The organism is Corynebacterium sp. HMSC036D03 (genome assembly GCF_001836185.1).
Lineage (GTDB): Bacteria > Actinomycetota > Actinomycetes > Mycobacteriales > Mycobacteriaceae > Corynebacterium > Corynebacterium simulans.
The window spans coordinates 1-56,669 of sequence record NZ_KV827718.1 but is presented as its reverse complement, the minus strand read 5'-3'; the positions used below and the strand labels follow the sequence as shown (position 1 = coordinate 56,669).

Below are 56,669 nucleotides of genomic sequence, written 5' to 3'. Positions count from 1 at the left end.
GACCGAGCGGGCGGCGGCAACGCCTGCCACCGCCATCGCTAGGGTAAGTGCGATGAGCACACCCAACGGAACTTCCCAGCCGCCCGTTGCTTGCGCGAGAACGCCGAAGAGGAACGGGAATGCGCCAGCCAAAATATAGCCACCCGGCTGCACGAAGCCGGAAAGGCGTGCTGTTACCTCCGGCTGCCGGGTGCGCGCGGCAATCAGGGCGAGGGCCAGCGGGAAGCACATTCCGCCGATGCCCATCAGAGTGGCCCAGGTAAGCGGCGCTGCGCTCGCGTTGACGAGCACCCCCAGCCAGCCGGCCAAGGTAGTAGCCGACAAAACCAGTGGAACGGGACGGAGATCTCGCAGCCGCTCAATGAGAACCGGCATGATAAGCCCGCCGACGACGTTGATGGCGCCGATGAGCGCGAGCGCCAGGCTAGCCCGGGAGGCGGAGACCCCACGGCTTTCAAGCATCGTGGGCAGCCACCCCATCTGTGCATAAGCCATGGTGGATTGCAGGCCAAAGAAGAAAAGAAGTGCAACAGCGGTGCGCGAACGGCGCATCGGAATCGCCGCGGTATCCGGGCTTTGCACTGGATCGACGCCGGTGTGCTTACAGGCAATCAGCCACCCCACTACCTGCAGGGCGACAGGGATTGCCCACGCAAACAACGACATCCGCCAGCCACCCAGGTGGGTAGACATTGGACCAAGGGCACTCGATACGCCAAGCACAGTGGTGTAAGTCGTCATCAACGCCACCACGGTGCGCGCAGTTCCGTAGGTCTTGATCCATGCAGGCAACAAGATGTTGGTGACAGCGATGCCGCCGACTACGAGCAGCGTGAGCGCAACGAAGGGTACGAAACTACTTACCCATGGGCGCGCGGCAAGCCCCACCACGAGTGCCACTGCGCCGCCGAGAAGAGTCGTGGTCAGGCCACAACGCCGCGCGATAGGAACGGCGGCCCAGCCCATCAGTGCGAAACACAGACCAGGAAGGGCTGTCAGGGTCCCGGCGATGGCAGGGCCAACGCCAAAAGCTGCGCTGATGTCCCCCAGCACCGGCGCCACGGAGGCGATTCCGGCGCGCAGGTTCAGCGCAGTTAAGGTAACGACCGCAAAAGCGAGAGCGGCCGCGATGCTTCGGCGAGCCACCATCTTACTTCTGGACGGGTGCCCACTCAGGGCCGGTCTCACCAAGCTCTGGGTCAAGCTTTGCCACGAGCGGCTTCGGCTTGGAAAGCGCAGTGCCAGGCTCGACGTCTACGCGCTTCCACGCTGCCAGCTGGGCGGTGTAATCACCGGTGATGATTGGGTACGGGTGATTCTCCGGCGGCAGGCCAACGCCTACGAGCTCAACCGGGATATCATCCACGACGTCGCGTACCTCAGGCTGTGCCGCCCAAATGCCATCGCGGCCCAAGGTCTCGTGGACCTTCTGCGCGGTAAACGGCAGGAACGGGGTGAGCATGGCGTTGCAGTCAGAGACCACCTGGAGTGCGGTCCACAGGACGGTGGCCAGACGCTCGCGTTGGGTCTCATCCTTGGCCAGCTTCCATGGCTCCATCGCTGCAATATAAGCATTCGCCTCACCAACGACGTGCATGACGGCGGTAATAGCCTGCTTGAATTTCGACTGCTCGAGGTAGCCTGCGGCAGTCTCGAAGGTCTCCTCCGCCAGCTGCAGGATGGCCTTGTCAGCTTCTTCCAGTGCGGCGGGAGCTGGGACTTCGCCGAAGTTCTTGTAGGCCATCGAGACGGTGCGGTTGACCAGGTTGCCCCAGCCATTGGCCAGTTCGTTGTTGATACGGCGCACGAACTCGTCCCACGTAAAGTCCGTGTCATTGTTTTCTGGACCGGCCACGGAGATGAAGTAACGCAGCGCATCCGGGCCGAACTCCGCCAAGAAGTCCTTGACGTAGATGACAACGCCCTTCGAAGAAGAGAACTTCGAGCCGGACATCGTCAGGTATTCGGAGGAAACAATCTCGGTAGGTAGATTCAGCTCGCCGAACTTGTGCAGCTCGCCGCCCTTCGCGCCCTTACCGGCGTAACCCAGGAGCTGCGCAGGCCAAATCTGCGAGTGGAAGGTGATGTTGTCCTTGCCCTGGAAGTAGTAATGGCGAGCCTCATCGTTCTGCCAGAAATCCTTCCATGCATCCGGGTTTCCGGTGCGATGCGCCCACTCGATGGAAGAAGACAAGTAACCGATGACAGCGTCAAACCAGACGTAGAGCTTCTTTGCGGAGTTTTCCTCCCAGCCCTCTACCGGAATTGGGATGCCCCAGTCGATGTCGCGGGTCATGGTGCGCGGACGCATGTCTTCGAGCAAATTCAGGGAGAACTTCAGGACGTTCGGACGCCAATCTTCGCGCGTCTTCAGCCATTCCTCCAGTGCGTCCTTCACGGAAGGCAGGTCGAGGAGGAAGTGCTCGGTCTCGATGAACTCCGGGGTCTCACCGTTGATCTTGGAAACTGGGTCGATCAGATCTACTGGGTCCAGCTGGTTACCGCAGTTATCGCACTGATCGCCGCGCGCCCCCTCAGCACCACAAATTGGGCAAGTTCCCTCGATGTAGCGGTCAGGCAAGGTACGGCCAGTCGACGGCGAGATGGCGCCCTTGGTGGTTTCCTTGAGCATGTAGCCGTTTTCATAAAGGCCCTTGAACAGCTCCTGTACTACCGCGTAGTGGTTGCGCGTGGTGGTGCGGGTGAAAAGGTCATAGGACAGGCCCAAGCCGGCGAGGTCGGTGACAATTTGGCGGTTATAACGGTCCGCGAGTTCGCGAACGGTCACGCCTTCTTTGTCGGCTTGCACCAGCAACGGAGTGCCGTGCTCATCGGTGCCAGAGACCATGAGAACGTTGCGGCCACGCATTCGCTGGAAACGTGCGAATACGTCAGAAGGAACACCAAAGCCTGCCACGTGTCCGATGTGGCGGGGGCCGTTGGCATACGGCCAGGCAACATTTACTACTACCGACTCAGTCATGCCCACCACTTTATCGAAGCCTTGGTCGTCGTCGCGCGTTGAGGGGGTCACATCGACAATGGTGAAAGATCCACGCACAAGGATACTTGCGCGCATAAAGACGCATAAAGAAACGCACCCTCTTGCACGATTGTGCAGGAGGGTGCGTAAAGAAGCTTTAGGAAGCGACTAAATCGCTTGCTTTAGCTTTACTTGTGCTGAGCGCGCTTGCGCTGAGCGCGCTTGCGCTGACGACGCTTCTTGAGCTCCTCAGCGCGCTGGTACTCGCGGTGCAGACGGCGCTCGCGCGCAAGCTTGCGCTGGAATGCCTGGGACTCGCGGTACTCCAAGTAGATGATGTCATTGCTGAGAGCCTTGTAGATGGCAAACATCAGGCCCACAACGATGAACAGGAATGGCAGCGCAGCCACAATGGTGACGCTCTGCAGATTAGACAGGGAGTCTTCATCGGCCAGCAGCAGGGTCAGGCCAACAGCCGCGGTGGCAACGCCCCATGCGGCGGACAGCCATGGCTTGGCGTTGGATGCACCGTTCTGAGACATCGAGCCCATAACGGTAGAAGCCGAGTCAGCGGAGGTAATAAAGAAGGTTGCGAGCAGGATAGCTGCGATGATGCCGGCGATGAAGCCGCCAGGCAGGTTGTGCAGCAGGTTGAACAGCTCAACCTCAGAGGATTCGCCGGAGATGGAGTTACCCTTCTGCTCCATGTGGATTGCGGTGCCGCCGAAGATGGCGAACCACACGGTGGAAAGACCAGCCGGGATCAGCATGACGCCGATGCAGAATTCGCGGACGGAACGGCCGCGAGAAATGCGTGCCAGGAACATACCGACGAATGGGGACCAAGAGACCCACCATGCCCAGTAGAAGATGGTCCAGGTGGACAGCCACTCGCCTGCTTCGCCGTTGTTGGACTCAGCGGTCCGGGAGATCATCTCGGTGAACGCATCCAGGTAGCTACCGATGGAGCCCGGAATCTGGTTCAGGATGGAAACAGTTGGGCCAAGGATGAACACGAAGATGGCAAGCAGTGCGGCCATAACCATGTTGGCGTTGGAGACATACTGGATGCCCTTGCCCACGCCGGACATTGCGGAAAGCAGGAAGGCCAGGGTCAGCACGAGGACGATGCCAACGACGACCTTCTGGGATGGGTTGTCGATGAGGCCAGAAGCCTGGATACCAGCCTGGATCTGGGTTGCACCGATACCCAGGGAACATGCGGTACCGAAGACGGTTGCAAAAATGGACAGGATGTCAATGATTTTGCCAACCCAACCATCGGCAGCGCGCTGGCCGATGAGCGGCACGAATGCTTGACTCAGCAGCTGCTTGCGGCCAATACGGAAGGTCGAGTACGCAATTGCGAGACCAACGATGGCATAAACAGCCCATGGGTGCAGGGTCCAGTGGAACATCGCCGTAGCCATCGACGTGCCCACTTCCTTAGCATCATGGCCAGGAACTCCGTTGAGGTAGTAGTTCAGCGGCTCAGATGCGCCGTAGAACATCAGGCCGATGCCCATGCCGGCCGCGAACATCATCGCAATCCAAGAGGGCGTAGAAAATTCAGGCTCTTCATCGATGTGGCCCAAGCGGATGGTGCCGAACTTGGAGGCGGCGATGAAGATAACAAATACAACGAAAATCGTGCCGAAGAGGACGTAGGCCCAACCAAAGTCGTTAACAACGAAGCTCAGTGCATCGCTAGCGAAGTTCGCAAAGTTGGTCGGAGCAGCCAAGCCCCATGCAACGATGGCGGCAATGAGCACGCCAGCGATGCCGACGATGGTCCAGTCGATTGGAGCGTTGTCATCGGCTGCCATTTCAATTTCAGGCTCGGTCATCTCATGGGGAGCGAAGTCCTCATTGCCGAGCATGTCTTGTAGCTGACTCGTCGCAGATGCTGATTCCAGCTTCTCATCAACGGTCTGGTACTCCTCAGACGAAACCGGCGCCGCACTGGACGCCGGATCCGTACCCTTTGCCGTATTCGAATCTGTTTCTGGATTAGTCATGCACTCCAGAATGAGGGCGGCTAATGCCAGGCGTCAAACTTATATGTGCAGTACAGCCGCCTAAATCCAGCATTTTCGCAGGATAATCTTACTTTACAATCAGCCACGCAAATGAAAATTAACCAGCATATGCAGGTCTTTTATCCTCCCGTGAGCTCTTGGCTATAACAATCCTGCAACAATTGGGCATTTAACACTATTTTTCGCTGTCACGGGCACTCAAGAAGGCGTCATAAAGTTCGCGATTAGACACCTGAGTACCGGCAGCGACTTCCTTGCAAGCATCCTTCGCGCGCACTCCATCTGCCACACGGCGCTGGACCTTATCCACCAGTTCCTCAAGCGATGAGGGGACCTCTTCCCCACCCTCAATAACAACCGTGATTTCACCGCGAGCATTGTCCTCAGCCCACTTTGCCAACTCACCCAAGCTTCCGCGCTTTACTTCTTCATAGGTCTTTGTCAGTTCGCGACACACGGCAGCAGGGCGGTCTTCACCCAGAACCGCCGCGGCGTCGGCAAGCGTCTGCGCCAAACGGTGGGGAGATTCAAAGAAGACAATGGCGCGTTTTTCACCGCGCAGCGATTCCAGCCACGCTTTGCGCGGTCCGGCCTTGCGTGGAGCAAAGGCGTCGAAGAGGAAGTGACCGACGCCGAGACCGGACAGAGCCAAAGCGGTGGGCACTGCAGATGGCCCGGGGAAACACGTCACCGGCACCCCAGCTTCGGCTGCTGCAGCAACGATGGAGTGCCCTGGATCAGAAACCAGAGGCATACCCGCGTCGGAGACAACCAAAACGGTGCCGGAACGAGCGGCCTCGACAAGTTGGGCTGCGCGTCCTTCTTCGTTGTGATCAAAGTTGGAGACCACCTTGCCGCGGATTTCGATCCCCAGAGCCTGCGCCAGGTTACGGACGCGGCGCGTATCTTCCGCCGCCACGATGTCGGCATGCTGCAGCGCCTGCATGAGTCGTGCCGAAGCATCTGCGATATTACCCAGAGGGGTGGCTGCCACAATTACTCCGCGTGGAAGGGGATCTAGACGAAACGAAGTATTCATGTCCCCTAGCTTTCCACAACTTTGCACAAGCAGAATCCCCAGGGGTCCGCCGCGTAGCCTAAACTCATCTAAGTGACTATTGCTACTGACTCTTCGCAGCCCGCAGGCACCCCACAGGCCAAGCTAGCAGGAAAGCCGCGTGGCAAGCATGCCTTCGCCGCCCCTGCTGCTCCTACCTCCTATGCTTGGGGCAAAGCAGATTGGGTCAGCACCGGCGTCATTGCAGTTTTAGCTTTCATCACCCGTTTCATCAGGCTCTCCGCCCCCGTCTCGCAGGGCACGCCAGTCTTCGACGAGAAGCATTACGTTCCGCAGGCCTTCGACATGGTGCGTAGCTGGGACAACCTCTTTATCGGCGGCATCGAGTCCAATCCAGGCTATGGCCTGGTGGTTCACCCGCCGCTGGCTAAGCAAATCATTGCTGTTTCCGAGTCTGTTTTTGGCTATAGCCCGCTTGGCTGGCGCCTGATGGCAGCGCTTTTTGGTGTAGGTACCGTGCTGCTGACAATGGCGCTCGCCCGCCGCGTCGCTGGTTCCTGGCAGGTTGCCACGATGGCCGGCTTGATTGCGGTATGCGATGGCGTGCTTTTGGTTTCTTCAAAGTTCGGAATGCTGGATATCTTCCAGGTCTTTTTCATCGTCGCGGCCGCATGGGCACTGGCACACGACCATAACCAGATGCGTTTACGCCTGCACACGGCATTTATCACGGGCAATATGGGCTCGTCCGATTTCGGGCCACGTTTAGGCTTCCGCTGGTGGCGTTTCACCGCAGGCGTCTTCCTCGGCTTAGCCCTTGGCGTGAAGTGGTCTGGCCTGTACTACATCATGTTCTTTGGTCTGCTTTCGGTCTTTAGCGATCTTGCTTTGCGACGCCGCTATCACGTACGCCGCTACGTACTGGGTACGCTCATCCGCGATACCCCGGCAGCTCTGGCTTCCCTAGTGCTGGTTCCGCTAGCTATTTACGTATGGACTTGGCGCGCATGGTTTGCCTCCGAAACCTCCGTGTTCCGCCATGCCAAGGTGGATGGAACTATTGCTGAAGACTCCCCGCTGCAGGCCCTGCCCGATGCACTCGCGGGTTGGTTCTACTACCACTCTTCGGTCTTGGAATTTCATGCTTCCCTGACCACCTCCAGTGGGCACTCGCACCCATGGGATTCAAAGCCTTGGGCTTGGCTCGTGGCGGCCCGCCCCATCCTTTACTACTCCTCTACTGATCTGCAGTGCAACGGCGCCGGCACCTGCCGCGAGATGCTCTACCTCTTTGGCACGCCTGCCATTTGGTGGCTGGTCATTCCAGCCGTGTTGTGGGGTCTATGGTCACTGCTGGTGCGCCGCAACCGCGCATTCCTCATCCCGCTGGTTGGATTCGCCGCAGGTTTCCTGCCTTGGTTGGCTGCCTTCGACCGCCAAATGTATTTCTTCTACGCCACGGCTTTCATCCCGTTTGTCATCGTGCTTATCTCCCTCGCGCTGGGCCAGATGATTGGACATGGCAAGAGGATTTCTTGGGACTGGCTGACTTCGCTTGCTGGCGGGGAAATCCGGACTGGAACATTCGTGGCAATTTGCTACTTGTGCTTGGTAGTGACGATGTTCATCTACTTCTCGCCAATTCTTTATGGTTTCATGATTCCGGACAAGTGGTACGAGTCGATGATGTGGCTGAACTCTTGGACCTAGATTCCTGTAATCCGGTTTCTCAGCGCGATCTCTTAATGCGGATTCGCGCTCAAAGAACGCCAGAAATCGGCGGCTGAATAACCTTTATGGGCTACCCAAGCCCAAGCCAGGACAATCGCGCTTATACCGGTGGCCAGGAGAATGTATATCTGGCTCATCATGATTGTGCCCAGCGCAATATCGCGCATGGTAAAGCCAAAAAGGAAGGCAAACATGGTTGCTGCAACCGGCAGCATGCCGGGAACGGAAGCTGGCCGCCAGGCAGCAAAGAACAAACCGATGGCCAGGCCGAAGCGCAAGGCCGCGCCCTCGATGAGAAGGCGTGCACGTTCAGGATCAGCGGTAGGGTCGAGTGTTCCCTCGGCGCCGGTGACGGCGAGCCCGGAAGCACTAACCACCACGAAGATAGCCCAGATAGAAAAGAGCAATCCGAGTACCACGAGTGCAACGCGCGCTACCGTCAGCGTGGTCTGACGTGCGCTGGAGGCACGGCGCCACTCTGGCTCAACGCCGGCGATGATGACCTCAGAAAGATCTTGTGGGGGTGCCATTCCTTCGGCCGATTCGACGAAGCTCAATGAGCGGGAAAGCGCCGCGGCCTTGTCGCGGTAAGCACGGCACTGCTCGCAGCTTTCCACGTGAGTTTCAATGACATCGCTAGAAACGTCGGTGGGTTCACCGTCGAGCTGCGCGGAGATTGCAGCTTGGATTTCCTCATGCGTCAACACGGCTCAACACTCCATCCAAGCTGACGCGGCCGGAACCGAAGACGACAATCATCACCAGCGAGGCAATCAGCACCGCTGGGTATTCAAAGCCGCCGTCCGCAGCGAAAAGCCCATGGCCTAGGTGCACAAAATACAATGCACACGCCATAAACAGCGCCAGGGCACCAGCGACAAAGGTGGTCAGAAGCCCGACAACGAGCAGGGAGCCGCCGATCATCTCCCCCAATGCTGCGATATACGCAGAAACATGGGGCTGAGGGATGCCCATCGCAGAGAACTGCCCTGTGGTCTCATCGATTCCGGCGAAGAACATTTTGTCAACACCGTGCGCGACGAAAACGAGGCCTAGTACTGCTCGCAAAAGCAGCAGCGCGGTATCGCGAACGGCGGGTCTATTCATGAGAAATACACTACCCTGGAACCCCTAGGTGCTGGCGAATCAACTGTATATGCCCCTAACGCACAGCTCATCGACAGCCGCTGGGAACCGATACGGGCAAAAGGCAGTCAAATAGTGCAAGAGCCAAATGCGCTTACACATTCAACGAAGGAAAAGACATGACCATGACGAATCCTTTCGCCGAGCCGCAGCAGGCGGAAAGCGATAAGGCCACCACAGGTATCGCACCCACCATAGGCACCCCAAACGCCTCCGCCCCCGAGTACACGGCTAACTCGGAGCGAACCGGGCTGGTCTACGACGCCGAGGGAGTTGGCCGTCCGCCTTGGGCGATGGCCTCTCCCCTGTTGCGCGAGTACTACGACACCGAGTGGGGAATGCCGGTCCGCGATGAAGCGGGACTTTTTGAACGCTTAACTTTGGAAGGCTTCCAGTCAGGGCTGTCTTGGGCCACTGTCCTGCGCAAGCGCGAAGCCTTCCGCGCTGCGTTCGCTGGCTTCGACCCGGATATCGTTTCGGCTTTTGGTGCAGCTGAAGTAGAGCGTCTACTCAATAACCCGGAGATTATTCGGAATCGCCGCAAGATTGAGGCTGCCATTAACAATGCAGATGCCACGGTGAAATTGCGTGAAAAGGGCGGCTTGAGCGAATTCATCTGGTCCTTCAGGCCGGAGGAAAATCTCTACCCGCGTTATATGGAAGACATCCCTAAAACGACCGACAAGGCCAAGGAATTATCCAAGGCCTTGAAGAAGGAGGGCTTTACTTTCGTAGGCCCCGTTACCTGTTTCGCGCTAATGGAAGCCATCGGCATGGTAGATGCCCATCTCATTGGCTCTCATCGCCGCGGAACGTCCGGGGTCTGGGAAAGTGAACTGGATGCTTTCAAGCATCCAGTTCAGAATATCTAGTTCACGAAGGCATCTAGCTCACGCGGCGTGATGCGAGGTCGTCGCGGCGCTGGCGATTGCTCACGTGCGGTCCGTCGAAGCCGTCGAATTCATCGTCATCATAATGGACCGGCAGATGGTCGAAGTCCGGGCTGTCATCGTCAACTTCCAGTACTACAGCGCCTGGGCGGCGCAGGCTACGCGGGATGGCCAGTTCATCATCTTCTGCACTGCGGACGCCGAGACGGGCGCGGCGCAGGTGGTACACGCGGCGACGCAGCAATGCCTGCTCCTGACGGACCTGGGTACGCAGAGCAATCAAATAGATCATGGTGACGATGCCGGCGATTCCCGCAAACCACCAGGTCCAGCTACCTACTACGATGCCCAAGCACACGGTGAGAACAACCGCCAAGGAAAGACCCAACAGCGTACGCTGACGGCGCTGGTAGCGGGTTGCGGAAGCAGCCTTTTCTGCTACCGGATCCCAGCCGCCGCGCCCAAGTCGACGCTGCGCAAAAGCAACCTCATCCTCAGATAGATCAGTATCCTCATCCATCTCAGTTTCGGATTCCTCGACAGACTCGATGGCCTGTGGAATCTGGCTCACCTGTTCCTCGGTGTCGACCGCTCCGGGATACATCAAGTCCACAGGCGAGGTATACGCCGAATCAAGGTCGTAAGCATCGTCTGCGACCTCGGCCACTGCTGGCGCGCTGAAGACCTCTGCCGCCTCCGCATCATCCGCCAGCTTGGATTTCAGACCCGCAGGCTTATCCTTTTCGGTTTCATCCTCAATGAGGAGCTCATCTTCTTCGGATTCGCTCGCTGCGTCCTCCGACTCTTCGTTTTTATCCTGCTGCGCCGAAACTGGGACAGCGGAGCCGGCTGAGGTTGTTTCCTTCGCCGGAGTCTCGGCCTTGGCCTTACCGGACTCTTCGACAATTTCACCCTCAACGGTCTCCGGTGCGTCCGCCTTTACTGCGTCATCGCTTTCAGGCTCATCAGACAGCTGCGCGCCCGGCTGGCGCGGATTCGCCTTAGCCTTTGCTGCGGCAGCGGCAATGGTCACAGCAGGGGTTTCTTCCTCGTCAACCACCGAGATATCGCTAGCGTCGACGACTTCGTAATCTTCGGTATCGTCTTCAAAACGGCGCACGTCACGCTTGTTAACTCGCGGGCGGCGACGCGCGGCGACGTTTCCGGAGTCGCCTTCGAACAACACGCGAGTGTCATCAAAGGCTTCGCCTGTGTGGCTCATCGGACGCTGCGAACGCAGCAGCCAAGGTGCCAAGATAAAAGCCCAGACCACGATGATGGCGATAATGGGCACAGCAGTGGACACGGTATGGGTGGCCTTCCGTAGGGTGCAGAGTTTGACTCAACGTTAGCGCCTTATCCGCCCCTATAAGGACTCAAAATCGGGGAAATTACAATGTTGTGACTTGTGTGAAAACAGTGGCGAAATCTACCCGCCAACTGGGGCACCCAGCTAAAGAAGTCGCCCCTCCGCCCGTAACCGCGCGACAGCGGTGTTCGGATAGTCGTCGCGGTTGAGCGCCACAAAGTAGTGATCGCGCCAGGCGCCATTGATATGCAGGTTGCGACGCAGATATCCCTCTTCGCGGAAACCACAGGACTTCAGGATCTTGCCTGAGGCAGGGTTCTCCGGCAAATAGGTCGCTGTCACGCGGTGCATACCTACGCGGCGGAAGGCGTGGTCAACGCCCAGTGCGCACGCGGCCGTAGCAACGCCGGCGCGGTGGACTGCGGAATGAACCCAGTAACCAATCCAGCATTCCCCGATGCTGCCGTGCTGAATATTGCCCAGCGTCACCTGGCCCATAAACTGACCATCCAGCTCGATCACCAGGGGGATGATACTGCCCATCCGCGCGTTGTCACGCAGGAACATCAGATGGTTCCACCAAGAATTTCCCGAATGCGCGTTTTCCCACGTCGTTGGGATGGTGGGTTCCACCGGGCGTAAGTATTGCTCATCGATGACGCGCTGACGGCGCCAGTCACGGCCATCGCCGCGCATCAGCGGACGCAGGCGGAGGACTCCGCCCTCCGGTAGAACTCTGGAAGGCGCCAAACTAATACTCGGGGTGGATTCCGGCCACCCTGGATGTTCTTCTCGCGGTGGCCCACTCGCAGGTACACGTAGGCGCCCCGCCGCAGTCCCGAAAGGATCCAGCATGCCTAGCTGCGCTGCGTCAAAAAGAGCACATCCACGACGTCACCCGGGCGGATCTCGGTGGCGCTTTCAGGAATCCTAATCATCGCATTCGCTTCCGATAGTCCCGCCAATAAGTGGGCCGGCGCACCGCTCGCACCGCCCAAGCCTTCAACCAAATAATCGGCAGTCTCAGCATCGCGCATCAAGCGAGCACGGATAAATCCGCGGCGTCCTGGCCGCGAATCCATATGATTGAGTGCACGTGCACGAACTACGCGGCGATTTGCATTGCGCTTGCCCAGAGAAAGGCGAATCAGCGGGCGTACGAATACTTCAAAAATGACCAATGCCGAGACCGGGTTCGAAGGCAACAGGAACGTTGGAACACGCTCCTCCCCCAGCAAGCCAAAGCCTTGCACCGACCCCGGATGGATGGCCACGCGGGAGGTATCGATATCGCCGAGCTCGCGCAGCACCTCACGCACTGCCTCAGAACCGGCGCCGCCGACCGCACCGGAGATCACCAGGACCTCACTGCGGGCGATGTGTGTTTCCAGCGCCTCGCGGATTCGTCGCGGCTCGCCTTCCGCGATGCCGACGCGTTGTACGTCAGCGCCTGCTTCCCGCGCCGCAGCGGCCAAGGAATAGGAGTTAACGTCAAATACTTGCCCCAGGCCCGGTTCGCGGTCGATGTCCACGAGTTCCTTACCAAAAGACAAGATGGTCACGCGAGGGCGCGGATAAACCAGAACCTTTGAGCGGCCGACAGCGGCCAGAAGGCCAATCTGCGCAGGTCCCAGGATAGTTCCCGAAGAAACCGCGACGTCTCCTGGCTGGATATCGTCGCCAACTCGGCGCACAAAGTCACCCGAGCGCACAGGGCGATGCGCCGTCACGCGCTTGCGGCCGCGGTCGGTCCATTCGAGGGGAAGGACGGCGTCGGCAAGCGTGGGCAAAGGCGCACCGGTGTAAACGCGCACCGCCTGCTTCGGCTGCAAGCGCAGCGGCTGGCGCGAGCCCGCCGGAACCTCGCCCACCACGGGGATGGAACGCTCAACCTCAGGGCCCTTTTGCTCCCCTTCTGCGTCCTCCTCAGTAGTGCGCCGCGCCTTCAAAGCACGCTCGCCTCCCACGTCAACGGCGCGCACCGCGTAGCCATCGATTGCCGCCTGCGGGAATCCGGGCAGCGGCTGATTGGCTTGCACTTCCTCAGCGCACATCAGTCCCAGCGAGTTCGCAATCGCGATACGCACTGGTTCCGGTGTCACCGCCGCATCAGTAATCATCGCAAGCTGATCATCTACTGAACGCATAGATTGCCGCCTTCCCTGTTTGTCTTCTGACCTAGATTAGTTGATGCCCTTTTCAGCCTCATACTCGGCAATGATCTGCTTGATTGCCTTGTACAGAGCCGGGCCATACTTCTCATGGTGCAGGCCGAAGTCCACATTTGCCGGAATATATCCGCCGGGATTGCCCAGGTCATGACGCTTTCCGCGGTGAACCACCACGTGGACCGGGTGGCCTTCCTGGATGAGCAGCTCGATGGCGTCGGTTAGCTGCAGCTCACCACCCTTACCTGGGGAAATGCGGCGCAGCGCATCGAAGATCTTGCGGTCTAGCAGGTAGCGACCGGTGGCCACTAGGTTCGAAGGCGCATCTTCAGGCTCTGGCTTTTCTACCATGCCGACGACCTTCTTCACGCCAGGAGCGTTAGTATCTTCCACGTCGAAGACACCGTAGTTGAAGGTCTCTTCACGCTCGACTTCGAATGCGCACAGAACGGAGCCACCGACGGCGGCGCGAACGCGTGCCATCTCCTCCATGACAGTCGCCGGCAAGACAATGTCATCCGGGAGCATGACGGCGAAGCAGTCCTCGTCATCGTCCAATGCGGATTCCGCAAGACCAACCGCATGCCCCAAGCCGAGCGGCTTTTCCTGCGGCACAGAGATTGGGTGAATAAGGTCGCCAGCGCGGCGCACCTTAGCCACCTGCTCGTCCTTGCCACGTGCGTCCAAGGTCTCAACAAGCTCCGGGAAGGCATCGAAGTGGCGCATCACCTCTTGCTTGTTGGGGGCAGTAATAACTGCTAAACGCTGCGCACCAACCGAAGCGGCTTCCTCTGCGATGAGTTCGATACCTGGGGTATCAACCACAGGGAGCAGTTCTTTCGGAACAGTTTTAGTGGCCGGCAAAAAGCGGGTACCCAGGCCCGCTGCCGGCACGACAACTGTCTTAATCCCGTGCAGGGATCCCTCGTTGTTATTAGCCATAAGTTTGAGCTTACAGGCCGAACTTTTTCTTTCGTGCAGCGATACACCAGCAATTACTATTAGTTCTATGACTGAGATAGCCAAGCAAAAGCAGGCGTTGCGCATTGAGCTTCTCGACGCCCGCCGCACCCGCAGCCCCGAGGAGAAGGCCACTGCCGACGCCGCCTGGTGCAACGCGGCCGCCCAACTTCTAAGCCCCGATATGCAGGTCGCAGCCTATAACCCTCTGGGTTCAGAGCCTGGCGGCAGCGAGTTTGTCCACACCCTGGCACAGGCATGTAAAGCGGTATATCTGCCTATCTCTGGCGACGATGGACAACTTTACTGGGCGCTTTACGAAGGCCCCGAGAGCCTCCAACCCGGTGCGCTCGGCATCGCAGAACCAACCGGCGAGCGCTTCCCCAGCTCCATCTTGGCTGAGCTCGACTTCATCTTTGCTCCAGCGATGGCAGTGGACAAGAGCGGCTACCGCCTCGGAAAAGGCGCTGGCTACTACGACCGCGCGCTTACTCCCCTTGTTCCCGGCAAGCCCAAGGTCATTGCCATGGTCCACTCCAGCGAGGTCCGGGATGTGCCAAAAGAAGAACACGACCGCCCAGTTGATGTCATTCTGACTGAGCGTGGGCTCGTCGACATTGAGCCAGACGTTTAGCTAGACGGTTTAGCCATAAGAAACAGCAAAAGCGGAACCATAGTCCTGCAACCGCAGTCTAAAAGAGCATGACTGCGAATAAATTGCTGAAAATGCTGCGCACCCCAGGACATCGGCGAGCGTTGATGTTAAGACGCTTTGTTGCATTGGTGCTGGTTGCTGCAGCAGGTTTCAGCATGCTTTCCGCTCGCAAAGAACACCCTCTGGCGGTGGTCTTTGCCCGCGATGTTCCTGCGGGCCATGCTCTTTCACTTGACGACGTCACCCTAGCACCCATCCCGGCCAGCGCACTGCCGGAGACGAAAGTCGATACCAACCTCGAGGAGCTTGAAGGCCGCGTGGTCGTATCGGCGGGCTCGACTGGAGAAATTCTTACCGAGACGAGACTGCTTGGCCCGCAGCTCGTGGACGATTTAGTGAATAACTCCACAGGAAATAACTCGGGCGAGGAATCCCACATGATTCCACTCAAGCCAGCAGAACCTGACATCCTTCCCCACCTCCACCATGGGGATACGGTCAACGTCATCGCTGGCGCTAGCAAAGAAGAGATAGAGGAAGGCCAAACAACTGATGGCTCAGTCATCGCCGCAGGTGGGCGCGTAATTACGACAACCAGCGGCGAAGAAGAAAGCCGCGCCACCACCGTGCTTTTAGCTCTGCCTGCTTCTCAAGCTGATGCCGTGGCAGCCGCTTCGCTGAGTCAACCGCTCACCGTTGTCATTGTGGGACAACGAGCCACCGGCATGAACTAGCGTAGAGCCGCTGCCAGAAGCCTTCCGATTGAGCCAGAAACGTTGTCACATCCCCTAAAACTCGCTAGGGTGAGTCTTCACTAGCCCCTGCTTTTAATTTTAATAACATTTGACTCATGACTAACTTGGAAAAGTCACTCGGGGGCGAGGGTCACAATGTGTTTTAGGAAAGGAAACCCTCCCAATGCTGAAAGGCTTTAAGGACTTCATCCTCCGCGGCAATGTCATCGAGTTGGCAGTCGCAGTCATCATTGGTAGCGCATTCACCGCTATCGTCACCGCCGTCACCAACAATCTCATCCAGCCTCTGATCAACTCCTTCGGCTCCGCAGAAGTCAAGGGCCTGGGCTTCCAGATCACCGACAATGAGTCCACCTTCATGGACTTCGGTGCTGTTATTACCGCTGCCCTCAACTTCCTCATCATCGCTGCGGTTGTTTACTTCCTCATCGTGATGCCGATCAACAAGCTCTCCGAAGCTGCTAAGCGCCGCCACGGCGTTGACCCAGAAGAGCCAGCTCCGACCACCGAGCAGCTCCTGACCGAGATCCGCGACCTAATGGAAGCACAGAACGCTTCCGGTGCAGGCCACAACATTGCGGGGACCTCCTACAACCAGGAGAGCACCGGCCGCCACCAGGCATAAGGTTTTACATCCTGCATAAAGACCGAACTCCGGTTGTCTTTTAGATAAAAGACAACCGGAGTTCGTCGTTATTAATGGGCAATAATTAGAGGTGGGAAACGCTCGCGCCTATTGGCCATAATGCGGCGGCATTTGCTCCCTGTAGAACGCTTCATCGTGCTGGCGTTCAGCCGGGGCATCCTCATCGAGCTGGACTACGCGATGAGCGTCCCCACCGCTTTCCCGACCTGAGTTATCAAAAGCAGATACAAAGTCCGGTTGGTCGGCAGTGCGGTCATAGTCCACGGCGGAGCGACGAACGGTCCGGCGGCGTTTACGAGGTTCAGACATGAATACTAGAAGGGAACTTACCTGCTACTACTAGACGCTGTACTTCTGCAGCTGGTCGATGAGGTAATGAACTAACGGGGCCAGCGTGGCCATGCCGTCGCGCACTGCGGCGCGGGAGGAAGCCAAGTTAACGATGACGGTCGAGCCCGAAACACCGGAGATACCCCGCGAGGTGCAGGCATCGACTGCGCCACAGGCTTGGCCGGAAGAGCGCAGTGCTTGCGCGATGCCGGGAACCATCTGATCCAGGACCGCGCGTGTGGCTTCAGGCGCCTTGTCGCGCGGGCCAACACCAGTACCGCCGACGGTAAGGACCAAGTCAACGCCACCGACAACTGCGGTTTCAATGGCCTGACGAATCTTCGACTTCTTGGAACGAACAGTCACGGAGCCATCGACCTGGAATTCAGCCTCAGAAAGGAGCTCGCCGACCAAACGGGACGTATCATCCGAGTTCTCGTCTGGGTGGTCAGTGATGACAACCACCAGTGCGCGGCGCGGCGCGTTGAAGTTTTGTTCCTGCTCGCTGGCGATCAGGAAGGCGTCATCAGGCTCAGCGACGTCCAACAAAGACCCTGTGGATTCCTCAGAGACCTCGAAAATGCCGTTGTTGGTCTCGTTGTCAGCATGGTCTGCCAATGTAGCTCCTTTATAGGACCAAAAATTCTTCTTCAAAGATTCGGGCGATTTTTGTTAATGGATAATTTACTCGTCCGAAAGAGTTACCTCTACCTGGCGAGGATCTTTTCCTTCCCCATTGCTGACTTCGAGCGTGACCTTGGCTCCGAAGTCTTGCGAGCGAGCTGCGGCAATCAAGGAATCGGAGTTCTCGATGCGGCGGTCATTGACGCGGGTGACGAGGTCGCCTGCATTCAGCCCTGCTTCTTCTGCTGGGCTGCCTGGCTCAACCTCGACGATGCGTGCGCCGTCGCCACTGTCGCGCGCGTCTACCTTGACGCCCAAGGTTGGGTGCTTAACCTCGCCCTTGTTGATGAGCTGGTCAGCCATGCGCTTGGCAAAGTTGGACGGGATTGCAAAACCCAAGCCGATGGAGCCTGCCTCGCTCGAGCCGGAGCTCGACAAGGAAGCGATCATGGAGTTCATACCGATCAGGTTGCCGTTGATATCGACCAATGGGCCACCGGAGTTGCCGGGGTTGACCGCGGCATCGGTCTGGATGGCGTCGATAAGCGAGCTCTCGCCGCCCTCCTGGGAAGCCCGAACCGGGCGATTCTTCGCGGAGACAATACCCGAGGTAACCGTGGCATTTAGCCCCAGCGGGGAGCCCACAGCAACGACCTCTTGGCCAACGGCCACGGCGTCAGAATCACCGAATTGCAGGAACGGCAGGTCATTGACGTCCTTGATCTTGATGATCGCGACGTCGGTGTTTGCGTCGGAAGAAATAAATTCAGCTTCGTGCTTGCTGCCGTCGTTCATGCTGACGCGCAACTGGCCGCCACGCTCAGCGCCGGCAACCACGTGGTGATTAGTCAGCACATAGCCATCCGGCGAGATGATGGAACCAGAGCCCTCAGCAGCGCTGGTAAGGCCCAAAGCCTCAATGGAAACAACAGCGGGCAGCACCTTAGCCGCGGTCGCCTCAACCGAGCCCTCAGCTGGTTCCTCACCGGTGCTATTAGCCACCGGCTCATTCTGCAGAACCTGGTTTACGGTGCTCGTATCGTTCTTATCCTTCGCTCCTAGAGCTAGGCCAGTAATGCTGCCCACAGCGACAGCGCCGGCGAGCATCATGGCCAAAGCCGTGCCCAGGCCCACCTTCTTCTTTTCTGGCGGGTTCGGTTGCGCCCCTACGTAAGTTATGGCCTGATTAGGCTGGCCCGGTTGGCCAAACTGCCCTGCCTGGCCGGGCTGGCCCGCGCCGAAGCTTTGGGTATGCGGATTTGCTTGGCCGCCGACGAATTGGGGATTGCCCGCGCCTTGGTTGAAATTTGCGCCCTGCATCCCAAAGGAACCAGCCTGGCCACTGGAGCTAGGCTGCGCCCCGGAGTTCTGGCGCGGTTCATTCCAACCGGCAGAATTGCTAAGATTGGGTTGATTCTCGGACGCTGGCCTCTCGCCGCGTGGATCCGCAGGCTCGTTCATGTTTGAGTTCCTCGTATTCATGTAGGCAATTGTGCCGCAGTGGGCTGGGGTGCATCTGTAACGATTCTGCTAGCCATATAAGAATAACTGTTAGAATTCTGTATGTCTTGACCTGCAGCGCAACTCCTTTTTATGCCGCAATAAGGTCGGCGCAGATTAACCCTGATTAAACCAGCGCTCGGCGAAAATGGTGCCGCGATCAACAGCCGCCTCATCTTCTTCGTTTGCGGAAGGATCGGAAAGGCCATCAACGAAGGTCTCGCCTTCCCCACGGTAACCCGGCAGGATAACCTCCATGCGCGTGCCGCCATCGTTGGAATCCTTAATTTCAATGGAGCCATCGTGGCGCTCAATCACGGATTTGACGATGGCCAGACCCAAACCAGAGCCCGGCATCGAGCGGGCGTCTGCGGAACGGTAGAAACGCTCGAATACCTTCTCCCGCTCATCCGGCGGAATGCCCGGGCCAGAGTCGTCGACCCGAAGACGGACCTCGTGCTCGCTGATCTGCTGCATGAACACACGCACGGTGCCGGTCGCAGGCGACCATTTCGCCGCATTGTCCATCAGGTTAAGCGTTGCCCGGCCCAGGGCGAATGGATCGCCTTCTAGGACCCAGGGAATAAAGCGTACCCGGAACTCGACGTCGGGGCGGCGTCGCCTAGCGCGCGCTAGCGAAGACTCGAGCACCTCCATAAGGTCAACCGGCTCCGGAGCCTTCTCCGTGGCGTCCTCACGAGCCAAGTCGACCAAGTCACCGATGAGCGTAGAAAGCTCCGTCATCTGTGACATGACGTCATCTTCCAAGTCGCGGCGATCTTCTTCGCTGATACCAAACCCACCGCCGGACTTGTTCATCATCAGCAGCAACTCAATGTTGGTACGCATCGAGGTCAACGGAGTCTTCAACTCGTGACCTGCGTCCGCCACAAACTGGGCCTGCTGCACACGCGATTGCTGCAGCGCTTCCAGCATCTGATTAAAGGAAACCGTAAGCTGCGCCATCTCGTCATTGTTGACAACCTCGATAGGACGCAGATCGTTGGTCTGCGTGACGTAATCGGCCGCACGCTTCAGGCGCGAAATCGGCTGCATACCAGTCTTGGAAACGAGCATGCCGGCAAAGATCGCCAGCAGAACGCCAAGCGCAACGATAACGAGCAGCATTGCGCCAATGGCCGCGATGAGATCATTCGTCTCGCTCAAGTCCCGGGCCAAGACCACAGTGGTGCCTAAGTCATGGCGTTTTGCGAGGATGCGCTCGCCACCGACGGTGCGCACCGAAGTCTCGGTGTAGTCATCGTCCTCCTGGAACTGCCCGCCCACCGGGATAGCATCGCCAAAGGTAAAGCTCCAAGAAGGAGGAGAAATCGCGATGCGAGTAGAGGGATTATAAAGCTTAAACTTCGCGATTTCGGAATCGATAGATTCAACAAAACGCGGGTCCTGGCTTTCCTGAATCAACACGTCGGCTTTTTGCTCAAGCTGCTTGTCGACGGCCGCGGTCAAAGACTCAGACACGATCCAATAGGTTGCCAAGGTCATAAGCGCCACGGCGATGGCCACGACCAGACCCGTAACAAGCGAAAGACGCCACCGTAGTGGCGCCCGAGAAGCCCAACTCCCCCTTCCGCCGGCAATCTCGTTAACAGGGGTGGGTTGTACCTGTTCGGAAGCCTCGGCGTTGGACGCTGGCTTCCTCAAGATCACGGTGTCGACTCCCGCAGAACATAACCGACGCCGCGCACGGTGTGGATGAGACGCGATTCGCCCTCACCTTCCGTCTTCTTCCGCAGGTAACCGATGTAGACCTCCAGCGCGTTGCCGGAAGTTGGGAAATCGTAGCCCCATACCTCTTCCAGAATCACGTTGCGCGGCATGACCTTGCGCGGATTTTCCATCAGCAACTGCAGCAAAGCAAACTCGGTACGGGTCAAAGAGATATGCCGGTCTCCGCGCTTTACCTCACGGGTATCCGCATCGAGCTGCAAATCCTCAAAGGAAAGCTCGGTCTCCGCGCTGTGCGGTGCCCCAATGGAGTCTGCAGCGGCGCGGCGCAGCAAAGAACGCACGCGTGCCAAAAGCTCCTCCAGCGCAAATGGCTTCGGTAGATAATCATCCGCTCCGGCATCGAGACCAGCCACGCGGTCGGAGACACTATCGCGGGCAGTTAGAACCAGGATCGGGTGTTCCCAGCCCTCACTGCGGAGAGTACGGCAGACCTCAAGGCCGTCCATGTTGGGCATCATGACGTCGAGGATCAACAGCTCCGGATTTTCATTGCGGACAGCCTCCACCGCCTCAAGGCCGTCACTGGCAATCATGACTTCATAACCATTGAACCGGAGAGAGCGACGCAGCGATTCGCGTACCGCTTGCTCGTCGTCGACGACAAGAATCTTCATAAACATAATTATGAACTATTCACGGTGGATTTTCGAAGCCACCATGCAATCCAGCCCCTTTCCATCCCCCCAAAGCCACAAGCTAACGTTTCTCGCGGCGCCTTTAGGCCATGTATCTGTTTAAAAAATCTGTTCAAAAGAAAAAGCCTGCGAAGAAGACGCCTTGTTTTAGGCGCTTCTCGCAGGCTTTTTAAAAAGTAGTGCGTTCTAGATTAGAACTGCTCCACGTCTACCAGGCCGAGCTTTGCAGCCTTGACCAGACGGCGCGGGATGCGCACGGTCTGACCGTCGATGGTGACTTCCTGAAGGGCGACGTTGTCTGCCTTCCACTGGGAGCGACGTGCGCGGGTGTTCGCGCGGGACATCTTGAACTTAGGAGTTGCCATTTTCTTCTATCCTCCTTACGCGTTCTTCTTCTTGCGGCGAGCCATTGCACCGAAGCGCTGGTTGAAGCGCTCGACACGGCCTGCGGTATCCATAACGCGCTGTGCACCGGTCCAGAACGGGTGGGACTCAGCGGTCACGTCAACGACGATCAGTGGGTACTCGTTGCCATCTTCCCACTCAACGGTGCGATCGGAAGTAGCAGTGGACTTGGTCAAGAACGAGTGGCCAGTGCCGACGTCCTTGAAGACCACCGGGTGGTAATCCGGGTGGATATCCTTCTTCATAATTATTCCCTCAGGGTTGAAACTACGGGTCGGTTCTTCACTCTTCTACCTGGCTTAAGCCTTAAAGAAGGGCGAACTTTTTACAAAGCAGCCTTCTATCGGTGTCGAAGATCGTGCCCGAGTTGGGACGTACAGATTAAAAATGGCGTTAACCTCATCGCTCCGGGATATTGCTTGCGCTTCCCGTGGGCGGAGATGTCAACAACTTAAAGCATGTTACACCTTTGCCATCAGTTCCCCAAACCCACATACACGCTATTACGCTCCGTATATATAGGAATCGGCCCGCATAATTAACAACAGCCACAGGCGTTAACAAGACCAAATGGCGCAGGTAGTTCACACGAGCCCACTGCATCAGCTTGCAGCACTGGGACAAGGAAGGCGATTAGGTAATTTGGGCCACGGGCTGTAAGATTTCCCCTTGCTGTTGTCAAAGTATACGTTTTACGCCCCGTCTACTGGTGTTTGACGGTCTTGCCACCCATGCTCAACCTCACTTTTCGAGCACTGCGCCTCACCGCAGAAGGCATAGCCGTCAGTAGCCATGATGTGGGCGGCTAGGAGAAAGAAGACCCATGTCGGCTATTTGCCAGGTAACGGGCCGCAAGCCGGAATTCGGCAAGCAGGTCTCGCACTCGCACCGCCGCACTTCGCGCCGTTGGAACCCCAACGTGCAGCGTCGTCGCTACTACCTGCCCTCCGAGGGCCGTACCATCACCCTGAATGTCTCTACCAAGGGCATGAAGATTATTGACCGCGACGGCATCGAGTCCGTCGTCGCCAAGATTCGCGCACGTGGGGAGAAGATCTAAAGATGGCACGTAATGACATCCGTCCAATCATCAAGCTGAAGTCCACTGCGGGCACCGGTTACACCTACGTGACCCGTAAGAACAAGCGCAACAACCCGGATCGCATCACCCTGAAGAAGTTCGATCCGATCGTCCGCAAGCACGTCGAATTCCGCGAGGAGCGATAATCTATGGCTAAGAAGTCCAAGATCGCCAAGAACGAGCAGCGCAAGGAAATCGTCGCCCGCTACGCGGAGCGTCGCGCTGAACTCAAGGCCATCATCAAGAACCCGAACACCTCGGACGAGGATCGTCTGGACGCACAGTTCGAGCTGAACCGTCAGCCACGTGATGCATCCCGTTCCCGCATCCGTAACCGCGACGCAGCCGACGGCCGTCCGCGCGGTTACCTCCGTAAGTTCGGCCTGTCCCGTGTCCGTATGCGCGGCATGGCTCACCGTGGTGAGCTGCCGGGCGTTCGCAAGTCCAGCTGGTAAAGGGGTAATTGCACAATGGCTATCAAGCGCAATAACCAAAAGAAGTTCCGCATGGAACAAACCCGTCGCCCGAAGAAGAACCCGCTGAAGGCTGAGGGTATCGAGACGGTTGACTACAAGGATGTAAAGACCCTGCGTCTGTTCATCTCCGACCGTGGCAAGATCCGTTCCCGTCGCGTGACCGGTCTTACCCCACAGCAGCAGCGCCAGGTCGCTACCGCTGTGAAGAACGCACGCGAAATGGCTCTCCTGCCGTTCACCGCCCGCTAAATCAGTAGCTGGGTTTCTCAACAGCGCACTTTTGCCGCTGGCAAGTGTGACACGGTAAAAGAACCTTCGAAAGCCGCTTTCTTTCAATCACTTCGATTGGATGGAAAGCGGCTTTTGTGCGTTTTGTTCTTGGCCACGAGATAACTATCTGCTACTTAACCCACAACTTCCCTATGCGGGATTCGAGCTGGTGATAGATTAGTGATATTCACTTCCCCTCTCCTCGAAAGGGCTTTTAAGGCGCATGCCATTGCATCAATCCCTGGCGGATCTCAGTGAGCTCGCAGCGCACTGCCAGTCCCCCGCTACTGCCCGCGGCTTACTCGCGGAAGCGCAGGATCTCCTGCACAATTCTCTAGACCACAGCGCGAACGAGCTAGAACTTGCCACGTGGTTTTCTCGCATTATCACTGACATCGTGCGCTCGCCCGGCGTCGCCAGCCCCGTGCGCCTTTCCGGCCCCGTCGCCCGCGGTGACGCACTTCCTTCCATGACCATCACCTGGCTGGGCGAGGACCCGCAGCTGGAATCTATTTTTAGGGACGTGGGCCTTGTTGGCCGTCCTGCGGAGGAGAACATGGCCAGCCGTGCCGACGCTGGCCTGGCGCTGGGTGTAGGCAGCGAAGAGGCACTGCTGAAGGAAGCACTGGATTTGCGCCCGCCAGCACTCAAGGTGGTCGATGGCCTACCGGATCGCAATACGACTGTCGACGTCCAGAGTGACCTGCTCGCCCCCATCGCCGCCATCGCGCGCTGGGCCGCCCCGGCGCCGCGTCCCACCCCGGATCGCCTCGCTATCGGCGTTGAGCGTGAGCTTCTCGACGCCGCCGAAGCCGAGGCTTTATCCATTGCCTGGGGCACTGGCATAGCGTTGGAGTTGCGCCTGTGGCACGCCGGCGTGAACGGACGCGATGGTGTCCTTGCTACTCTCCCACCGCTCGACCGCACCGCTTATGGCTCCGCCTGCCGCACGGTATCCGCAAACTTTGAGTCCATTGATAAACGTCAGCAAGACTGCTCCACGCAGGACAATTAATTAGTTGCTGCGAATATAAACGAGTACACTTAACTGGCTTAATGAATTAAAATTCATTCACACGAAAGGAGGCGTCCTGCCCATGGCTGGAACTGTTGGTAGGCCGCGCAAGAACAGCCCGCGCCGCCGTGGAACTACCGCCCGTGAAGAGATTCTCGACGCTTCATCAGAGCTTTTCACCACGCAGGGTTTTGCCACCACTTCGACGCACCAGATTGCGGATGCCGTGGGCATTCGCCAGGCGTCTCTGTATTATCATTTCCCCTCCAAGACGGAGATCTTCTTAACCCTCCTTAACTCCACCATCGAACCTTCCCTCGAGCTCGCCGAGGAACTTGCTGCCTCCGAAGCCACGGCTGAGCAGCGCCTATGGTCCCTCGTCGCGGCGGAGTCCCGCCTGTTGCTAACCAGCGGCTGGAACGTTGGCCGCCTCTACCAGTTGCCGGTGGCTAACTCCCCCGAGTTCTCCGAGTACCACGAACAGCGTACTGCTTTGCAGTCTCGTTTCCGCGAAATTGCCGCCTCAATCGTCGGCGAGGATGACCCCCGCATCGAGCTTCCGTTCCACATCGCGCTTTCGGTCATTGAGATGCGCCCGAACGATGGCACCCCGCCTTTCGACGCTTCCCAGCGCGTTCCGGAGACCGCCGTCATGCTTGCCGACGCCGCGCTAGCCGTTCTCGGCGCAAAGGTTCCGGACAACGCGGAAGAGACCACTCTTGAGCTGCTCAAGAACCGCCACGACTCCATCTCCTCTGCCGCCGCTGCTGCCGCGGATCGTAAGAAGAAGTCCAGCAATTAATTAGTGTGTGCAGCGTGGTGCTGCCAAGCAAACACCTATCGCTGCCAGTAGTCGTTCCAGGTGACGCTTTCTACGGCCGTGTTGTCTTGGTAGACGCGCAGACCGTCGGCGTTGACCACGATGTACGAAGGATCGGCATCAACCTGGTAGGTGCCTTCGTGACCTTCGGCGGGCAGCTCCAAGGTGCCGCCGAACATATCGGAACGGTAGGTAGCACCGCCGGCGTTGCCGCAGACGACAACCTTGCCATCATCGCTGGTGCCAGCGAGGATGAGGTCCTCGCCCGCGGTGCACGATGCATAGCTGCCGGACCAACCGCGGTCGCTCAAAATACCACCGCTGACGGTGGACTTATCGCGCCCGTGGTCGTAATGCTCTTCCGGGTTAGGCGCTGTTTCCGTCACGGTTACTACGGACTGGCTTGGGCTTTCTTTAGTGCTAGGCGCTGCGGAAGTGGTGCTGGCTGTCGAGGTGGTGGTCGATTCCACCGGCTTGAATTCCTGCTGCGCAGTCTGCTCAGTTTTCTCACCGCCCCGCCCAAGCAAGAAGAATGCAGCGGCGGCCGCCACGATTGCGACGAGAATGACGATTCCGACCACGATAGGCACCACGCCGGACTTATCTTTTTGTTGTGGATACGGATAAGTCATAGGGTGCGCCTTCTTTTCTGTGTCGATACGAGAAATGCTCTATGTGCTAGGTGCGCTAGGTCTTCCTAGACCTTAACGATAGCGCTGAACGGCATAGTGAGCCAAGCAGTTTTTATGAGGCTTATACACCGCTTCGCCGTCTTCCTTAAGGCTTTCAATCAGGCGATCGATCTTCTGGTTGGTCTTCTTCTCGGTCCAGCCAAGCGCCTGCGCCAGCTCTCGAATCGCCGGGATATTAGCATCCGTGGCACCCGGCGCGCGGAGGTAGCTAGCCAATTGGCGCAGCAGCAGCTCCTGCTCGTCATTCGGGACGTGGCGGGTGCGCGTGCGGTCCCCCTCCTCATCCAGCGGGCGCGGGGTGCGGCGAATCATGTCGTTGTTTTGAACGTCGATGTGAATCTCGTACACGCAATCAGGCGTGGTGAAAGTGATGGCGGTCGGCCCCGGTGGGATGGGTGCCAAGCCGCGCGGTCCTACCTCGATGCGCGAATGGGAGCGCACATTGCGCTGGCTGATATAAAGCGGAATATGACGGCCCACGTTGGCGAGCATCCAGCCCTGACCGGAGTACCACAGCTGGAATAGCTGACGGTGCAGGTCCAAGTCGTCTGCGCCTACTACAAAGTCACCAGCACGGCCTACTATGAGCTCGTCGCCCGGGCCCATCCGGTGGATTTGCCCGACCAAGTCATTGATCTGAAGCCACGGTCCAAGGTTTGCCGGCGAGCTGGCGTTGGGCTGCATAGATGAGACGCTTTCGAAATTGAGGATAGATGGATAGGTTTATTCCGAAAGTCCATACTAATACCTAGAAGCGTGAAAGTTAGCCAGTTACTAGCGCAATTGTAGTGATCGCAATCGTGATGATGATAAGAATCGTCGCCGCAATCATCAAAGCATTGTTGTTATCCTTCTGCGGCCGCGCAGGCTGCGCCGGCCGAGCAGACTGTACCTGCTGCGGCGATTGCTGCATTGGCCTTGCTGAAGGCATGGCCACACCCGGATTGATTCCTGGGTTGAAGGGCGCATTGCTAGGTCCGCCATAAGAAGGCACCGCAGCCATCGAAGGATTGCTCCAGTTTTGCGCTCCCCCGGCGAGGTTATGGGCGCTGCCCTTTCCAAAGCCCATGGCGGGAAGCTGACCGCTTGCCGGATAGTTAGTGGCTTGGTTCTCCGGGACTGCGGAACGCGGGTTGAGTTCCGCGCCACCGTATCTGCACGCCTCCAGTGCATCGATGAACTGGCAGGCCTCCGGGAAACGCCGATAAGGAGTGTTATCCAGCGCCTGCTCCATCACAGCGTCGACTTGCTGGGTAGCCATGGCCACCTGCGGATCAAGCCGCGCCATAATCGCCGGGGTATCCATCGCCGGCACGGTGCGCTTACTGCGCCATGCAGACTCCGGCATCATCTCTTTGAGGTGGTACATAGTCAGCATCTCAAACGCGATGAGTGCTAGCGCATAGTTATCACCTGAAAAGGATGCTTCCTGGCCGCTGTAATCACGCGAATTGCTCTCTGGTGAAGAGTAGTTTTCAGTTCCGATTACGTTGCCTACGGCAGTTAAACGCGACTGCCCCTCCGAGATAGCGATTCCAAAGTCGCTCAGAACGCTATAGCCGCTATCGGTGGGCCGGCGGCGTAGCAAGATATTGGCCGGTTTTACATCCCTGTGAATCCACCCATCCGGGCGCATCGAATGCATCTGGTCCAGTGCTTTGGCCACGGGGCGCAAGTACTTGACGACGTCGCTGATGCTAAAACCCGGCTCGTTACTATGGCGACGTTCACGGATGAGCTCTTCCAACGTGCCGCCTTCGAAAAGCTCCATCTCAAAGCCGAGATTGCCCTCGGTGTCGGCCAGCTTCTTATTTATGTGCGTGACATAGGAGCTATGGATGGCCGCCAGCGCCTTCATTTCATTATGGAAGCGCTTGAGCCCTTCTTCGTTGTGTAGCTCCGGCAACACCGTCTTGATTGCAACGTTGCGCCCTAGATCGACATCGGTGGCCGCGAAGACGGTTCCCATGCCGCCGCCACCGATGCGCCGGACGTTTGCATATCCTTGGCGCTCCAGCCACATAACTACACGGGAATCATTCACGCGTATATTTCACCACACCCGATGTAGATGCAGGTTCTAAGAATCGCCCTATCTACCCCGCTTGTGGGGTAGCATAACCGCTCGTAGAAGGCAGCTACTATTTGTAACTACTCGGAAACTTTTAAGTTGCTGCCTGTATTTATTTCCTATCGCCGATTTCTTTGCCGAAGGATGCAATGACCAACCCTAACCAAGGCCCAAATCACTACCCTTCGCTGCCCACGAATATGTACTCGGGCGCGCAGTCGCAATCCCCATTTGGCGAGCAGAATCCCTATACCGACCCAAATGGCCGCTACCAGTCGACGCAGCCGATGGGATTTACAGCGCCCACCGCGCGGCCCTCGCGAAACTGGGTTCCGATCCTGTGCATCTTGGCAGTCATCCTGGCCATGCTGATTGGCGGCGGCGTGGTCTGGGCGGATAAGAAGAGCGACGAGGCTCAGCAGCCACCTGTCGCTCCGGCACCGCCATCGACGGAGGTTTCGGAAAACCCCGTCACGACCACGGAAGAAACCGAGTCTGATCCAACGCCTACCCAGGATTCTTCTTCCCCGGCGCAGAATAATTCGCCGCGCTATCAGCAAAGGCAGCAGCCGCGCCAGCAAACCCACACCACTACGCAGCGCAAGGATTATCCGGCAGGGCTTAGCGCCAATGGCTGGGACGGAATCTCCGGCGCGCAGTGCAACGGCGGCGAAGCCGTGTACGCGGCCAAGAAGTCCGCGCCACAGGCGCACATCGTCATCTGTGACGAAAGCTCCGGCTTGGTCTACCGCGGCAATTGGTCCAGCGGCCCGGCCGTTGGCACTGCCTCAGGTAGCGGCACTTCGTACACCGCTACCTTCAACGATGTCAGCCAGCTACTGATTAATGGCGGCGAGTTCACAATCATCCCAGATAGCACCTCTTATGACTCGAGCAAGTTAGACACCGGCCAGTTCAGCACCGTCTGGAGCGCCAACTAGCAAGCGGCCTTGGGCCACTGGACCTTCGCACCCGCGAGTTCGGTGGCCAGGGCGCTGAGCATTTGTTGCGCCGAGCCATAGGCACCGCTTGGCGACGTCGCGTAAATAGCCACCGCAACCTTCTTACCGTTGAGCTCTACCGTGCCCATCTGCCGTGCTTCATAGGCGCCGTTTGTATCTGGGCCCCAACCGCCCTTAAAAGATGAATTATCGAGGCTGCCTAAGCCATAGCTTTGGGCAGGATCAGAGGCAGCCATAGCAGTGAGCACTCCGCTGCCCTGTGCGATACAACCCAACTGCCCTATAAAGCGCGCTTGATCAGCGACTGTCCATTGGGTCTGCCCGAAGGCGGAAAAGCCCGGACGGGTAACCGTGGGCTGCACTTGCACGTCTAAGCCTGCTTCCGCTAGAACTGCGCTGGCGGCGCTAGCTGCAGACTGCCCGCCGCCTAGGGATTGCCAGAGATTTTCTGCGGCCGCATTATCTGAAAAAGTAATGGCCTGAGAAATCATCGAAGGATCTGCCGAACCAGCGCGTTCCGCGGCAATTGCCACCGGCACCTTCGATGTAGACCATGCGGCTCGCGGCTCAGAAATACCGGCACTATATACCTCATCCTGACCTGCAACGGCGATTCCGGCTTTCCCGCCGTACTTGCTCTGAACGTCTTCGACGATCTTCTGCAGTGCTTCCTGGACGTTCCCCCTCGCTGCAGCAGGAGCCGGGTCCTTGTCAGACTTTCCTTCATCGCCTTTAGCATCCGCGTCGGGCACCATCGTCTGCCCGCTCAAAGTGGGGCGCGGGTCCACATCCGTGCTGGTGGTCATGCTAACTTCCGCTCTTTCCTCCACATCACCGATCGTGCAGGCACTTGCGGCCAAAGCCACGCATAGTAGGCCCAGACCGCACAGGTTCTTTTTCTTCATCTAGTTGGGTCCTCTCTCGCTGCCGGAGCCGATTAAACGATGTAAACAATGGCGTTGTTGCCGCCGGTGCAGGTGACATATTCGCCGTTGTCACGGCAATCCATCGTGTAGTTGATGCCAGTAACCGGGCTATATGCGGTGATGACCGCGTTATATTCCTTGGTATCTAGGAAATGCTCTACATATGCATCGCGGACGGCGCGGGCGAACTCAGGAGAGGTCATCGTGGAATCACGGTAGACGTTGTTCAGGTCTCCGCCCGCAGCACCAGACATAGCTGCGTCGTTTGCGGCCACCGCACCGGCCGGAAGCGAGGGATACGCTGGGCGTTCCGGAGCCTTGGTCGTTTCTTCGGTTGTTGGCGCCTCGGTGGTTGCTTCTGCAGAGGTTGTCAGCATCGGGCTGGCGTTCTTCTCATCGCTGCCGTCCTTGAGAAGGAAAAATGCCAAAGCAGCGCAGAGCGCGATGACGGCAAGCACAATGAGAGCGATGATTGCCCACTTCGTACCGCTCGAGCGCTCTTCTTGGTACACCGGCGCCGCCTGGCTGTAATCCGCAGGACCATACTGCTGACTGTATCCGCCTTGCGCATAGTACGGCGCGGAGTCACCAGCAAATGGTGACCCCATGTTGGACAGCTCGTATTGCCCATAGTCCTGCGGCGGGTACCCCTGCTGTGAGTAGCCTTGCGGGAATTGCTGTTGTGGTTGATCCGCCGCGTTCTGCCCGCCTGGCTGTTTTGCCCAAGGGTTGGTATTGGGTGCTTCGTTTGCGCCTTGGTAAGGGCCAAAGCCGTTGTTTTCGCCAGACAAAACGTCTCCTATATGCAGGGATATGGTAGTTACTTAGATTTCTGATTATGGCACACGCGTGCCCTTCGACCAGCTAATTTTTGTGCAGAACTCACCCAAAGTAGGCGGATCTGGGGAAATTTCCTTGGCAGTAGGCGAAGTAGCCACAACTTCGGTTACATTGTCACTATTGCTATCACTGCTTATGTGATTCGCCACCGTCTTTGTTGAGGAAAGGCCGTTTTAGAATTCCCTATGACGAACTATCCAGGTTTTGGCTCACAGCCTAATAACTCGCGCCCTAATTCATCGCCCCAGTTTGGCTCCCCGCAGTTTTCTGCGCCACAATCATCGCCACAATTTGGTTCCGGATCTTTTGCCCCCGGTACGAACCCCGCGCACCCAGCATCGGCTACGCAACCTAATAACTTCGGCGCGCAAATGCCAGCGCGCAACGGCAAAGGATTGATTAGCGGCGCAATCATCGGTCTGATTGCCGCCTTCCTCTTCCTCACCATTGTCTTAGGCGCCGCGGCATATTTCCTGCTGCCAAAAGACATTCCAGACGCCCCAGCAGACACGGTGTCAACGCCAACCTCGACGCCAGCCTCAACTGCGCCAACGACCATGAGCGACGTTCCATCCGAAAACGTCTAAAGGGGCCCAGCAACCATAAGTTGCCAGGCCCCTCAGCCAATTAGCGCTGCGCCTAATTAGCGGCGCAACGTACTAATTCGCGATAGCGAATTAGTGGAAGAAGTGGCGAGTGCCGGTGAAGTACATGGTCACGCCGGCCTGCTTGGCAGCCTCGATGACCTCTTCGTCACGAATGGAGCCGCCCGGCTGGACGACGGCCTTGACGCCAGCGTCGAGCAGAACCTCCAGGCCATCAGCAAACGGGAAGAAGGCATCCGAAGCAGCGAAAGCACCCGCGGTGCGGTTCGCGCCGTCGGCAAGCGTGTTAGCGCGCTCGACCGCCAGCTTCGCGGAGTCAACGCGGTTGACCTGGCCCATGCCCACGCCCACAGCGGCGTTGTCCTTGGTCAGCAGGATGGCGTTGGACTTAACTGAGCGCACTGCGCGCCATGCGAACTCGAGCTCAGCTAGGTCAGCATCGGACAGCGACTCGCCCGACACCAGCTGCCAGTTCTCCGGCTTATCGCCCTCGGCCTGGTAAGTATCCGGCTCCTGGCGCAGGACGCCACCGGAGATGTGCTTGATTTCCTCTGCCGGAGCCTCGTGCTCGGCAACGAGGATGCGGAGGTTCTTCTTCTCCTTGAGGATATCCACCGCGCCATCCTCGTAAGACGGAGCGACGATGACCTCGGTGAAGATGTCCTTGACCTGCTCGGCCATCTCGACGCTGACCTCGCGGTTGACGGCGATGACGCCGCCGAATGCGGAGAGCGGGTCGCACGTATGCGCGGCGCGGTGTGCCGCAGCGATGGATTCATCGGAAACGGCGATACCGCACGGGTTGGCGTGCTTGATGATGGCAACGCACGGACGCTCGTGATCCCAGGCGGCGCGCCACGCGGCGTCAGCGTCCTGGTAGTTGTTGTAGGACATCTCTTTGCCGTTCAGCTGCTGCGCGTTAGCCAGGCCCTTGCCGGAGCCATCGCGGGTAACGGTCGCGGACTGGTGGGAGTTCTCGCCGTAGCGCAGCGTCGTGGTGGCGCCGCCCTCGGTGAGCTGGTCCACGAACCATGCGGAGACAGCCGCGTCGTAGTCAGCAGTGTGCAGGAATGCATCGCGTGCCAGGCCGCGACGCTCCTCCAAGGTGAAGCCGCCCTTCTTTGCAGCCTCTGCGACGTCGCCGTAACGCGCCGGATCAACGACGATGGCAACGGATGGGTGGTTCTTAGCCGCAGCGCGGACCATGGATGGACCTCCGATATCGATCTGCTCAACACAGCCATCGAAGTCAGCGCCGGAAGCAACGGTCTCACGGAATGGGTACAGGTTCACCACGACCAGCTGGAATGCCTCCACACCGAGCTCTTCTAGCTGAGAGAGGTGATCCGACTTGCGGGTATCCGCCAAGATGCCAGCGTGAACCTTCGGGTGCAGGGTCTTCACGCGGCCTTCGAGGCACTCCGGGAAGCCAGTGAGCTTTTCCACTGGGGTGACGTTGATGCCAAGGTCTGCAATCTTGGCGGCGGTGGAACCGGTGGACACAATCTCAACGCCGGCAGCGTCGAGGGAGCGGGCGAGATCCTCGAGCCCAGTCTTGTCATAGACGCTAATCAGCGCGCGCTTGATCTGCTTACGGTCATCGCTCATAGTGCGGAGAAAGCCTTCCTAAAAGTCTTAGAGCTGAATCGAAATGGTTGCGTTGGCATCCTGCGCTACCTGAACAGCGCGCAAGACTTTAACGATGAGTTGGCGCTCGACCACCTTGATGCGCTCGTGCAGCGAAGCCTCATCATCATCCTGCCGAACCAAGACTGGCTCCTGGGCAATGATGCGACCGGTATCTACACCGGCATCAACAAAGTGGACGGTTGAACCTGTGACCTTCACTCCGTACTCGAGCGCGTCACGGACACCGTGTGCGCCCTTGAAGGACGGAAGCAAAGCCGGGTGAGTATTGATGGTGCGGCCTTCGAAGCGGGCGAGGAAATCTGCGCCCAGAATCTTCATGAAACCAGCCGAAACAACAACGTCTGGTTGCGCAGCTTCTACTGCGGCAACCAGACGTTTATTCCATTCGGCGCGGTCTGCACCCATCTCTAATACTTCTGCTTCAATACCAGCGGCTTTCGCGCGCTCTACCCCCTGACAAGGAACGTCAGCGACGACCTTGACCACACGATAGTTCTCATCCTGCGCATCGATGATGGCTTGCAGGAGTGAGCCGGTTCCGGAGACCAGAACGACGATTTCAATCGGACGGGAGGTGCGGACGGTTTCGCCTTGTGGCTGATGCTGTGAAGTCACGGGACATAAGCCTAGTCCTTGTGAGGCTCCTGCGGGAATTCTTCGACAATTTCGCCGTCGATGACTTCCGCTTCTACCCCAGAATCGGCGGACTTTGCCGTTTCTTCCGCTGCTTCTTCGGCTGCTTCTTCGGCCGATTCGTTTGCCTTTTCTACAGCTGTTTCATCAGCCTCATCATCTTCTGGAGCGTCTGCAACCGACTCCTCTTCAGGGGCACCCATTGGTTCTTCCGGCACAGACTCCTCTTCGGCCGATTCCTCACCCGTGGCATTTTCACTTGCAGCATCCGGTTTAACCGATTCCGCCACGACGTCGTTGGAAGTGTTTGGCGCAGTTTCTTCCACTTCAGCGTCTTCCACTTCGGCTTCTTCTGCTTCGGCGTCTGCAAATGCAGCGTCCGCCGCAGCTTCCTCAGCCTTGTCGGATTCCGCGGCGGCTGCCGCCGAGGCGTTGCGGGATGCATGCCAGGCACCGATTGCGAAGGCACAGGCAAAGCCCAATGCGATTGCCGCAAACCATAACGCCACGAGACCCGTTGCGGTCCACACGTTTAGGCCCGTTGTGCCATAGATGCCAAGCACGCCGGAAACGAAGTAGCTCAAAAGCAGGGTAAAGAAAGCAACAAAGGCACTCGCAGCGACCGCAAAGAAAAAGTTCACGTGGCGGCGTGCGCGCCAGACCACATAGATGGCCGAGGCGATCGGAACAACGAGAAGGCCCACCGCCCAAGGCGCAATGGAAGAAGGAACTACGCCCACGATTGGCAGCGGCGGCAAGGAAACCATGTGGATGCTAAACAGGCTGATGCTGCTTTCCGGGCCGAACTGGAATTCAGAACCAGACAGAATGCCGCCTGTGCCGATAACTGCGTTTGGGATATACAGAGCGCTAATCAGGTAGAGCAGGAATCCACCCAAGCCATCGATGCTCGGGTACGCATTCATCGTCTCGCTCTGACGGGACCAGCCCACAATGGCGACGATGAGGCACACTACTGCCGAGGCAGCAAAAAGCACACCGAGGTAACGCAGCGCTACTTGCGCGGCGTCGACAAGCATGCGCGGCATACCGAAACGTTTGGCCAATGCCTTCCACAAGCGCGAACCCATGCCACCGGCCAGCGCCGACAGATGTAGCAGAAGCATGCGCGGCAAGACCACGAAGAAATTAGGCGGCGAGACATCAAATACCTTGCCGGCGTCCCACAACATCAGCCACGCGATGATCGTGAGAAGCAACGGCACACCGACAACACAGCCTAAGAGGACCAAAAGATCTTTGATGCTGACCTTATGCTTGATCGCCTGACGGATCCGGCGCCCGACAATAAAGGATAAGATTCCTGCGGGCAGCAGCGGCAAAACGGAAAGCTCAATTCCGCCTGCCGAAATCGGCGCGAGGTTAAACACCATCCACGCTTCGGCAACGATCGTGGGCAGCCATGCCAAAGGCGAGCTTGTTAAAAGCAGCGCCGCCAATGCCACTGCAAGCACCACCAACACCACAACGGCGTTAGGGATTGCCACCGTCCACAGCATTCGGCGGATGCGCCCGGCCAAAGTGGTAGGCGCGGTAGCTCGACGGGCGCGCGCCTGGGAGCCAACCTTGTTGGCCACGCGTGCAGCTGGTTTGGATGCGCCGGCGCCACCGCGCCCGCGCACTTGCGCGCGCGAACGGGAAGCCGACCGCGTTTGAGGGCTGGTGTTTTTGTTCATCGCGTCCACTTTGCCATGGCCCATCGTCCATTTTGGGTTGGCGCGACGATAACAAGCTGAATTGGCGGCACTTCGCACTAACCTTAAGGTGCTAGCTCAGGCGCACAACAGCGCCATATATACTGTAAGGAACAGAAAGCAACCATTAACGCTACCGTGATGACCGTGCACTCTGAGCAAACATACACCGTCTATACTGGCCAATTACGTTTATCGCTAGCTCTACCTAAAGTGTGACACAAACCCTTTCAGGCCCCTGTCCAGCTATTTTCACCGAAAAGGTCGAAAAATTTCCATAACAGCTTGCTGTTATTATTTCGAGACGCTACTGTTACATCTCGTTGGTAACAGGAAGGTCACAATCCAGTAACCAACCGCCCAAAGACGTAACGCTTACTTTTTTGGTTTCTAGTGCAGGTGCGGTTGGCGGATTGTGAAGACAATGGAAGAAGAAATCATGCGAAGCAAGACTCAGCGGAACGCCGGCCGTCACCGCCAGATCGCCACCTCGCAGACTGCGAAAGGTCGTCTAGCACTGGTGACCGTCGCTGCAGGAGCTGTGTCCACCGCAGGTGTCGGTGGCGCAGCGGCCGCCAATCTTCAGGCAGACAATGCCGGCATGAAGGCGCAGACCGTCGACTACAACCTTGCTACCGAGTCTGACGCCCTGCAGGACGTTCAGAATGGCGCCCAGGCTGCCGCCAAGGAAGCTGCCGCCGCTGCCCCACAGATCCTGAACGTTGCCGAGGCAAAGCCGGTAGCAGATCTTTCTGCTCAGCTGGATAAGGCAGTTCAGGCATCTGAGGCACGTGCTGCTGCCGATGAAGCATCCCGCGCACCATCCGTCGTCCGCCCAGCCGAGGGCACTTTCACCTCCGGATTCGGACCACGATGGGGTTCCTTCCACTCTGGCATCGACATCGCTAACGCTGTCGGTACCCCAATCCTCGCCGCTATGGACGGCACCGTCATCGATTCCGGCCCAGCTTCCGGTTTCGGCCAGTGGATCCGCATCAAGCACGATGACGGCTCCATGACCGTCTACGGCCACATGCAGACCCTGGACGTTGCAGTTGGCGAGCGCGTGCACGCCGGCCAGAAGATTGCCGGCATGGGTTCGATGGGCTTTTCCACTGGTTCCCACCTGCACTTCGAGATTCACCCAGCAGGCCAGGGCGCAGTTGACCCAATCTCTTGGTTCGCAGCCCGCGGAATCAACATCTCCTAAAGCACTAGCCTTTAAAATTCCTTCTTCCCACCCTCCTTCTCACCTGGTTTAAGCGGTAACAGGACTTCGCTTCCTGTTGCCGCTTTCGTGGTTTTGGCCACCCACCCTTGCCGCCGCATTACTTACCCAGTAAGCTACGCTATAGGTTACCCGGTAATCAATGATTACTATCGGCTTGACCGGCAACTTTCCAAAATCTATATCCATCCCCCTGGCAGGAAATATGTCCATTAAACATTCTCTCTTGTCGCTCCTTAGCGCTGAGCCAGCTACCGCCAGCATGCTGCAAAGCCACTTCGCGGAAGCGCTGGATGGACTATGGCCACTCAACATCGGCCAAGTTGCACAAACGCTAAAACGACTCGAAAGAGACAACTTCATCGAGGAGCACGGCACAGCCGTAGGCCCCACGGGCAGGCATGCCACGACCTATCACATCACTACACAAGGCCGTGCGGAGCTTGCGGACTGGTGGACGCGGGGCGTCGCCAAGCATGCGCTCGAAAGAGATGAACTCGTCCTCAAGGTAGCGCTCGCTGCCCAACGCAGCGACGTCGATGCCATTGAAATTCTGGATGCCCAGCGCTTTGCCACCCTGAAGCAGCTTCGGCTTCTAAACCAGCAGGCCACCGAATTACCTGAAACCCGCAGCGCCACGCGGCTGGCCCTCGAACGCGAAATCTTTGACCTTGAAGCACTGCTGCGGTGGCTCGACCGGGCTGAGGCTCTAAATCCCCACACCTCCGCTTCTACTTCCAATCAACCAAAGGAATAGACCATGCATAACAGCGAAGAAACCACCCACCCATTACCACTTGAGCTTCATAATGTCTCCCGCGAGTTCGGCTCTGGCGCGCGCCAAGTTATCGCACTTAAGGAGGCAAACCTGCAGCTTCATCCCGGCAAGCTCATCGCCATCATGGGCCCTTCTGGTTCCGGCAAGTCCACGTTGCTCAACGTCGCTGGGCTCCTGCTGCCACCGACCTCTGGACGCGTGCTTGTCAACGGCGAGGATGCTGCGGGGCTGTCCAAATCTGCTGCCGCTCAGTTGCGCCGCCGGAACCTAGGTTTCGTCTTCCAGGACTTCAGCTTGGTGCCCACCCTCAGCATCGGTGAGAACGTCACCCTACCCCTTGAATTAGATGGCGTTAGCCCTAAGAAGTGCCGCGAGGCCGCTGAAATTGCGCTTGCGGAAGTAGGCCTGGAAAATGTCGCTGACCGCTTCCCTGAGGAAATCTCAGGCGGTCAGGCGCAAAGGGCCGCAATCGCCCGTGCACTCATTGGCCCGCGCCAGGTATTGCTCGCGGATGAGCCGACCGGCGCGCTCGATACCGCCACCAGCGAAGAAGTCATGAAGGTGCTGCGCTCTCGCATCGACGCTGGCGCCGCCGGGCTTCTCGTTACCCATGAGCCACGTTTCGCCGCATGGGCCGACTCCGTTGTAATGATGCGCGATGGCGTCCTCAGCGGAAAGGAGCATTAGTCAATGTCTGCTCTTTTAGCCGCCGCCCGCCCCACCTATCGCGACATGTTGGCCCATCGCTGGCGCAGCCTAGCCGGGGTGGCATTGGTTGCACTTCCCGTCGCCGTTTTGGTGTGCCTGGGCATACTGGGCGTCAATGGCGATAGGTTCCACAACGTATTTTCAAGCAATCCGCGCACGATTGGCGTGGCGGCTTCAGAAGATACAAAAGCGGTGCACCTGGAACCTGCAGCGGGTTTTGCTTCCCGCGCAGAAGAAATCTTGCCTGGTGACCTGCGCCCCTCCCCGATTTTTGGGCCCGTCACCGTGGGAGTTCAGCACGATTCAAAGCACTCCAATATCCAGATCACCCAATTCGACAGTGCTCTACCGCCCACTAAAGCACAACCCCTCATCGATTCCGCGCACCCCGACGAGGGAACGCTCATCTTGTCCTATGCAGATGCGCGTTCATTAGGAGTACACAAAGGTGATGTTGTCAGCATAAGTTCCCCTACCCCTGGCGGCTTATCGGAGGCAAAGGTCGCGGGCATCATCCCCGGCGGTAGGAGCTATGCCACGGCACCAGTCCTTACGAACACGGAGTTCTTGGCCCAGCACCCGGAGCAAGCTACGTGGGCCATCGTGGGCGATACCGTGCTCAACCAAAATGACATCGCACGGGTGCAGTCGGCAGGCTTTAGCATTTACGACAAATCTTTATCTGAAGCAACGATAATCGATAGCGGCGTCCACCTAAATTTTGAAGCCTTCTTAAGCTTCATCGCCATCGCCAGTTCTTTTGCTTTTGCGGTTACGCTGCTCCTTGCACTTATCGCGCCAGTGTTTAGCTTCGCTTTGCGCCGGAATACACGCATGTACGCACTCATGGCAGCACAGGGCGCACAACCAAAGCACATCGCTACAGCCGTATTAGCCTATGGCTTCTTCACAGGCCTGCTCGGCGCCACGAGCGGCGCAGTGCTCGGACTCGCAGGCAGCTATGCCATCGGGGCACTGCGTTTTCCTGGAGTAAAGCTCGATGTTCCACTGCTTTATCCACTTGCACTCTGGGCTATCGCAATTGTTGCTTCCACGGCCGCCGCTCTGGTGCCCGCGTGGCTCGCCGCCCGCCAGGCGCTTGCGCCCTCCCTCCACGGCGGCATGCCGGATCGCATCCTCAACTGGCGCAAGGAAATGGCATACGGCCCTGTCGCATTGCCCGTTATCCTCATCGCGCTGCTTACCCCATTCGGTAAGTCAATCTATTCACTGCTCATCCTGCTGGCTTTCCTCGCCACAGCCGCAAGCGTTCCCGCGCTGGTATATGCCACCGCACGCGTATGCAGTCACCACGGCCTCGCTTTGCGGATTGCCAGCCGCGATCTCATGCGACGTGGATTCCATACGGTCCCAACCGCTATCGCGCTCATCGCCGTAACCTTAGCTGCGGCCGCGGGTTCCGTAGGCGTTCGCAGTGACGAAGCATGGTGGGACAAGGTGGACACGGTAGTAAATCCCTCCACCTCAGCAATAGTCAGAAACACGGATCATCAAAAGAACTTGGGCGCACCGGCCAACAAGGTGGAACAGCGAGCCATCGATAGTGCGCTTGCACTGCAGCCTGGCAAGCCCCTTGAGACTTTTGGATATACCGATTGGAATTCCACCTCTATTCCTGGTTCTTCCATTCCAAATATTGCTCTCGAGATGGAATATGACTACACCTGCGAGCAGACTTCCTACAACGACTCTGTCGAGCAGGCTACCTTCATCGACAAAGATGGCCGCAGGACCGATGAGTCTGGAGAAGCACGGCAGAATTGTCTGCATGACATGATGACGTGGTTCCCGTCTAGCGCCTTCACTCGCTATGGCCGCACGCTAGAAGCAACGCCCGAAACGCTCGACCTCTGGAACTTCGACAGCGATGCTGACCGCCAAGCGGCGGCAGATACACTCCGTAAGGGCGGAGTTGTCTTAACCCATAACAGCCACCTCGATGGACGCGACCATGCCGAGTTCACCGCTGTTCGGACCCCACAGGGCCAAACCGAACCGCGCGAAGAGGTTAGCGCTACGCTGCCTGCGGTCGAGGCGCTTCCCGCGTTGGGCCGCGATCTCAGGTTGGTTAGCCCTGCGGCGGCAAAGAAGCTAAAGATCTCCTCCTCCCGAATCGGCACGGCGATTGTCTTCGATAAGACTTTGGAGCGCAGCCAACAGAAGGAAATTGAAGAAGCCGTAGAAAACGCTACCGGCGGCGAATACGAGATTTCCTTCACAAAGACCACGAGCAAGGCAAAGGAATACGCCCCTGCCATTGCCCTATGGGGCATCGGCTTCATCTTGTTAGTGCTCATCATCGCCAACTCCGCGGCAGCGCTACGCCGCAGCGGAAAGCTCTTTGAGTCTTTGGGTGCAGAACCTTCCCTCATGCCGAAGGTCGCCGCTTGGCGCACGTGGTTGGTTGGCACGATCGGCATGACGCTCGGTTTCATCGTCGGCGAGATTATTGGAATCATCATGATTCGTGTGCCGCGGCCAGGCAGGCCCGAAGCAAACGAGCTGTTCTATCAGGGAGATCTCTACAGCATGGACTGGTGGCAACTTGCGGGCGTGTTCATAGTGCCTTTGCTTGGCGCGGGCGGTTCCTGGTTGGTGCACCGGCGCTTAAGTGCAGTCGAGGCTGAACAAAACGATTAGCCCAAGAGCCACAACAGCAAATTGACCCGAACGCAAGGCCTGTACCAAGTCTAGGCACAGGCCTTGTCGCAGCTCAGGAGGGGCTTTTACTGAATGAATCCTGGCAGCCCCATAACGTCACCCCCAATATCCACCCCCACAACCTAAACCCATACTTCACAGTCGTAACTATTTTCACATTAGTAACATGTGTAACATGCTGGCATGTTCGAATAATTTTCGAACATTTCCTGTCTTTACCTGCAATTTTCACAATTGCAACAGTACGAAAAGCTCGATAGCTTTATCTCGTTGCCATAAACGGCCTCGATACTCCGGATTGGACTTTTTCGGCGTGTCGAAACGCGTCCGTTTGGCACTAAAGGCTTAACCGAGCCACCCCGACCATGCACCGCCATGAAAAGGACCCGAAGTTATGAAGCGCAATCTCCGCGCACGCAAGACTGTGGCACTTACTGCCTTGGCAGTTTGCACCACGCTTGCCACCACCATGGGCGCTACCGCCTCTGCCGCGCAGCCGGCAGCTAGCGTAGACGTCTCTGATGGCTCGTCACAGCCAGAAGTATCTACTAATGCAGATAACGCAACGCTTATCGACGCCTTCGTCGGGCTGACCAAGTCCACGGCCGGCGTACTCGCGGGCGCTGCTACCCCAGAGGTATCGAATGAGGGCGGGGCGCTGAACATCGTTCTCGACCCTTCGAGTGTTCCGGGGCTTGCCCAGGCTTTCGCGCCTTCCGGCAATCACTCCGGACTGAAGCCAACGAAGAGCCAGGACTCCGCGGGCAACACCGTGGTGTTTCCTACTTCCGGCACTCTTACTTCCGGCTTCGGCCCGCGCTGGGGCGCCTTCCACAGCGGAATCGACATTGCTAATCCGATTGGCACGCCGATTTACTCCATCATGGACGGTGAAGTTATCTCCTCTGGTCCGGCTCAAGGCTTTGGCCACTGGATCCGCATCCAGCACGATGATGGAACCATCTCCGTCTATGGCCATATGCCGGGCGACCAACTGCTTGTCAACGTCGGAGACCGCGTGAGCGCAGGTCAGCAGATCTCCGTCATCGGCAACGAGGGTCAGTCCACCGGCCCGCACCTCCACTTCGAGGTGCACCCGGGCGGCGGCGCAGCCGTGGACCCGGTCAACTGGTTCGCTCAGCGTGGCATCAACATCTAAGCGAACCGCCCTTTGCGCTTAAAGCTTTTCCATCGGCACGCCGCCGATGAGCATCAAGCGCACTTTGCCGGCGCTTCCGAAGTCCACCGTCACCGTGGCGCGTGGACCGGAGCCGGAGGCATCAATGACCGTTCCCAGGCCGTACTTGGCGTGGTTGACGCGGTCTCCCACAACTAAATTCAGCTGGTTGTTCTTAGGCATCGAGCTGGCAGGAGCAGGCTTACGCGTGCGTTGCGAAGGGGAAGACGTAGCGCGCGGTGAGGTTCTGCCCCAGCCGGACCAATCGGAGCCATAGGAGCGGCCATATTGGTAGGAATCATCTCCGCCCCATGCGCTAGACAGCGAGCTGTCTGGTTCTTCACGGCGCCAGTCGATGAGGTCTTCGGGGACCTCGGCGAGGAAGCGGCTGGCCGGATTCGTCATCGGGTTACCCCAGGACGAGCGAAGTATTGCGCGGGTGAGATAGAGCTGCTCGCGAGCGCGTGTGATGCCCACATAAGCCAAGCGGCGTTCCTCACTGAGCTCTTTTGGATCCCCTAAAGAGCGCATGTGCGGGAATTGGCCATCTTCCCAGCCTGTGAGGAAGACGACTGGGAATTCCAAGCCCTTGGCAGTGTGCAAGGTCATCAGCGTGACCACGCCAGTTTCGTTGTCAGGGATTTGGTCTGCGTCAGCTACCAAAGACACCTTCTCTAGGAAAGCCTGGAGCGAGCCGGGTAGGGCCTCCCCCTCGGCGAGCTCTGGGCTTAAATCTTCTACAGCGTCGGCTCCGGTAAACGCCATCTGATTAGCCGCCTCGGAGCTAAATTCTCGGGCAACGGAAACCAACTCGTTGAGGTTATCCAGCCGCGCGCCATCCTGCGGATCATTCGAGTTCTCCAACTCCGCACGGTATCCAGTTGCATCGAGCACGGCACTGAGCAGATCACCAAGATCCGGCTGATGAGTAACCTCGTTAATCATGCTCGGAATCTGAGCGCGGATGCCTTCCATCATCTCGTTGAACTTCGACACTGCATTAACGGCTCGTGTGCCCATGCCCGCAATGTTGCCCGCGGCGGCATCGTACAGGGCCTTTCCAAAGCTCACTCCCAGGTTCTCTGCATGCAGCGCGATCTGGGATTGTGCTTTATCACCGATGGCGCGCTTTGGAACGTTGATAATGCGGCGCAGGCTCACTGTGTCATCCGGATTATCAATGATGCGCAGATAAGCCACCATGTCACGGATTTCGCGGCGTTCATAGAAGCGAGTGCCGCCCACAACCTTGTACGGGATTCCGGAGCGAACAAAGATATCTTCCAACGCACGCGAGGCATTGTTCGTGCGGTACATGATCGCCATATCGGAATAGGCGCGACCCTTATCTGCCAGAGAGTCGATCTCAGAAGCAATAAAACGGGCCTCATCATGCTCGTTATCGGCGACATAGCCGACGATCTTCGCGCCTTCGCCGTGCGCAGTCCACAGGTTCTTCTCACGGCGGCCCTCGTTCTTCGCGATGAGAGCGTTCGCCGCGTTCAGAATGGTCTGAGTGGAGCGATAGTTCTGCTCCAACAAAATGGTGTGCGCCTGCGGATAGTCACGCTCGAATTCCTGAATGTTGCGGATCGTAGCGCCACGGAAGGCATAAATGGACTGATCTGAGTCACCCACCACGCACAATTCTGGTGCATCGGGGCCTAGCTCTCCCCTACCCACCAATGCAGAAACCAGCGCATACTGCGCATGGTTGGTGTCCTGATACTCATCAATAAGAACGTGCTTGAAGCGGCGACGATAGAAATCCACCACCTGTGGGTGCTGATGGAAAATACGCACTACCTCACCGATGAGGTCATCGAAGTCCACGGAGTTAGCTGCACGCAGGCGGCGCTGATATTCATCGAAGACGCGTGCAACCGTAATCTCGAAAGGATTCTTGGTCTTTTCTGCTTCTGCCAAAGCGTCAGCCGGCGAGACCAGCTCATTTTTGTGATTCGAAATCTGATTGGCCAGCACGCGGGCGGTGTACTTCTTTAGATCCAACTGCATGTCTTTGGCGATCATGGTCAAAAGGCGGCGTGCATCATCACCGTCATAAATAGTGAAGTTGGTGTTCAGTCCTGGCACCAGCTGCGCGTTTTGGCGCAGGATACGCACGCAGATGGAGTGGAAGGTAGAAACCCACATGCGCTCGGCCACTGGCCCCACCAGCTGGCCCACGCGCTCTTTCATCTCCGTGGCGGCCTTGTTGGTAAAGGTAATAGCCAAAATCTCCCACGGAGCCACCCCACGATTGCGCATGAGATAAGCAATGCGGCGGGTAAGCACAGCAGTCTTACCAGAGCCCGCACCCGCCACAATCAGCAGCGGCGAACCAGCGTGCGTTACCGCCTCAAGCTGCTGCGGGTTCAGGCCCTCAGTAAGCGGATCGGGGTCCACAGCGCCAGGCGCGCCAGCTGGGTTCGATGCAGCACCAGCAGCAGGTCCCCTCGAAGTAGGAGCCCCAAAGCCACCCGACTGTGGCTGCGGCGCGGCAGGCCGAGCGGGCCCACCGAAACCGCCGAAGCCGCCAAAAAGATCCGGCTGGCTGTTGGCAGAATTTTTTCCATCTGGGCGTGGAGCTGGGGAGAATTCAGACGCATTACTCATAGTGCCTACCAACCTACTAGCACCACCGGACATCCCCTCATAACACGCCTTATGCAGGGGAATTCGAATTTATCTGCTGCAGTTTCCTTTTTGGTTTCTAAGTGGCAGAATCTTGGGCTATGTCCTCTGCGAACAACCCGACTGAAAACTCCGCACACGCCAATAGCCTCGATACCAACGTTGTGGACAACGGCATGGAGATCCGCATGCCCTCCGGCACCGATGATCCCTTGAGCGATGCGGAGATTCAGAACTATCGCAAGGAAATCAACCGCTTGGATCGCGTTATCCTCGACGCTGCGAAGCGCCGCACGGAAATCTCCCAGACCATCGGGCGCACGCGCATGAACGCCGGCGGCACCAAGCTGGTGCACACCCGCGAGATTGCCATTCTCAACCAATTTCGCGACGAGCTCGGTGAGGAAGGCCCAGCCATCGCCTCTGCACTGCTGCGCATGGGCCGCGGAAAACTCGGCTAAACCTTTCAATAAATTTCATTTTTCTGGATAAAATCCAGTAATCTCTTCGCCATGAATGCAGTTCTTGTCGCGGTCATCGTCATGCTCGTCCTCGCGCTTTTGCGTGTGCATGTTGTTGTCGCACTATTCCTTGGCGCGCTGACGGGCGGCCTGCTTTCCGGCATGGGACTCGACGCCACCATGGTCGCTTTCCAGGAGGGCCTCGGTGGCGGTGCCAAAATTGCCTTGAGCTATGCATTGCTGGGTGCCTTTGCCATGGCGGTCGCCGCGGCGGGCGTGCCGCAGCTGCTCGCCAACGCCTTGATTCGGCGGATCGGCGGGGACGGGGCGTCGCCAGGCGCAGCACAAGCCACCAAGTGGATCTTGGTCGCCGGCCTCATCGCTATGGCTGTGATGAGCCAGAACGTCATCCCCGTGCACATCGCGTTCATCCCGCTTATCGTACCGCCACTACTCAAGGTCATGAATGCCCTGCGCATCGACCGACGTCTGATTACCTGCTGCCTTACTTTCGGCCTGGTCACCACCTACATGTTCCTACCGGTAGGTTTCGGCTCCATCTTTTTGAATGACATTTTGTTATTCAACATCGACCAAGCAGGCCTTAATACCGAAGGCATTTCCATCATGCATGTCATGGGAATTCCTGCCCTTGGTATGCTCTCTGGCCTGCTGATTGCCATGTTCTTCAGCTACCGCAAACCCCGCGATTACGCCGATACCCCGCTCAGCAATGAAGAGCCAACCGAAGAAGCCCCGTCGCGTTACAAGATTTGGGTCTGCGTTGTCGCCATCATCGCCACCTTCGGCGTGCAGATTGCGATGCAGGCGATGGATTTCGAATCCGATGGTCTTATGGTCGGCGCCCTGACAGGACTTGGCATCATGTTGGTCACCGGCGCCATCGATTGGCGCAAGGCAGACGATGTTTTCTCCGATGGCATGCGCATGATGGCGCTCATCGGTTTCATCATGATTACTGCCCAGGGCTTTGCCTCTGTCATGACGGCGACAGGTCAGGTCGAGGAACTGGTGAATGCAACCAGCGATATCTTCGGCAGCAACAAGATGATGGCCGCCGCGGTCATGCTCATCGTGGGACTTGTCGTGACGATGGGCATCGGTTCTTCCTTCTCCACGCTTCCCATCATCTCCGTCATCTATGTTCCGCTGTGCATGTCACTGGGCTTTAGCCCCGCCGCGACGGTGGCCATCGTCGGCACCGCAGGCGCGCTTGGCGACGCCGGCTCCCCCGCCTCCGATTCCACCCTCGGCCCCACCGCGGGCCTCGGCGCGGACGGCCAGCACGATCACATCCGCGATTCGGTCATCCCGACCTTCCTGCACTTTAATATCCCGCTTCTCATCGCCGGCTGGATTGCAGCAATGGTCCTGTAGCTAACGGCAAAATGCTCCCGCGTGGACTACGGTGGTATCCGTAATTTTTAGTGTCTGACTAAAGCCAGAAAGGCCCTTGTAATGGACATCACCACCCAGCCCCAGTGGACCGCACTTGAGCAGCTCTTTGCGGAGAAGAAAGACCTCAATCTACGTGAGCTCTTCGCCGCTGACCCGCAGCGTGCGGCTCGCTTAACTTTCGACGCTGCGGGGCTGCATGTCGATCTTTCCAAGAACCTGGTCGATGACGATGTCCTCACGGCATTGGTAGAACTTGCACGGGCTGCAGACGTAGAAGGCCGCCGCGATGCCATGTTCGCCGGCGAACACATCAACAACACTGAGGACCGCGCCGTATTGCACACCGCCCTGCGTCAGCCGGCAGACTCGGAGCTTAGCGTCGATGGCCAAGACGCAGTAGCTGACGTTCACGAAGTTTTGGGCCGCATGCGTGCCTTTTCTGATTCCCTGCGCGATGGCAGCTGGCTGGGGCATACGGGCAAAAAGATCCGCACCGTGGTCAACATCGGCATCGGCGGCTCCGACTTGGGCCCGGCCATGGCCTCGAAGGCGCTGCGCAGCTACGAAGACGCCGGCATCAAGGCACTTTTTGTCTCCAACGTTGACCCGGCTGACATGGCTGCAGCGCTGGACCAGGTAGAAGCTGAGGAGACTCTGTTCATCATTGCTTCTAAGACCTTTACCACCCAGGAGACCCTGACCAATGCGCACGCGGCGCGCGCGTGGCTCATCAATAAGTTGGGTGATGAGGCGGCAGTGGCCAAGCACTTCGTTGCTGTATCAACCAACGCCGAGAAAGTCTCCGAGTTCGGCATCGACACTGCGAACATGTTCGGCTTCTGGAACTGGGTGGGCGGCCGCTACTCCATGGATTCCGCCATCGGCCTGTCCCTGATGTGCACCATCGGCGCGGATAACTTCACGGACATGCTTGCCGGCTTCCATGCGATGGACGAGCACTTCCGCACCGCGGAGCTTGCGCAGAACCTACCGGTCCTGATGGGCATGCTCGGCGTGTGGTACTCCGACTTCCACGGCGCACAGACCCATGCGGTCCTGCCTTATTCTGAGGACCTAGGCCGCTTCCCTGCTTATCTACAGCAGCTGACCATGGAGTCCAACGGCAAGTCCGTTCGCCGCGACGGCACCGCAGTTTCCACCGGCACTGGGGAAATCTACTGGGGCGAGCCGGGCACCAACGGCCAACACGCTTTCTTCCAGCTTATCCACCAGGGCACTCGCCTTATCCCGGCGGACTTCATCGGTTTTGCTCGCCCGCAGCAGGATTTCCCTACTGCCGACGGCACCGGCTCCATGCACGATCTGCTGATGGGTAACTTCTTTGCTCAGACCAAGGTTCTGGCATTCGGCAAGACTGCCGAGGAAATCACGGCGGAAGGCGTTGCCCCTGAGCTGGTTCCTCACAAGGTCATGCCAGGCAACCGTCCGACCACCACCATCATGGCGGAGCAGCTGACCCCGGCTGTGTTGGGCGCGCTCATCGCGCTCTACGAGCACATCGTGTTCACCCAGGGCGTTATCTGGGATATCAATTCCTTTGACCAGTGGGGCGTGGAGCTGGGCAAGCAGCAGGCTAATGACTTGGCGCCGGCAGTCTCCGGCAAGGAGGAAGCCGCATCCGGCGACCAATCCACCGACGAGCTCATTGGTTGGTACCGCTCCAACCGCTAAGCGCCTAGCACTTAACGGTTGGCTCGAAACTAATTAAGCCCCGGCCCGGGAATAGGGCTGGCAATGCGGGCACCACCAGATGATGCGCTCCAGCTCGCCTTCTTCCCCGCCGGCGTCAACGCCGCCGAGCGTCGACTTGGCAATTGGCGTGCCACACCGCCTGCACTTGGCGTTATTTCTGCCGAAGACATAGGTGGTCTCCCCGGCGCGCCGCACACCCGTGGTCACGCGCACTGGGGAGTTGCGGTTGGCCCACATGATGCGCCGCGATATCTCCAGAATCCGCGGCACATCCACTTGGGCCACGCGAAGGGCTGGGTGCACGCCCGCGATGAAGCAGGCCTCCGCCCTGTATTCGTTGCCGATTCCGGCCACGTTTTTCTGATCCAGCAGCGCCGCCCCAATGGTACGGGTGGGCTGGCTTAAGATTCGCCGCGCGGCTTCGTCCGCGCCCTCAGACTCCCACTGCTCGCTCAAGATATCTGGGCCCAAATGCGAAATCCGCTCGTTGTACAAGGAGGCAGGATAGGCCTCGACCATGCCCAGCCAGTGGCCCACCAGCTCAATATCGCGCGGGCTACTAGCGAGCTGCAGCACCACCCGCGCACTATGGCCCGGCTTGCGCCACCTATCGCCCTTGTAGTGAATGGCCCACTGGCCTTCCATCTTCAAGTGAGTATGCAGCACCAAGCTTTCGGCATCGGGCCGCGCGAACTGCATGAAAAGATGCTTTCCATAAGGCCACACACGAGAAACTGTGCTGCCCTCCAAATGCACGGTGGCATACCGGGGCACCCTAAGCGACGCCCCGGTGACCTCACGGCCGGTCATAAACTGCAGCTTATTGGACAACTGCAGGACGGAATCACCTTCTGGCATGCAACCAGTCTAACTAGATGGCAAAACCAGCTCGTTAAAGATGAGGTACCCGGTAGCCGCTGAGGCCCGTGGCACATGGATTTACCGTCTCGGATTTACCATCCTGGTTTTACCGTTTGAGTCCTGTTTCTAGCGGCGGCTGCCCCGCGGACGAAATCCACCCGGCGCGCCACGGCCTGGTTCGGGAGGATCGTCAAAGCTTAAATCCGGTAGCTCCGCCAGAGCTTCCGAAACGCTTCGGCCGCGGCGTGGCTCCATGGGCTTTTGCCAGGGGTCGCTGCGGTTGTCTTCGATGCGGCGGGACGTGCGCGGCGGCGCAGCCTTGGCCGAGATCCGCACGCCACGGGGACTGATACCTGCGCCAAGGCCTCGCAAGCGAGTGGAGATTTCCGATTCGAATGCGGGCGCTCCGTTGATTTTCTCAATCACCAGCGGGCTCAAACGCCCTGCGGCGATGAGCTCCGTGAGACCTTCAAGCACTTTGCCAAGCACTTCATCAGCATCGATGTCTTCAGGCAGGGCGTCCAAGAAAGTTGTCAGCGTCTTTCCACCGCGGGTTAGATGCGCCACGCAGAGCCCGTCCATCAGCACCACTAGGGCACCGGCGCTACGGGTGGGGCCGTGGCCGCTGTCCGCGCCATCGCGCTGCGGCCAAGCAAGGGCTGCACCATATGGGTTGGCGGGATCCGTCGCGGCGAGCACGTAGGTATTAACTTCCGCAGTGCTCGCAGTGCCAGATGGCCAGCCCGTCACGTCGGGAGAATCGTTCATACCACGCAAGCGATCGATGACCGCGGGAGTAGAAAACTGCGCCGCGCCAAGCCCTTCAATCACATAGCCGCGCATCGCCTTGCCAGATTCCTCAAAGCCAGAGAGCACTTTATAGGCCAGCGCGAAGCCGCCGAGCACGTCCTCGGCCACCACGGAACCCCGAGTCAGCACGCCATAGCGGTCAAGCCAAGCCTCACCGTGTGCTACGGAGCGGCTCGTCGCGTCGACGCCTTGGCCTGACACGGAAGCAGCCCAACGGCCGGCCACGTCCGGGGCGGTTGCGGCCCCGCCGAGGCCCTGCGTTTGGGCAAAGGACGTGCGTCCCATGCGCAGCCGGGAACGGGTGGGGCGTCGCTTAGCGCGGTGCGCAGTTGCTCCCGAGCGCGAGCCGGCCGCGGCAATGTGTGTGCGGATTGGCGCAAAGGAATCGGGACTAACCAGGCCCATTTCTACCAGCTGCCACAGCGCTTCCCGCAGCTCCTCGGCAGTGCCCGGCACCTGCGCCGCGATATCGTTGAACAGGTAGCTGCCGCCACCGCGCAGGACCTCCAACGCCGCTAATTGCAACATGCTCAGCCCCTGTTCATCCGGGTTAACCTGCAGCGCCAACTGAGCCGCATAGTCCACCGGCAGCAACATGATCCAAGGGTCATTCGTTCCCGCCTTGCCAGCGCCCACGATGAGCACCTCGCCGTTAGAGGTCAGTTCATCGAGCATCGTCGGCGAGTAATCGCCCACACGCGCCGGCAGAATCAGCGACTCCCACGCAGAGGCTGGCAGGCGCACGCCGGCGAGCTGTTCAATCACGCTGTAGACGCCATCCGCCCCGCGTAGCGCAGGCCGCTTGCCCACGGGCGCTACCTGCTGCCAATCGGGCAAGAAGCGTCCGAAAGCGGCAGCGCTAACAGGCTCCGTCGCAGCGCGTGCCGCAGCCAGCAAGCGCGAGCGAATGGTGCGCAAGACCTCCGCAGCGCAGTACTCGGTCTCCTCGATTCCTTGGCGGTAGCGGCCTTCCACCACGCTATCGAGACTCGCCAGCGCGGTGTGTGCTGCCGAGGCCGAAAGGCCAAAGGCCGCCTGCAAGTCCCCCAGCACGAAAGGACCGCGGGTGCGCGTCCAACGCGAGACCAGCTGTTGCAAGGCATCGGTGATAGTGGACTGTTGCGCGGCAACACCAGGCGGGACGGGCACGCCGAGTCCGTCGCGAAGCAGCGGGGCGTCAAGGGGCTGTGCGAAGTGCTCGCGTCCGGCAATGCGCACCCGCATCACGCGGACACCCAGAGAATCAATTGCGCTCAGCGGAACAGAGGCATGCTCTGCCATTTCCTCTACCGGAATCGGCCCCAGCACCCGCAGCAGGTCCACGACTTCCTCCGTCGTGCGGGCCCGACGCTCCGCAGCGGTGCGCTGCAGCTGGGCATGCACCTGCTCGATGACCTCCGGATCTAAAAGCTCCCGCAGCTCCACCGTGCCCAAAAGCTTGGCCAGAAGCGCCGGATCAAGCGCTAGGGCCGCCGCCCGCTTTTCTGCCAGCGGAGAATCACCCTCGTACATGAAGGCGCCGGTGTAATTAAACAGCAGCGTCGAAGCAAAAGGCGAAGGCTGCTCAGTGGTCACCTCCGCGATGCGAATGCGACGCAAAGCCAGCTCGCGCATGGTTTCCGTCAACGCCGGCAGATCATAGACATCCTGCAGGACCTCGCGGACCGTCTCCAGGATGATGGGAAAGGAAGGGTACTTCTGCGCGACGTCGAGAAGCTGTTCTGCCCGCTGACGCTGCTGCCACAGCGGCGCGCGCTTGCCGGGATTGCGACGCGGCAGCAACAGCGCACGCGCGGCACACTCACGAAAACGCGAGGCAAAGAGCGCGGAACCGCCCACCTGCTCGGCCACGATGTCCGAAATTTCATCGGCGTCGAAAAGAAAAAGCGCAGCATCCGGCTCCTTTTCCCCCTCGGGCAAGCGCAGGACGATACCGTCGTCACCAGCCACTGCCTGCGCGTCCATGCCGGTCAGCTCCGCCACCCGCTGCCCCACTGCAAGCGCCCAGGCGGCATTCACGCCCCGGCCGAACGGCGTGTGCAACACCACGCGCCAATCCCCGAGTTCGTCCTTAAAACGCTCGAGAACCAAGGTCTTCTCATCCGGAATAACACCCGTGGCCTCATGCTGTTCCTGCAGATAGGCCACGATGTTATCCACCGCATGCCCATCTGCGTCCTGGATGATCTCTGGAGAAAGGTGCACCTGCCGGCGATACGCACCCAAGGCCTTGCCCAGCTCATAAGGACGCCCTGCCTGGTCGCCATTCCAGAAAGGCAACCGGCCAGTGTGCCCCGGCGCAGGGGTGACAATCACCTGATCGCGCGTGATTTCCTCAATGCGCCAGCTAGTAGCACCCAAGGTAAAGATATCGCCCACGCGGGATTCATAGACCATCTCCTCGTCGAGCTCACCCACGCGCCGGGGCGCGGCATTTTCTGCCCCTGCAGGCAGGAAAACGCCAAACATTCCGCGGTCCGGAATCGTGCCGCCGTTGGTAACAGCCACGCGCTGCGCACCGGGGCGCGGGCTCAGTCGGCCAGTGATGCGGTCGAAGACCACGCGGGGTTTGAGCTCCGCGAAGTCCGTGGAGGGATAGACGCCGGAGACCAGGTCGATGACGGAATCGAATACCTCCCTGGCCAAATCGCGATAAGGCCACGCGCGGCGCACCATGGCGTACCAGGCATCCACATCTAGGCCACCCGCATTATCTGGGGAGGTAACCGGAGCAACCTCGGCGGCGGCGACGGCTGCCACGGTCTGCTGTGCCAACACATCTAACGGGTTCTGCGGGGAGTGCATCTCCTCGATGAGGCCCTCGCGCATACGCGCCACGGTAAGAGTGGATTGCACAAGGTCAGCACGGTGCTTCGGATAGAAAGAACCCTGCGATACAGCGCCCACGGAGTGCCCGGCACGGCCCACGCGCTGCAGACCAGAGGCTACCGAAGGCGGTGATTCCACCTGCACCACTAGATCGACCGCGCCCATGTCGATGCCCAGCTCTAGCGAGCTGGTGGCCACCACTGCTCGCAGTGTGCCTTCCTTGAGCATCGTTTCAGTCAATGTGCGCTCATCCTTCGACACCGAGCCGTGGTGTGCGCGAGCGATGACGGCAGGTGCCTTGCCGGCGACGTCGACTTGCTTCATCAGCTGCGCTGGGTCCCGGCGGGTAGCAGGCGACAAGCTTTCCGGTTCATGCTCCATGGCATAAAGCTCATTGAGCCGGGAGGTCAGGCGCTCCGCGGTACGCCGCGAGTTCACGAACACGAGCGTGGAGCGATGCTCCACGATTTCGTCGTAAAGGTCTTCTTCAATAAACGGCCAAATGGATTTCGCGGTGGGCAATGCCGAATCAGCCACCGCCGCGGGGCCAGTAATGCCCAGCGGATCATCCACTGTCATCTCACCGATAGTGGAGCCTTGCTCTGGGGTGGGCAGATCCGACATGTCTTCCACGGGCACGTGGACATCAAGCTGCCAGCGTTTTTCAGCCGGCGGTGCCACGATTTCCACGGGCCTGTCACCGCCCAAAAAATTCGACACTGTAGAAAGCGGGCGCACCGTTGCCGATAGCCCGATGCGCTGGAACTCCCCCGCCACGGCCGCCAGCCGCTCGAGCGTGAGTGCCAGGTGCACGCCACGCTTGGTGCCAGCCAGGGCGTGGATTTCATCAATGATGACGGTATCGACGGTAGATAGGATTCCCGCGGCCTTTGAAGTCAGCATCAAATAAGCCGACTCCGGAGTGGTGATGAGGATATCCGGCGGGCGGCGTACCTGCCGGGAGCGTTCTGCAGAAGGTGTATCCCCGGAGCGTACGCCGACGGTGATGTCGGGGGCGTCAAGTCCTAATCGTTCTGCCGCACGAGCGATGCCGTTCAGCGGAGCACGCAGGTTATTTTCCACGTCCACGCCAAGCGCCTTCAGCGGGGAGATATACAAAACCTTGACGCCTGAGGTGCCGCCCTTTACCGGCTGTCCTACGGGCAGTGCAGTTTGGCCTTCCTTTTCCACGAGGGAATTTAAGGCCCATAAAAACGCCGCCAGGGTTTTACCGGAGCCGGTGGGGGCGACCACGAGCGCATGGTTGCCGGATGAGATCTGCTCCCATGCCTCGCGCTGTACGGGCGTGGGCGCTGCGAAAACGTCCTCGAACCATTGCCGGACTTGGGGCCGGAAGCGGGTTAGGACGTTTTTGTTCATGCCTTACTCTATCGCGCGCGGTAATCTAGCATGCATGACCGTCGAGATTTCTGATTCCCGCCTGACCAATTCACTAGCCAACGGCTGCGGTGAGATCCTCAAAGGTGTGCGCAACGGTGGCCTGCTGCGCGGCCTCGCGCTTGGCGACGCCGGCGATGAAGCCGCACAAGAATGGATCACCCGGGTAATTTCGCAACACCGCCCCGAAGACGGCCTGCTTTCCGAGGAAGCAGCAGACGATCTCAGCCGTTTGAAGAAGGAACGCGTGTGGATCGTCGATCCCCTCGATGGCACCAAGGAGTTTGCCACCGGCCGCCAAGACTGGGCTGTCCACATCGCACTCGTGGTCAACGGCATGCCACAGCATGCGGCCGTGGCCATGCCGGATTTGGGCGTGACCTTCCGCTCCTCCGATGCGCGCGCCGTTACCGGCCCGCTGTCCAAGAAGTTTGTGGTCTCCCGCAACCGTCCGCCCCAGGTGGCTTCCCATATTGGGGAGAAGATGGGATTTGAAACCGTCGGCATCGGTTCTGCCGGCGCCAAGGCAATGCACGTTCTGCTCGGTGACTTTGACGGCTACATCCACTCTGGCGGCCAGTACGAGTGGGACCAGGCTGCGCCGGTGGGCGTTGCCATGGCGGCGGGCCTGCACTGTTCCCGCTTGGATGGCTCCCCAATTCGTTTCAACAACGAGGACACCTTCATCCCAGACCTGCTCATCTGCCGGCCGGAACTCGCCGATGAAATCTTGGAGCACGCTGCTGCCTATGCCGAAGAAAACGGCGGCTTTTAGGCGTTCCTTAACTTTTAGGCGTTTCAGCAAAAAGGCTTTTACACTTGAGAACCATGATCCAGACCCCATATGAGGACCTCCTCCGCAAAGTTTTGGAAGAAGGCGCGGACAAAGGTGACCGCACCGGCACCGGCACGCGCTCAATTTTCGGTGCACAGTTGCGCTATAACTTGGCGGAGTCTTTCCCGCTGCTGACCACCAAGAAGGTCTACTTCCACGGCGTTATCGGCGAGCTGCTGTGGTTCCTCAAGGGCGATTCCAACGTGAAGTGGCTGCAGGACAACAACGTCCGCATCTGGAATGAGTGGGCTGACGCCGATGGCGAGCTGGGCCCTGTCTACGGCGTCCAGTGGCGCTCGTGGCCTACCCCGGATGGCACGCATGTAGACCAGATCCAGCAGGCTCTGGATACACTGCAGAATAATCCGGATTCTCGTCGCAACCTGGTCTCGGCCTGGAACGTGGCAGAACTAGACAAGATGGCGCTTATGCCCTGCCACCTGCTATTTCAACTTTATGTGGCAGAAGGCAAGCTCTCCCTGCAGGTCTATCAGCGTTCGGCGGATATGTTCCTGGGCGTACCTTTCAACTTGGCTTCCTATGCTGCGCTGGCCCACATGTTTGCGCAACAGGCTGGACTGGAGGTCGGCGAGCTCATCTGGACCGGCGGCGATTGCCATATCTACAACGACCACATTGAGCAGGTCAAGGAGCAGCTCTCCCGCGAGCCACGCCCCTACCCGCAGCTCAAGCTGCACAAGGCTGACTCGTTGTTCGACTACACCTTCAACGATTTCGAGGTCGAAGGCTACGATCCCCACCCCACCATCAAAGCGCAGGTTTCCGTCTAATGCTGGGTGCTATTTGGGCGCAGTCCTTGGACGGCATCATCGGCGATGGCTCGGTCATGCCGTGGCACGTACCAGAGGACCTCAAGCACTTTAAGGAGGTCACGCTGGGCTCGCCCGTAGTGATGGGCCGACGCACGTGGGAATCTCTAAACCCGAAGTTTCGCCCGCTGCCAGGCCGCGATAACTTTGTTCTCTCCCGCAAGGAGCCGGGCCAATGGTCCGCTGGGGCGAGCACAACCAGCAACCTCAACGACGTAACTTCCACGCTTTCCGACGCCTGGATCATCGGCGGCGGCCAGCTATACGCCTCAACCTTGGATGAGGTCGACGTCATCGAAATTACGTTGATGGGCGTTAACATCGGGAACGTCTACGGTGATGGCGCAGTCTATGCCCCCGCAGTTCCGGAGACTTTCGGCTTGGCGGCTAGCACTGATTGGCTCACTTCTGAAAAGGGCCACCTGACCATTCCGGGGCAGCCACCGAGTGAGCTGCCGATTAAATACCGCTTTTTAACTTATGAACGAAAGGACGCCGCTTAAATGACCGTCGCAACTCCCGAAACCACCGAGCACGTCACAGTCTTCTACGCCGACTGGTGCCCGTTTTGCGCGAAGCTGCTCAAGGCGCTGAACCGCACGGAGACGCCATACGCGCTTGTCGACGTCGAGGCCGAAGGCACTGAGGACATAAACGAGTGGATCAAGTCCGTCAATGACGGCAACCGCATCGTGCCAACCGTGCTTTACTCCGACGGCACCTCCGTTACCAACCCACCGGCGTCCTCTGTGCGCAATAAGCAGAAGGAATTGGCCGAGAGCTAATCCAAACCCCAGCCATTTCGGAGCGCCCCTGCCCCACTGCTATGATTAGCCACGTTGCACACGCAACCCCGCCCCAGTAGCTCAGGGGATAGAGCACGGCTCTCCTAAAGCCGGTGTCGGTGGTTCGAATCCACTCTGGGGCACAAAATCTTTCACAAAACTTCCCCGTTGACCAGCGCAGACAGGGGGGGTGTTCCTATATAGGTTGTCAACTCCGTG

Annotated in this window: 54 protein-coding genes and 1 tRNA gene (2 of these 55 only partly in view); 27 read left to right on the top strand and 28 right to left on the bottom strand. The window is 58.6% G+C overall.

From position 1 onward, the window contains the following. Position 1 carries a 1-nt sliver of a GNAT family N-acetyltransferase gene (locus tag HMPREF2692_RS01730; protein ID WP_070496911.1) on the top strand. Its footprint begins 515 nt before the window's first position, so just 1 of its 516 coding nucleotides falls inside the window; its start codon lies beyond the left edge, outside the window; the stop codon is cut by the window's left edge — 1 of its three bases falls inside, at position 1. Here HMPREF2692_RS01730 and HMPREF2692_RS01725 read toward each other — a convergent pair. From HMPREF2692_RS01725 to rsmI, 4 genes are all read right to left on the bottom strand, one after another. Continuing rightward, positions 1 to 1,149, bottom strand: the 5' portion of a protein-coding gene (locus HMPREF2692_RS01725) for an MFS transporter (protein WP_070496914.1). 30 nt of this gene lie to the left of the window's left edge; 1,149 of the gene's 1,179 nt are visible here — the first part of the coding sequence; its start codon is at positions 1,147 to 1,149; the stop codon falls past the left edge of the window. The two genes, HMPREF2692_RS01730 and HMPREF2692_RS01725, sit on opposite strands and share 31 nt — an antisense overlap. A 1-nt stretch (position 1,150) precedes the next feature. Continuing rightward, a complete protein-coding gene (gene metG, locus HMPREF2692_RS01720; protein ID WP_070822646.1) occupies positions 1,151 to 2,983 on the bottom strand; it encodes a methionine--tRNA ligase in 1,833 nt (610 codons plus the stop codon). Between the two features lie 188 nt (positions 2,984 to 3,171). Beyond that, entirely contained in the window at positions 3,172 to 5,001 is a 1,830-nt protein-coding gene (locus HMPREF2692_RS01715) for a BCCT family transporter (protein WP_070822550.1), read from the bottom strand. A gap of 196 nt (positions 5,002 to 5,197) precedes the next feature. After that, positions 5,198 to 6,061, bottom strand: coding sequence for a 16S rRNA (cytidine(1402)-2'-O)-methyltransferase (gene rsmI / locus HMPREF2692_RS01710; RefSeq protein ID WP_062035573.1), 864 nt, complete (start codon positions 6,059 to 6,061; stop codon positions 5,198 to 5,200). A gap of 78 nt (positions 6,062 to 6,139) precedes the next feature. Here rsmI and HMPREF2692_RS01705 point away from each other — a divergent pair, with 78 nt between their 5' ends. Further along, positions 6,140 to 7,750, top strand: a complete 1,611-nt coding sequence (locus HMPREF2692_RS01705) for a dolichyl-phosphate-mannose--protein mannosyltransferase (protein ID WP_168168023.1) — start codon at positions 6,140 to 6,142, stop codon at positions 7,748 to 7,750. A gap of 32 nt (positions 7,751 to 7,782) precedes the next feature. Here the strand turns inward: HMPREF2692_RS01705 and HMPREF2692_RS01700 are convergent, their stop codons facing one another. Together HMPREF2692_RS01700 and HMPREF2692_RS01695 are read right to left on the bottom strand one after the other, a co-directional pair. Next, positions 7,783 to 8,478, bottom strand: coding sequence for a zf-HC2 domain-containing protein (locus HMPREF2692_RS01700; protein WP_061921319.1), 696 nt, complete (start codon positions 8,476 to 8,478; stop codon positions 7,783 to 7,785). Then, the gene (locus tag HMPREF2692_RS01695; RefSeq protein WP_061921314.1) at positions 8,465 to 8,878 is read right to left on the bottom strand and encodes a DoxX family protein; all 414 of its coding nucleotides are present in this window, start codon (positions 8,876 to 8,878) and stop codon (positions 8,465 to 8,467) included. The genes HMPREF2692_RS01700 and HMPREF2692_RS01695 overlap by 14 nt, the downstream gene beginning before the upstream one ends. A 158-nt stretch (positions 8,879 to 9,036) precedes the next feature. On the opposite strand from HMPREF2692_RS01695, the gene HMPREF2692_RS01690 reads away from it, so the two are divergent. Further along, a complete protein-coding gene (locus HMPREF2692_RS01690; RefSeq protein WP_235591019.1) occupies positions 9,037 to 9,789 on the top strand; it encodes a DNA-3-methyladenine glycosylase I in 753 nt (250 codons plus the stop codon). Between the two features lie 13 nt (positions 9,790 to 9,802). Here HMPREF2692_RS01690 and glpR read toward each other — a convergent pair whose 3' ends face one another. The 4 genes from glpR to HMPREF2692_RS01670 all read right to left on the bottom strand — a co-directional run bounded on the left by glpR (position 9,803) and on the right by HMPREF2692_RS01670 (position 14,226). Further along, entirely contained in the window at positions 9,803 to 11,113 is a 1,311-nt protein-coding gene (glpR, locus tag HMPREF2692_RS01685) for a divisome protein SepX/GlpR (protein ID WP_070822546.1), read from the bottom strand. Between the two features lie 147 nt (positions 11,114 to 11,260). Then, the gene (locus tag HMPREF2692_RS01680) at positions 11,261 to 11,971 is read right to left on the bottom strand and encodes a GNAT family N-acetyltransferase (RefSeq protein ID WP_061921308.1); all 711 of its coding nucleotides are present in this window, start codon (positions 11,969 to 11,971) and stop codon (positions 11,261 to 11,263) included. A gap of 2 nt (positions 11,972 to 11,973) precedes the next feature. Then, positions 11,974 to 13,263, bottom strand: coding sequence for a molybdotransferase-like divisome protein Glp (gene glp, locus HMPREF2692_RS01675; protein WP_062041541.1), 1,290 nt, complete (start codon positions 13,261 to 13,263; stop codon positions 11,974 to 11,976). Positions 13,264 to 13,299: 36 nt separating this feature from the next. Then, positions 13,300 to 14,226, bottom strand: coding sequence for a UTP--glucose-1-phosphate uridylyltransferase (locus HMPREF2692_RS01670; RefSeq protein ID WP_062035577.1), 927 nt, complete (start codon positions 14,224 to 14,226; stop codon positions 13,300 to 13,302). Positions 14,227 to 14,293: 67 nt separating this feature from the next. Here HMPREF2692_RS01670 and HMPREF2692_RS01665 point away from each other — a divergent pair, with 67 nt between their 5' ends. From HMPREF2692_RS01665 to mscL, 3 genes are all read left to right on the top strand, one after another. After that, positions 14,294 to 14,878, top strand: a complete 585-nt coding sequence (locus HMPREF2692_RS01665; RefSeq protein WP_062035578.1) for a 5-formyltetrahydrofolate cyclo-ligase — start codon at positions 14,294 to 14,296, stop codon at positions 14,876 to 14,878. Positions 14,879 to 14,946: 68 nt separating this feature from the next. Beyond that, positions 14,947 to 15,633, top strand: a complete 687-nt coding sequence (locus HMPREF2692_RS01660) for an SAF domain-containing protein (RefSeq protein ID WP_070822544.1) — start codon at positions 14,947 to 14,949, stop codon at positions 15,631 to 15,633. Between the two features lie 184 nt (positions 15,634 to 15,817). Beyond that, complete coding sequence (mscL, locus tag HMPREF2692_RS01655; protein ID WP_062035580.1) at positions 15,818 to 16,279, top strand: large-conductance mechanosensitive channel protein MscL; 462 nt, start codon at positions 15,818 to 15,820, stop codon at positions 16,277 to 16,279. Positions 16,280 to 16,387: 108 nt separating this feature from the next. On the opposite strand, the gene HMPREF2692_RS12505 is transcribed toward mscL, so the two are convergent. From HMPREF2692_RS12505 to HMPREF2692_RS01625, 7 genes are all read right to left on the bottom strand, one after another. Continuing rightward, positions 16,388 to 16,609 carry a hypothetical protein gene (locus HMPREF2692_RS12505; protein ID WP_082787616.1) on the bottom strand — a complete coding sequence of 74 codons (222 nt, stop codon included), beginning with the start codon at positions 16,607 to 16,609 and terminating at the stop codon, positions 16,388 to 16,390. 30 nt (positions 16,610 to 16,639) lie between these two features. Then, positions 16,640 to 17,212 carry a MogA/MoaB family molybdenum cofactor biosynthesis protein gene (locus HMPREF2692_RS01650; protein ID WP_061921496.1) on the bottom strand — a complete coding sequence of 191 codons (573 nt, stop codon included), beginning with the start codon at positions 17,210 to 17,212 and terminating at the stop codon, positions 16,640 to 16,642. Positions 17,213 to 17,314: 102 nt separating this feature from the next. Beyond that, positions 17,315 to 18,715, bottom strand: coding sequence for a S1C family serine protease (locus tag HMPREF2692_RS01645; RefSeq protein ID WP_235591298.1), 1,401 nt, complete (start codon positions 18,713 to 18,715; stop codon positions 17,315 to 17,317). A gap of 156 nt (positions 18,716 to 18,871) precedes the next feature. Next, a complete protein-coding gene (locus tag HMPREF2692_RS01640) occupies positions 18,872 to 20,425 on the bottom strand; it encodes a HAMP domain-containing sensor histidine kinase (protein ID WP_070822542.1) in 1,554 nt (517 codons plus the stop codon). Next, positions 20,422 to 21,120 (bottom strand): response regulator transcription factor, encoded by a 699-nt coding sequence (locus HMPREF2692_RS01635; RefSeq protein ID WP_070822644.1) that lies wholly within the window; start codon positions 21,118 to 21,120, stop codon positions 20,422 to 20,424. The genes HMPREF2692_RS01640 and HMPREF2692_RS01635 overlap by 4 nt, the downstream gene beginning before the upstream one ends. A gap of 212 nt (positions 21,121 to 21,332) precedes the next feature. After that, entirely contained in the window at positions 21,333 to 21,506 is a 174-nt protein-coding gene (gene rpmF, locus HMPREF2692_RS01630) for a 50S ribosomal protein L32 (protein WP_005530148.1), read from the bottom strand. A 15-nt stretch (positions 21,507 to 21,521) separates the two neighbouring features. Further along, positions 21,522 to 21,791 (bottom strand): type B 50S ribosomal protein L31, encoded by a 270-nt coding sequence (locus HMPREF2692_RS01625; RefSeq protein WP_070822541.1) that lies wholly within the window; start codon positions 21,789 to 21,791, stop codon positions 21,522 to 21,524. Positions 21,792 to 22,369: 578 nt separating this feature from the next. On the opposite strand from HMPREF2692_RS01625, the gene rpmB reads away from it, so the two are divergent. From rpmB to HMPREF2692_RS01595, 6 genes are all read left to right on the top strand, one after another. Then, a complete protein-coding gene (gene rpmB, locus HMPREF2692_RS01620; protein ID WP_005279911.1) occupies positions 22,370 to 22,606 on the top strand; it encodes a 50S ribosomal protein L28 in 237 nt (78 codons plus the stop codon). Between the two features lie 2 nt (positions 22,607 to 22,608). Further along, positions 22,609 to 22,773 (top strand): 50S ribosomal protein L33, encoded by a 165-nt coding sequence (rpmG, locus tag HMPREF2692_RS01615; protein WP_010187624.1) that lies wholly within the window; start codon positions 22,609 to 22,611, stop codon positions 22,771 to 22,773. Positions 22,774 to 22,776: 3 nt separating this feature from the next. Further along, positions 22,777 to 23,082, top strand: coding sequence for a 30S ribosomal protein S14 (gene rpsN, locus HMPREF2692_RS01610; RefSeq protein WP_061921278.1), 306 nt, complete (start codon positions 22,777 to 22,779; stop codon positions 23,080 to 23,082). A gap of 21 nt (positions 23,083 to 23,103) precedes the next feature. Then, on the top strand, positions 23,104 to 23,352 hold the full coding sequence (gene rpsR, locus HMPREF2692_RS01605; protein ID WP_034657238.1) for a 30S ribosomal protein S18: 249 nt from the start codon (positions 23,104 to 23,106) through the stop codon (positions 23,350 to 23,352). 244 nt (positions 23,353 to 23,596) lie between these two features. Next, positions 23,597 to 24,388 carry a hypothetical protein gene (locus tag HMPREF2692_RS01600; RefSeq protein ID WP_070822540.1) on the top strand — a complete coding sequence of 264 codons (792 nt, stop codon included), beginning with the start codon at positions 23,597 to 23,599 and terminating at the stop codon, positions 24,386 to 24,388. Between the two features lie 82 nt (positions 24,389 to 24,470). Then, the gene (locus HMPREF2692_RS01595) at positions 24,471 to 25,190 is read left to right on the top strand and encodes a TetR/AcrR family transcriptional regulator (RefSeq protein ID WP_070822539.1); all 720 of its coding nucleotides are present in this window, start codon (positions 24,471 to 24,473) and stop codon (positions 25,188 to 25,190) included. Between the two features lie 35 nt (positions 25,191 to 25,225). Here HMPREF2692_RS01595 and HMPREF2692_RS01590 read toward each other — a convergent pair whose 3' ends face one another. The 3 genes from HMPREF2692_RS01590 to HMPREF2692_RS01580 all read right to left on the bottom strand — a co-directional run bounded on the left by HMPREF2692_RS01590 (position 25,226) and on the right by HMPREF2692_RS01580 (position 27,944). Continuing rightward, a complete protein-coding gene (locus HMPREF2692_RS01590) occupies positions 25,226 to 25,840 on the bottom strand; it encodes a hypothetical protein (RefSeq protein ID WP_070822538.1) in 615 nt (204 codons plus the stop codon). 72 nt (positions 25,841 to 25,912) lie between these two features. Next, positions 25,913 to 26,584 (bottom strand): hypothetical protein, encoded by a 672-nt coding sequence (locus tag HMPREF2692_RS01585; RefSeq protein WP_070822536.1) that lies wholly within the window; start codon positions 26,582 to 26,584, stop codon positions 25,913 to 25,915. Between the two features lie 79 nt (positions 26,585 to 26,663). After that, complete coding sequence (locus tag HMPREF2692_RS01580) at positions 26,664 to 27,944, bottom strand: serine/threonine-protein kinase (RefSeq protein WP_141761294.1); 1,281 nt, start codon at positions 27,942 to 27,944, stop codon at positions 26,664 to 26,666. A 176-nt stretch (positions 27,945 to 28,120) separates the two neighbouring features. Between HMPREF2692_RS01580 and HMPREF2692_RS01575 the strand changes: the two genes are divergently transcribed. Next, entirely contained in the window at positions 28,121 to 28,912 is a 792-nt protein-coding gene (locus HMPREF2692_RS01575) for a hypothetical protein (RefSeq protein WP_070822532.1), read from the top strand. Here the strand turns inward: HMPREF2692_RS01575 and HMPREF2692_RS01570 are convergent. Then, on the bottom strand, positions 28,909 to 29,739 hold the full coding sequence (locus HMPREF2692_RS01570) for a serine hydrolase (RefSeq protein ID WP_246823399.1): 831 nt from the start codon (positions 29,737 to 29,739) through the stop codon (positions 28,909 to 28,911). The two genes, HMPREF2692_RS01575 and HMPREF2692_RS01570, sit on opposite strands and share 4 nt — an antisense overlap. A 131-nt stretch (positions 29,740 to 29,870) precedes the next feature. Further along, positions 29,871 to 30,650: a DUF2909 domain-containing protein gene (locus tag HMPREF2692_RS13285; RefSeq protein ID WP_246823397.1), complete on the bottom strand. Its 780-nt coding sequence runs from the start codon at positions 30,648 to 30,650 to the stop codon at positions 29,871 to 29,873. Positions 30,651 to 31,070: 420 nt separating this feature from the next. Here HMPREF2692_RS13285 and HMPREF2692_RS01560 point away from each other — a divergent pair, with 420 nt between their 5' ends. Then, on the top strand, positions 31,071 to 31,286 hold the full coding sequence (locus tag HMPREF2692_RS01560; RefSeq protein WP_070822528.1) for a hypothetical protein: 216 nt from the start codon (positions 31,071 to 31,073) through the stop codon (positions 31,284 to 31,286). Positions 31,287 to 31,376: 90 nt separating this feature from the next. Here the strand turns inward: HMPREF2692_RS01560 and purH are convergent, their stop codons facing one another. Genes purH through HMPREF2692_RS01545 form a run of 3 tightly spaced genes read right to left on the bottom strand, consistent with a single transcriptional unit; the run spans position 31,377 to position 35,284 of the window. Next, positions 31,377 to 32,912: a bifunctional phosphoribosylaminoimidazolecarboxamide formyltransferase/IMP cyclohydrolase gene (gene purH, locus HMPREF2692_RS01555; RefSeq protein WP_070822526.1), complete on the bottom strand. Its 1,536-nt coding sequence runs from the start codon at positions 32,910 to 32,912 to the stop codon at positions 31,377 to 31,379. A gap of 27 nt (positions 32,913 to 32,939) precedes the next feature. Beyond that, positions 32,940 to 33,569: a phosphoribosylglycinamide formyltransferase gene (gene purN, locus HMPREF2692_RS01550; protein ID WP_070455965.1), complete on the bottom strand. Its 630-nt coding sequence runs from the start codon at positions 33,567 to 33,569 to the stop codon at positions 32,940 to 32,942. Between the two features lie 11 nt (positions 33,570 to 33,580). Next, positions 33,581 to 35,284, bottom strand: a complete 1,704-nt coding sequence (locus tag HMPREF2692_RS01545) for a cell division protein PerM (RefSeq protein ID WP_210400633.1) — start codon at positions 35,282 to 35,284, stop codon at positions 33,581 to 33,583. Between the two features lie 457 nt (positions 35,285 to 35,741). Here HMPREF2692_RS01545 and HMPREF2692_RS01540 point away from each other — a divergent pair, with 457 nt between their 5' ends. From HMPREF2692_RS01540 to HMPREF2692_RS01520, 5 genes are all read left to right on the top strand, one after another. Then, positions 35,742 to 36,512 (top strand): M23 family metallopeptidase, encoded by a 771-nt coding sequence (locus HMPREF2692_RS01540; protein WP_061921490.1) that lies wholly within the window; start codon positions 35,742 to 35,744, stop codon positions 36,510 to 36,512. 244 nt (positions 36,513 to 36,756) lie between these two features. After that, positions 36,757 to 37,287, top strand: a complete 531-nt coding sequence (locus HMPREF2692_RS01535) for a PadR family transcriptional regulator (protein WP_339019205.1) — start codon at positions 36,757 to 36,759, stop codon at positions 37,285 to 37,287. A 3-nt stretch (positions 37,288 to 37,290) separates the two neighbouring features. Beyond that, a complete protein-coding gene (locus HMPREF2692_RS01530) occupies positions 37,291 to 37,995 on the top strand; it encodes an ABC transporter ATP-binding protein (protein ID WP_061921232.1) in 705 nt (234 codons plus the stop codon). 3 nt (positions 37,996 to 37,998) lie between these two features. Then, positions 37,999 to 40,677: an ABC transporter permease gene (locus HMPREF2692_RS01525; protein ID WP_061921229.1), complete on the top strand. Its 2,679-nt coding sequence runs from the start codon at positions 37,999 to 38,001 to the stop codon at positions 40,675 to 40,677. 415 nt (positions 40,678 to 41,092) lie between these two features. Next, a complete protein-coding gene (locus HMPREF2692_RS01520) occupies positions 41,093 to 41,857 on the top strand; it encodes a M23 family metallopeptidase (protein ID WP_061921226.1) in 765 nt (254 codons plus the stop codon). A gap of 18 nt (positions 41,858 to 41,875) precedes the next feature. Here HMPREF2692_RS01520 and pcrA read toward each other — a convergent pair whose 3' ends face one another. Further along, a complete protein-coding gene (gene pcrA / locus HMPREF2692_RS01515) occupies positions 41,876 to 44,491 on the bottom strand; it encodes a DNA helicase PcrA (RefSeq protein ID WP_082778568.1) in 2,616 nt (871 codons plus the stop codon). Positions 44,492 to 44,610: 119 nt separating this feature from the next. Between pcrA and HMPREF2692_RS01510 the strand changes: the two genes are divergently transcribed. From HMPREF2692_RS01510 to pgi, 3 genes are all read left to right on the top strand, one after another. Further along, complete coding sequence (locus HMPREF2692_RS01510) at positions 44,611 to 44,970, top strand: chorismate mutase (protein WP_061921220.1); 360 nt, start codon at positions 44,611 to 44,613, stop codon at positions 44,968 to 44,970. 51 nt (positions 44,971 to 45,021) lie between these two features. Beyond that, a complete protein-coding gene (locus tag HMPREF2692_RS01505; RefSeq protein ID WP_070822524.1) occupies positions 45,022 to 46,368 on the top strand; it encodes a Na+/H+ antiporter family protein in 1,347 nt (448 codons plus the stop codon). Between the two features lie 81 nt (positions 46,369 to 46,449). After that, positions 46,450 to 48,081: a glucose-6-phosphate isomerase gene (gene pgi / locus HMPREF2692_RS01500; protein ID WP_070822522.1), complete on the top strand. Its 1,632-nt coding sequence runs from the start codon at positions 46,450 to 46,452 to the stop codon at positions 48,079 to 48,081. A 33-nt stretch (positions 48,082 to 48,114) separates the two neighbouring features. On the opposite strand, the gene HMPREF2692_RS01495 is transcribed toward pgi, so the two are convergent. Continuing rightward, the gene (locus tag HMPREF2692_RS01495; protein WP_061921212.1) at positions 48,115 to 48,960 is read right to left on the bottom strand and encodes a DNA-formamidopyrimidine glycosylase family protein; all 846 of its coding nucleotides are present in this window, start codon (positions 48,958 to 48,960) and stop codon (positions 48,115 to 48,117) included. Positions 48,961 to 49,089: 129 nt separating this feature from the next. Beyond that, positions 49,090 to 53,982, bottom strand: coding sequence for an ATP-dependent helicase (locus HMPREF2692_RS01490; RefSeq protein WP_070822520.1), 4,893 nt, complete (start codon positions 53,980 to 53,982; stop codon positions 49,090 to 49,092). Between the two features lie 34 nt (positions 53,983 to 54,016). Between HMPREF2692_RS01490 and HMPREF2692_RS01485 the strand changes: the two genes are divergently transcribed. The 5 genes from HMPREF2692_RS01485 (at position 54,017) to HMPREF2692_RS01465 (ending at position 56,593) form a co-directional block, all read left to right on the top strand. Then, entirely contained in the window at positions 54,017 to 54,775 is a 759-nt protein-coding gene (locus tag HMPREF2692_RS01485; RefSeq protein ID WP_070432605.1) for a 3'(2'),5'-bisphosphate nucleotidase CysQ, read from the top strand. A gap of 44 nt (positions 54,776 to 54,819) precedes the next feature. Beyond that, positions 54,820 to 55,626, top strand: a complete 807-nt coding sequence (locus HMPREF2692_RS01480; protein ID WP_201054696.1) for a thymidylate synthase — start codon at positions 54,820 to 54,822, stop codon at positions 55,624 to 55,626. Then, positions 55,626 to 56,168 carry a dihydrofolate reductase gene (locus HMPREF2692_RS01475; RefSeq protein WP_070822518.1) on the top strand — a complete coding sequence of 181 codons (543 nt, stop codon included), beginning with the start codon at positions 55,626 to 55,628 and terminating at the stop codon, positions 56,166 to 56,168. The genes HMPREF2692_RS01480 and HMPREF2692_RS01475 overlap by 1 nt, the downstream gene beginning before the upstream one ends. Then, complete coding sequence (locus HMPREF2692_RS01470) at positions 56,169 to 56,450, top strand: glutaredoxin domain-containing protein (protein WP_070732728.1); 282 nt, start codon at positions 56,169 to 56,171, stop codon at positions 56,448 to 56,450. Positions 56,451 to 56,520: 70 nt separating this feature from the next. After that, a tRNA-Arg gene (locus tag HMPREF2692_RS01465) sits at positions 56,521 to 56,593 on the top strand. Positions 56,594 to 56,669 lie beyond the last annotated feature (76 nt).

Excerpts from the sequence above, each read along its gene's own strand:
- metG (WP_070822646.1), bottom strand. The coding sequence starts at position 2,983 with ATGACTGAGTCGGTAGTAGTAAATGTTGCCTGGCCGTATGCCAACGGC.
- HMPREF2692_RS01715 (WP_070822550.1), bottom strand. The coding sequence starts at position 5,001 with ATGACTAATCCAGAAACAGATTCGAATACGGCAAAGGGTACGGATCCG.
- rsmI (WP_062035573.1), bottom strand. The coding sequence starts at position 6,061 with ATGAATACTTCGTTTCGTCTAGATCCCCTTCCACGCGGAGTAATTGTG.
- HMPREF2692_RS01695 (WP_061921314.1), bottom strand. The coding sequence starts at position 8,878 with ATGAATAGACCCGCCGTTCGCGATACCGCGCTGCTGCTTTTGCGAGCA.
- HMPREF2692_RS01690 (WP_235591019.1), top strand. The coding sequence starts at position 9,037 with ATGACCATGACGAATCCTTTCGCCGAGCCGCAGCAGGCGGAAAGCGAT.
- HMPREF2692_RS01680 (WP_061921308.1), bottom strand. The coding sequence starts at position 11,971 with ATGCTGGATCCTTTCGGGACTGCGGCGGGGCGCCTACGTGTACCTGCG.
- glp (WP_062041541.1), bottom strand. The coding sequence starts at position 13,263 with ATGCGTTCAGTAGATGATCAGCTTGCGATGATTACTGATGCGGCGGTG.
- HMPREF2692_RS01670 (WP_062035577.1), bottom strand. The coding sequence starts at position 14,226 with ATGGCTAATAACAACGAGGGATCCCTGCACGGGATTAAGACAGTTGTC.
- HMPREF2692_RS01665 (WP_062035578.1), top strand. The coding sequence starts at position 14,294 with ATGACTGAGATAGCCAAGCAAAAGCAGGCGTTGCGCATTGAGCTTCTC.
- HMPREF2692_RS01660 (WP_070822544.1), top strand. The coding sequence starts at position 14,947 with ATGACTGCGAATAAATTGCTGAAAATGCTGCGCACCCCAGGACATCGG.
- mscL (WP_062035580.1), top strand. The coding sequence starts at position 15,818 with ATGCTGAAAGGCTTTAAGGACTTCATCCTCCGCGGCAATGTCATCGAG.
- HMPREF2692_RS12505 (WP_082787616.1), bottom strand. The coding sequence starts at position 16,609 with ATGTCTGAACCTCGTAAACGCCGCCGGACCGTTCGTCGCTCCGCCGTG.
- HMPREF2692_RS01645 (WP_235591298.1), bottom strand. The coding sequence starts at position 18,715 with ATGAACGAGCCTGCGGATCCACGCGGCGAGAGGCCAGCGTCCGAGAAT.
- HMPREF2692_RS01635 (WP_070822644.1), bottom strand. The coding sequence starts at position 21,120 with ATGAAGATTCTTGTCGTCGACGACGAGCAAGCGGTACGCGAATCGCTG.
- rpmF (WP_005530148.1), bottom strand. The coding sequence starts at position 21,506 with ATGGCAACTCCTAAGTTCAAGATGTCCCGCGCGAACACCCGCGCACGT.
- HMPREF2692_RS01625 (WP_070822541.1), bottom strand. The coding sequence starts at position 21,791 with ATGAAGAAGGATATCCACCCGGATTACCACCCGGTGGTCTTCAAGGAC.
- rpmB (WP_005279911.1), top strand. The coding sequence starts at position 22,370 with ATGTCGGCTATTTGCCAGGTAACGGGCCGCAAGCCGGAATTCGGCAAG.
- rpmG (WP_010187624.1), top strand. The coding sequence starts at position 22,609 with ATGGCACGTAATGACATCCGTCCAATCATCAAGCTGAAGTCCACTGCG.
- rpsN (WP_061921278.1), top strand. The coding sequence starts at position 22,777 with ATGGCTAAGAAGTCCAAGATCGCCAAGAACGAGCAGCGCAAGGAAATC.
- HMPREF2692_RS01600 (WP_070822540.1), top strand. The coding sequence starts at position 23,597 with ATGCCATTGCATCAATCCCTGGCGGATCTCAGTGAGCTCGCAGCGCAC.
- HMPREF2692_RS01595 (WP_070822539.1), top strand. The coding sequence starts at position 24,471 with ATGGCTGGAACTGTTGGTAGGCCGCGCAAGAACAGCCCGCGCCGCCGT.
- HMPREF2692_RS01590 (WP_070822538.1), bottom strand. The coding sequence starts at position 25,840 with ATGACTTATCCGTATCCACAACAAAAAGATAAGTCCGGCGTGGTGCCT.
- HMPREF2692_RS01585 (WP_070822536.1), bottom strand. The coding sequence starts at position 26,584 with ATGCAGCCCAACGCCAGCTCGCCGGCAAACCTTGGACCGTGGCTTCAG.
- HMPREF2692_RS01575 (WP_070822532.1), top strand. The coding sequence starts at position 28,121 with ATGACCAACCCTAACCAAGGCCCAAATCACTACCCTTCGCTGCCCACG.
- HMPREF2692_RS01570 (WP_246823399.1), bottom strand. The coding sequence starts at position 29,739 with ATGACCACCAGCACGGATGTGGACCCGCGCCCCACTTTGAGCGGGCAG.
- HMPREF2692_RS01560 (WP_070822528.1), top strand. The coding sequence starts at position 31,071 with ATGCCAGCGCGCAACGGCAAAGGATTGATTAGCGGCGCAATCATCGGT.
- purH (WP_070822526.1), bottom strand. The coding sequence starts at position 32,912 with ATGAGCGATGACCGTAAGCAGATCAAGCGCGCGCTGATTAGCGTCTAT.
- HMPREF2692_RS01545 (WP_210400633.1), bottom strand. The coding sequence starts at position 35,284 with ATGAACAAAAACACCAGCCCTCAAACGCGGTCGGCTTCCCGTTCGCGC.
- HMPREF2692_RS01540 (WP_061921490.1), top strand. The coding sequence starts at position 35,742 with ATGCGAAGCAAGACTCAGCGGAACGCCGGCCGTCACCGCCAGATCGCC.
- HMPREF2692_RS01530 (WP_061921232.1), top strand. The coding sequence starts at position 37,291 with ATGCATAACAGCGAAGAAACCACCCACCCATTACCACTTGAGCTTCAT.
- HMPREF2692_RS01525 (WP_061921229.1), top strand. The coding sequence starts at position 37,999 with ATGTCTGCTCTTTTAGCCGCCGCCCGCCCCACCTATCGCGACATGTTG.
- HMPREF2692_RS01520 (WP_061921226.1), top strand. The coding sequence starts at position 41,093 with ATGAAGCGCAATCTCCGCGCACGCAAGACTGTGGCACTTACTGCCTTG.
- pcrA (WP_082778568.1), bottom strand. The coding sequence starts at position 44,491 with ATGAGTAATGCGTCTGAATTCTCCCCAGCTCCACGCCCAGATGGAAAA.
- HMPREF2692_RS01510 (WP_061921220.1), top strand. The coding sequence starts at position 44,611 with ATGTCCTCTGCGAACAACCCGACTGAAAACTCCGCACACGCCAATAGC.
- HMPREF2692_RS01505 (WP_070822524.1), top strand. The coding sequence starts at position 45,022 with ATGAATGCAGTTCTTGTCGCGGTCATCGTCATGCTCGTCCTCGCGCTT.
- pgi (WP_070822522.1), top strand. The coding sequence starts at position 46,450 with ATGGACATCACCACCCAGCCCCAGTGGACCGCACTTGAGCAGCTCTTT.
- HMPREF2692_RS01495 (WP_061921212.1), bottom strand. The coding sequence starts at position 48,960 with ATGCCAGAAGGTGATTCCGTCCTGCAGTTGTCCAATAAGCTGCAGTTT.
- HMPREF2692_RS01490 (WP_070822520.1), bottom strand. The coding sequence starts at position 53,982 with ATGAACAAAAACGTCCTAACCCGCTTCCGGCCCCAAGTCCGGCAATGG.
- HMPREF2692_RS01485 (WP_070432605.1), top strand. The coding sequence starts at position 54,017 with ATGACCGTCGAGATTTCTGATTCCCGCCTGACCAATTCACTAGCCAAC.
- HMPREF2692_RS01475 (WP_070822518.1), top strand. The coding sequence starts at position 55,626 with ATGCTGGGTGCTATTTGGGCGCAGTCCTTGGACGGCATCATCGGCGAT.
- HMPREF2692_RS01470 (WP_070732728.1), top strand. The coding sequence starts at position 56,169 with ATGACCGTCGCAACTCCCGAAACCACCGAGCACGTCACAGTCTTCTAC.